Source organism: Brevundimonas sp. MEB006b, from assembly GCF_030209705.1.
Classification (GTDB): Bacteria; Pseudomonadota; Alphaproteobacteria; order Caulobacterales; family Caulobacteraceae; genus Brevundimonas.
Map to the genome: position 1 here is coordinate 1 of NZ_JARVRL010000004.1, position 55,950 is coordinate 55,950.

Annotated in this window: 54 protein-coding genes; 27 read left to right on the forward strand and 27 right to left on the reverse strand. The window is 66.3% G+C overall.

Annotation, left to right across the window (positions count from 1 at the left end; all coding sequences use genetic code 11):
- The coding region (locus tag QRN13_RS05435) for a PAS domain-containing protein (RefSeq protein ID WP_284877136.1) at positions 1–445 on the reverse strand (445 nt) is incomplete at its 3' end.
- A 141-nt stretch (positions 446–586) separates the two neighbouring features.
- On the opposite strand from QRN13_RS05435, the gene QRN13_RS05440 reads away from it, so the two are divergent.
- Entirely contained in the window at positions 587–1,048 is a 462-nt protein-coding gene (locus QRN13_RS05440) for a MarR family winged helix-turn-helix transcriptional regulator (protein WP_284877137.1), read from the forward strand.
- Between the two features lie 315 nt (positions 1,049–1,363).
- Positions 1,364–1,783 carry a hypothetical protein gene (locus tag QRN13_RS05445; RefSeq protein WP_284877138.1) on the forward strand — a complete coding sequence of 140 codons (420 nt, stop codon included), beginning with the start codon at positions 1,364–1,366 and terminating at the stop codon, positions 1,781–1,783.
- Between the two features lie 351 nt (positions 1,784–2,134).
- On the opposite strand, the gene QRN13_RS14665 is transcribed toward QRN13_RS05445, so the two are convergent.
- The gene (locus tag QRN13_RS14665; protein WP_350224839.1) at positions 2,135–2,551 is read right to left on the reverse strand and encodes a DUF805 domain-containing protein; all 417 of its coding nucleotides are present in this window, start codon (positions 2,549–2,551) and stop codon (positions 2,135–2,137) included.
- A 248-nt stretch (positions 2,552–2,799) separates the two neighbouring features.
- On the opposite strand from QRN13_RS14665, the gene QRN13_RS05450 reads away from it, so the two are divergent.
- Positions 2,800–2,997 carry a hypothetical protein gene (locus tag QRN13_RS05450; protein ID WP_284877139.1) on the forward strand — a complete coding sequence of 66 codons (198 nt, stop codon included), beginning with the start codon at positions 2,800–2,802 and terminating at the stop codon, positions 2,995–2,997.
- Between the two features lie 136 nt (positions 2,998–3,133).
- Here the strand turns inward: QRN13_RS05450 and QRN13_RS05455 are convergent, their stop codons facing one another.
- Both QRN13_RS05455 and QRN13_RS05460 read right to left on the reverse strand, forming a co-directional pair.
- Positions 3,134–3,802 carry a hypothetical protein gene (locus QRN13_RS05455; protein ID WP_284877140.1) on the reverse strand — a complete coding sequence of 223 codons (669 nt, stop codon included), beginning with the start codon at positions 3,800–3,802 and terminating at the stop codon, positions 3,134–3,136.
- Positions 3,803–3,863: 61 nt separating this feature from the next.
- Positions 3,864–4,301 carry a SufE family protein gene (locus QRN13_RS05460; RefSeq protein WP_284877141.1) on the reverse strand — a complete coding sequence of 146 codons (438 nt, stop codon included), beginning with the start codon at positions 4,299–4,301 and terminating at the stop codon, positions 3,864–3,866.
- A gap of 164 nt (positions 4,302–4,465) precedes the next feature.
- On the opposite strand from QRN13_RS05460, the gene QRN13_RS05465 reads away from it, so the two are divergent.
- Positions 4,466–6,172, forward strand: a complete 1,707-nt coding sequence (locus QRN13_RS05465; RefSeq protein ID WP_284877142.1) for an ATP-binding protein — start codon at positions 4,466–4,468, stop codon at positions 6,170–6,172.
- 389 nt (positions 6,173–6,561) lie between these two features.
- On the opposite strand, the gene QRN13_RS05470 is transcribed toward QRN13_RS05465, so the two are convergent.
- The gene (locus QRN13_RS05470) at positions 6,562–7,422 is read right to left on the reverse strand and encodes a hypothetical protein (RefSeq protein WP_284877143.1); all 861 of its coding nucleotides are present in this window, start codon (positions 7,420–7,422) and stop codon (positions 6,562–6,564) included.
- Between the two features lie 55 nt (positions 7,423–7,477).
- Between QRN13_RS05470 and QRN13_RS05475 the strand changes: the two genes are divergently transcribed.
- Positions 7,478–7,807 carry a DUF1491 family protein gene (locus QRN13_RS05475; protein ID WP_242078065.1) on the forward strand — a complete coding sequence of 110 codons (330 nt, stop codon included), beginning with the start codon at positions 7,478–7,480 and terminating at the stop codon, positions 7,805–7,807.
- A gap of 32 nt (positions 7,808–7,839) precedes the next feature.
- On the opposite strand, the gene QRN13_RS05480 is transcribed toward QRN13_RS05475, so the two are convergent.
- Both QRN13_RS05480 and QRN13_RS05485 read right to left on the reverse strand, forming a co-directional pair.
- A complete protein-coding gene (locus QRN13_RS05480; RefSeq protein ID WP_284877144.1) occupies positions 7,840–8,829 on the reverse strand; it encodes an SRPBCC family protein in 990 nt (329 codons plus the stop codon).
- 52 nt (positions 8,830–8,881) lie between these two features.
- The gene (locus QRN13_RS05485) at positions 8,882–9,442 is read right to left on the reverse strand and encodes a GbsR/MarR family transcriptional regulator (RefSeq protein WP_284877145.1); all 561 of its coding nucleotides are present in this window, start codon (positions 9,440–9,442) and stop codon (positions 8,882–8,884) included.
- Positions 9,443–9,532: 90 nt separating this feature from the next.
- Between QRN13_RS05485 and QRN13_RS05490 the strand changes: the two genes are divergently transcribed.
- Positions 9,533–9,733 (forward strand): hypothetical protein, encoded by a 201-nt coding sequence (locus QRN13_RS05490; RefSeq protein ID WP_284877146.1) that lies wholly within the window; start codon positions 9,533–9,535, stop codon positions 9,731–9,733.
- 58 nt (positions 9,734–9,791) lie between these two features.
- Here the strand turns inward: QRN13_RS05490 and lepA are convergent, their stop codons facing one another.
- Positions 9,792–11,600 (reverse strand): translation elongation factor 4, encoded by a 1,809-nt coding sequence (lepA, locus tag QRN13_RS05495; protein WP_055754055.1) that lies wholly within the window; start codon positions 11,598–11,600, stop codon positions 9,792–9,794.
- Positions 11,601–11,769: 169 nt separating this feature from the next.
- Here lepA and QRN13_RS05500 point away from each other — a divergent pair, with 169 nt between their 5' ends.
- From QRN13_RS05500 to QRN13_RS05510, 3 genes are all read left to right on the forward strand, one after another.
- Positions 11,770–12,921, forward strand: coding sequence for an efflux RND transporter periplasmic adaptor subunit (locus QRN13_RS05500; protein ID WP_284877147.1), 1,152 nt, complete (start codon positions 11,770–11,772; stop codon positions 12,919–12,921).
- 10 nt (positions 12,922–12,931) lie between these two features.
- A complete protein-coding gene (locus QRN13_RS05505; protein ID WP_284877148.1) occupies positions 12,932–16,138 on the forward strand; it encodes an efflux RND transporter permease subunit in 3,207 nt (1,068 codons plus the stop codon).
- A gap of 188 nt (positions 16,139–16,326) precedes the next feature.
- Entirely contained in the window at positions 16,327–17,013 is a 687-nt protein-coding gene (locus QRN13_RS05510; RefSeq protein ID WP_284877149.1) for a class I SAM-dependent methyltransferase, read from the forward strand.
- A 134-nt stretch (positions 17,014–17,147) separates the two neighbouring features.
- Here QRN13_RS05510 and QRN13_RS05515 read toward each other — a convergent pair whose 3' ends face one another.
- From QRN13_RS05515 to QRN13_RS05540, 6 genes are all read right to left on the reverse strand, one after another.
- Positions 17,148–18,131 (reverse strand): sensor histidine kinase, encoded by a 984-nt coding sequence (locus QRN13_RS05515; RefSeq protein ID WP_284877150.1) that lies wholly within the window; start codon positions 18,129–18,131, stop codon positions 17,148–17,150.
- A gap of 225 nt (positions 18,132–18,356) precedes the next feature.
- A complete protein-coding gene (locus QRN13_RS05520; protein WP_284877151.1) occupies positions 18,357–20,996 on the reverse strand; it encodes a TonB-dependent receptor in 2,640 nt (879 codons plus the stop codon).
- A gap of 203 nt (positions 20,997–21,199) precedes the next feature.
- Positions 21,200–22,444, reverse strand: a complete 1,245-nt coding sequence (nhaA, locus tag QRN13_RS05525; protein WP_284877152.1) for a Na+/H+ antiporter NhaA — start codon at positions 22,442–22,444, stop codon at positions 21,200–21,202.
- A gap of 164 nt (positions 22,445–22,608) precedes the next feature.
- Complete coding sequence (locus QRN13_RS05530; RefSeq protein WP_284877154.1) at positions 22,609–22,932, reverse strand: YnfA family protein; 324 nt, start codon at positions 22,930–22,932, stop codon at positions 22,609–22,611.
- Positions 22,929–23,720 (reverse strand): RNA methyltransferase, encoded by a 792-nt coding sequence (locus tag QRN13_RS05535; protein WP_284877155.1) that lies wholly within the window; start codon positions 23,718–23,720, stop codon positions 22,929–22,931. The genes QRN13_RS05530 and QRN13_RS05535 overlap by 4 nt, the downstream gene beginning before the upstream one ends.
- Positions 23,721–23,725: 5 nt before the next feature.
- Entirely contained in the window at positions 23,726–24,745 is a 1,020-nt protein-coding gene (locus QRN13_RS05540; RefSeq protein WP_284877156.1) for a phospholipase C/P1 nuclease family protein, read from the reverse strand.
- Between the two features lie 214 nt (positions 24,746–24,959).
- On the opposite strand from QRN13_RS05540, the gene QRN13_RS05545 reads away from it, so the two are divergent.
- On the forward strand, positions 24,960–25,580 hold the full coding sequence (locus QRN13_RS05545; RefSeq protein ID WP_284877157.1) for a DUF4168 domain-containing protein: 621 nt from the start codon (positions 24,960–24,962) through the stop codon (positions 25,578–25,580).
- 3 nt (positions 25,581–25,583) lie between these two features.
- On the opposite strand, the gene QRN13_RS05550 is transcribed toward QRN13_RS05545, so the two are convergent.
- Complete coding sequence (locus QRN13_RS05550; protein ID WP_284877158.1) at positions 25,584–27,446, reverse strand: monovalent cation:proton antiporter-2 (CPA2) family protein; 1,863 nt, start codon at positions 27,444–27,446, stop codon at positions 25,584–25,586.
- Between the two features lie 564 nt (positions 27,447–28,010).
- Between QRN13_RS05550 and QRN13_RS05555 the strand changes: the two genes are divergently transcribed.
- The 4 genes from QRN13_RS05555 to QRN13_RS05570 all read left to right on the forward strand — a co-directional run bounded on the left by QRN13_RS05555 (position 28,011) and on the right by QRN13_RS05570 (position 33,056).
- Positions 28,011–29,465, forward strand: a complete 1,455-nt coding sequence (locus tag QRN13_RS05555) for a vWA domain-containing protein (RefSeq protein WP_284877159.1) — start codon at positions 28,011–28,013, stop codon at positions 29,463–29,465.
- 61 nt (positions 29,466–29,526) lie between these two features.
- Positions 29,527–29,934, forward strand: coding sequence for a CBS domain-containing protein (locus QRN13_RS05560; RefSeq protein ID WP_055752885.1), 408 nt, complete (start codon positions 29,527–29,529; stop codon positions 29,932–29,934).
- A 77-nt stretch (positions 29,935–30,011) separates the two neighbouring features.
- Positions 30,012–30,581, forward strand: a complete 570-nt coding sequence (locus QRN13_RS05565; protein WP_284877160.1) for a hypothetical protein — start codon at positions 30,012–30,014, stop codon at positions 30,579–30,581.
- A gap of 90 nt (positions 30,582–30,671) precedes the next feature.
- Positions 30,672–33,056, forward strand: coding sequence for a PAS domain-containing sensor histidine kinase (locus QRN13_RS05570; RefSeq protein WP_284877161.1), 2,385 nt, complete (start codon positions 30,672–30,674; stop codon positions 33,054–33,056).
- A gap of 34 nt (positions 33,057–33,090) precedes the next feature.
- Here the strand turns inward: QRN13_RS05570 and QRN13_RS05575 are convergent, their stop codons facing one another.
- From QRN13_RS05575 to QRN13_RS05600, 6 genes are all read right to left on the reverse strand, one after another.
- Positions 33,091–34,665, reverse strand: coding sequence for a hypothetical protein (locus QRN13_RS05575; protein ID WP_156355811.1), 1,575 nt, complete (start codon positions 34,663–34,665; stop codon positions 33,091–33,093).
- 195 nt (positions 34,666–34,860) lie between these two features.
- Positions 34,861–36,045, reverse strand: a complete 1,185-nt coding sequence (locus QRN13_RS05580) for an acetyl-CoA C-acyltransferase (RefSeq protein WP_284877162.1) — start codon at positions 36,043–36,045, stop codon at positions 34,861–34,863.
- Positions 36,046–36,091: 46 nt separating this feature from the next.
- A complete protein-coding gene (locus QRN13_RS05585; protein WP_284877163.1) occupies positions 36,092–37,063 on the reverse strand; it encodes a flavin reductase family protein in 972 nt (323 codons plus the stop codon).
- Between the two features lie 81 nt (positions 37,064–37,144).
- Positions 37,145–37,771: a DUF1190 domain-containing protein gene (locus QRN13_RS05590; RefSeq protein WP_284877164.1), complete on the reverse strand. Its 627-nt coding sequence runs from the start codon at positions 37,769–37,771 to the stop codon at positions 37,145–37,147.
- Between the two features lie 4 nt (positions 37,772–37,775).
- Positions 37,776–38,189, reverse strand: a complete 414-nt coding sequence (locus tag QRN13_RS05595; protein WP_017506364.1) for a DUF350 domain-containing protein — start codon at positions 38,187–38,189, stop codon at positions 37,776–37,778.
- Between the two features lie 26 nt (positions 38,190–38,215).
- Positions 38,216–38,863, reverse strand: a complete 648-nt coding sequence (locus tag QRN13_RS05600) for a DUF2491 family protein (RefSeq protein ID WP_284877165.1) — start codon at positions 38,861–38,863, stop codon at positions 38,216–38,218.
- 138 nt (positions 38,864–39,001) lie between these two features.
- On the opposite strand from QRN13_RS05600, the gene QRN13_RS05605 reads away from it, so the two are divergent.
- The 7 genes from QRN13_RS05605 to QRN13_RS05635 all read left to right on the forward strand — a co-directional run bounded on the left by QRN13_RS05605 (position 39,002) and on the right by QRN13_RS05635 (position 45,221).
- On the forward strand, positions 39,002–39,682 hold the full coding sequence (locus QRN13_RS05605; RefSeq protein ID WP_284877166.1) for a YjfI family protein: 681 nt from the start codon (positions 39,002–39,004) through the stop codon (positions 39,680–39,682).
- Between the two features lie 16 nt (positions 39,683–39,698).
- Positions 39,699–40,439 carry a PspA/IM30 family protein gene (locus QRN13_RS05610; protein ID WP_284877167.1) on the forward strand — a complete coding sequence of 247 codons (741 nt, stop codon included), beginning with the start codon at positions 39,699–39,701 and terminating at the stop codon, positions 40,437–40,439.
- A gap of 3 nt (positions 40,440–40,442) precedes the next feature.
- Positions 40,443–41,621, forward strand: a complete 1,179-nt coding sequence (locus QRN13_RS05615) for a glutathionylspermidine synthase family protein (RefSeq protein ID WP_091748625.1) — start codon at positions 40,443–40,445, stop codon at positions 41,619–41,621.
- A 71-nt stretch (positions 41,622–41,692) separates the two neighbouring features.
- Positions 41,693–42,571 carry a hypothetical protein gene (locus QRN13_RS05620; protein ID WP_284877168.1) on the forward strand — a complete coding sequence of 293 codons (879 nt, stop codon included), beginning with the start codon at positions 41,693–41,695 and terminating at the stop codon, positions 42,569–42,571.
- A 145-nt stretch (positions 42,572–42,716) separates the two neighbouring features.
- Positions 42,717–43,748, forward strand: coding sequence for a tRNA dihydrouridine(20/20a) synthase DusA (gene dusA, locus QRN13_RS05625; RefSeq protein ID WP_284877169.1), 1,032 nt, complete (start codon positions 42,717–42,719; stop codon positions 43,746–43,748).
- A gap of 61 nt (positions 43,749–43,809) precedes the next feature.
- On the forward strand, positions 43,810–44,478 hold the full coding sequence (locus QRN13_RS05630) for a hypothetical protein (protein WP_284877170.1): 669 nt from the start codon (positions 43,810–43,812) through the stop codon (positions 44,476–44,478).
- 185 nt (positions 44,479–44,663) lie between these two features.
- Complete coding sequence (locus QRN13_RS05635) at positions 44,664–45,221, forward strand: 3D domain-containing protein (RefSeq protein WP_055803460.1); 558 nt, start codon at positions 44,664–44,666, stop codon at positions 45,219–45,221.
- A 74-nt stretch (positions 45,222–45,295) separates the two neighbouring features.
- Here QRN13_RS05635 and QRN13_RS05640 read toward each other — a convergent pair whose 3' ends face one another.
- From QRN13_RS05640 to QRN13_RS05650, 3 genes are all read right to left on the reverse strand, one after another.
- Positions 45,296–46,186 (reverse strand): hypothetical protein, encoded by an 891-nt coding sequence (locus tag QRN13_RS05640; protein ID WP_284877171.1) that lies wholly within the window; start codon positions 46,184–46,186, stop codon positions 45,296–45,298.
- An 81-nt stretch (positions 46,187–46,267) separates the two neighbouring features.
- On the reverse strand, positions 46,268–46,591 hold the full coding sequence (locus QRN13_RS05645; RefSeq protein ID WP_026108600.1) for an Mpo1-like protein: 324 nt from the start codon (positions 46,589–46,591) through the stop codon (positions 46,268–46,270).
- Positions 46,592–46,810: 219 nt separating this feature from the next.
- On the reverse strand, positions 46,811–48,709 hold the full coding sequence (locus QRN13_RS05650; protein WP_284877172.1) for a DEAD/DEAH box helicase: 1,899 nt from the start codon (positions 48,707–48,709) through the stop codon (positions 46,811–46,813).
- 206 nt (positions 48,710–48,915) lie between these two features.
- Here QRN13_RS05650 and QRN13_RS05655 point away from each other — a divergent pair, with 206 nt between their 5' ends.
- Positions 48,916–49,125 carry a flagellar basal body rod C-terminal domain-containing protein gene (locus QRN13_RS05655; RefSeq protein WP_284877173.1) on the forward strand — a complete coding sequence of 70 codons (210 nt, stop codon included), beginning with the start codon at positions 48,916–48,918 and terminating at the stop codon, positions 49,123–49,125.
- 4 nt (positions 49,126–49,129) lie between these two features.
- On the opposite strand, the gene QRN13_RS05660 is transcribed toward QRN13_RS05655, so the two are convergent.
- Positions 49,130–49,813 (reverse strand): winged helix-turn-helix transcriptional regulator, encoded by a 684-nt coding sequence (locus QRN13_RS05660; protein ID WP_284877174.1) that lies wholly within the window; start codon positions 49,811–49,813, stop codon positions 49,130–49,132.
- Positions 49,814–49,871: 58 nt separating this feature from the next.
- On the opposite strand from QRN13_RS05660, the gene QRN13_RS05665 reads away from it, so the two are divergent.
- From QRN13_RS05665 to ku, 5 genes are all read left to right on the forward strand, one after another.
- Positions 49,872–50,315, forward strand: a complete 444-nt coding sequence (locus QRN13_RS05665; RefSeq protein ID WP_284877175.1) for a VOC family protein — start codon at positions 49,872–49,874, stop codon at positions 50,313–50,315.
- Positions 50,315–50,776 (forward strand): SRPBCC family protein, encoded by a 462-nt coding sequence (locus tag QRN13_RS05670; protein WP_284877176.1) that lies wholly within the window; start codon positions 50,315–50,317, stop codon positions 50,774–50,776. The genes QRN13_RS05665 and QRN13_RS05670 overlap by 1 nt, the downstream gene beginning before the upstream one ends.
- Positions 50,773–51,255, forward strand: coding sequence for a VOC family protein (locus tag QRN13_RS05675; protein ID WP_284877177.1), 483 nt, complete (start codon positions 50,773–50,775; stop codon positions 51,253–51,255). Before QRN13_RS05670 ends, QRN13_RS05675 begins: the two co-directional genes overlap by 4 nt.
- A 22-nt stretch (positions 51,256–51,277) precedes the next feature.
- Complete coding sequence (locus QRN13_RS05680) at positions 51,278–51,631, forward strand: DUF1428 domain-containing protein (RefSeq protein WP_017506381.1); 354 nt, start codon at positions 51,278–51,280, stop codon at positions 51,629–51,631.
- A gap of 69 nt (positions 51,632–51,700) precedes the next feature.
- Positions 51,701–52,567, forward strand: a complete 867-nt coding sequence (gene ku / locus QRN13_RS05685; RefSeq protein WP_284877178.1) for a non-homologous end joining protein Ku — start codon at positions 51,701–51,703, stop codon at positions 52,565–52,567.
- Here ku and ligD read toward each other — a convergent pair.
- On the reverse strand, positions 52,564–55,125 hold the full coding sequence (ligD, locus tag QRN13_RS05690; RefSeq protein WP_284877179.1) for a DNA ligase D: 2,562 nt from the start codon (positions 55,123–55,125) through the stop codon (positions 52,564–52,566). The two genes, ku and ligD, sit on opposite strands and share 4 nt — an antisense overlap.
- A 34-nt stretch (positions 55,126–55,159) precedes the next feature.
- The gene (locus tag QRN13_RS05695) at positions 55,160–55,813 is read right to left on the reverse strand and encodes an extensin-like domain-containing protein (protein WP_284877180.1); all 654 of its coding nucleotides are present in this window, start codon (positions 55,811–55,813) and stop codon (positions 55,160–55,162) included.
- Positions 55,814–55,950: the final 137 nt, after the last annotated feature.

Consider the following 55,950-nt stretch of genomic DNA (forward strand, 5'->3'; position numbering starts at 1 on the left):
GAACCTGAGCGGCCTGACGGTCCGCTTCGGCCCGGCGTTCGCGCTCCTCTTCCACTGCGGTCACGTCCATGGCGAACTTGACGACCTTGTAGGGCCGGCCGTCGCTGTCCAGGATCGGATTGTAGCTGGCCTCGATCACCACACGCTTGCCGCCCCGGCCGTAGCGCACGAACTTGTCCGCCACGAACTCGCCGGCGTTCAATCGTCGCCAGAACTCGGCATAGGCCGGCGACTGCGCCTCGGCCGGATCGACGAACATCCGGTGATGCCGCCCCACGATGTCGCCGAGCGCATAGCCGACGACCGACAGAAAGTTCTGGTTCGCGTCCCGGATCGTGCCGTCCAGATCGAACTGAATCACCGCCTGTGATCGATGCAAGGCCTCCACCATGCTGCGCAGTTCTGAATCAACAGCCTGCTGCGCTGTGCGAGTCTTTGATCCCAAGCCGAACATCATCATCTCCCATCGGCCCTCGAGAGGGCAGATCCGATATTCAGCGAAGAACCTTAACAGTGATTGTATCACACTTGATTTAATTGCGGGCGGCAGTGTTAACTTTGACCCTTCTCTTTTGGATAAGGTCCGATGAGCCCAACGCGACAGCCGGCGGAAACAGACGATCTGTCAGAGCTGTATGTCGATCAACAGCTCTGCCTGGCGCTCCAAACGAGCAGCAGTCTCATTACGCGGCTTTACCGAAAGCTCCTGGCTCCGCTTGGCCTCACGCACCCGCAGTATCTGGTCCTTATCGCGCTATGGGAACTCGGCGGGCCGACGACCATGGGCGACTTGGGAGATCGGATCTCGTTGGAGACGGGATCCTTGACGCCCCTCATTAAACGCATGGAAAAAGCAGAGCTTGTCACTCGCAAACGCGACGATCGCGATGAGAGACGGGTGTGGGTCCAGGCGACAACGAAGGCGGGGGAACTTCGTCACGAGCTGCTCGCGGTACGACGCGAAGTCGTCCGGCAACTTCCAATCAGACCAGACCAGATCGCAGCCCTCACACGGCTACTGCAAGACATGAACGAAGCGCTGCCGTAACCACTCGACTATTCCGCCGAGGTTCGAAGCCGACGTGAGGATCGTGAAGTCGTGTCATGGCGACTTTATCGTAGGTTCGCCGCCGTGGTCCCTGACGGAATATGTCTGCTCAGGGTAGATTGCGGTCCCAGCCTGAAGCGCTGAGAGCGGACGTACATCCTTTGGCCTAAAAAGCGGTCGTGGTTGGCGTCAGCTAGGGGTGGAACGTAGGTATCGGCGGGGGCATGATCTGGCTAGAACTGACGGCGGACTTAGGCAACAAATACAATGACGACAGATAGACGGCGGCGGGCTGCTGTGGTCGGCGCGATTTCCTTGGTCATGATCGCTGGTGCGATCTTTTGGCGGCACGCGCCAGATGGGGCCTATCCATCTGGCCTCATCTACTCGCTCGTAATCCCGGTCAGCACATTCGTTCTCGGCCTCGTGCTGCTTGTGAAATCTGGATTCATCGACCTTCTCAACACTACGAGAGTAGAAAGAAAAGCCGCTACGGAGCGTCAGAAGGCTGAACTTGCTACGGTGATGGGGCCGTCGCTTGCTCTGGTGATCGTTCTATTTCTGGCGGGTGGGTTGGTGTGGGCCGCGCCGATGGCAGATGGCCGATTTGGCTGGGGCGGCACAGCGGTCGCAACGTCTCTATATTTTGCAGGCCTAGCCCTGCTGCCACTAGTCTCGCTTGTGGGAACGCTACTTCGGTTTCGAGAAATTGATATTCTAACTCAGCAAATCTGACGTTGTGGCTTTCCGCAATGGATGATGAGCGGTCATTAGCCGCCCATTCAGACATGCGCCGCAAAATGCTGCGATGATCACAAGAGCCCGCGTTATCGTAGTGGCAGCCGCGCTTCCATCTGTTGTAGCGTTCGGCTTAGCAATCGCCATCACCCACGACCTGATTATCTCTGGCATCATTGGCGGCGTGGCCTGTGTTGTGTCGGCTGCGGTTTCTCTGTCGCCGCCAGTTCAACGAGCGCGGCTCAGGTTGCTGCGCCGGAAATATCCGGCTGCTGAATAGGTCCACGCCCGGTCGATTACAGTCCTAGCTTCCAGGGTTAATTTCGCCCAATCCGGCTGATACTAAACTTAAGGTGCCGGCGACGGCCTAGCCGATTGTGTAGGCTGACCCTCGAGATCTGATGGGACGAAGCTGAGGAAGATCATCGCCGGGATCATCACGCCAGAAACGATCAGCAGCACAGCCCACGCTGGTGATTGGCCAATGTCCCGCAAGCGACGAACGTTGGTCACCAAGACCGCCCACATCGCACTAGCTGCAATTGCCAGAGAAACGAGTGTATCAGGCACTGAAGAACCCGGACCACCAAATTGGATCCATTTGTCTAGCGCGCGACCCATAATCGTCCAAGGCTCGTTGATAAGATGTGCTGAGGTCTCGCCGGCATCAATGCTGGCTAACCCATAGACTGCCGCTATCAGGGCCAAAGTGAAGAGCCCATAAGCCCGTCGGCCCATCCGTCCGTTTAATCCCAAGCCGTTCATGGAAAATCACATCCATTGCCCCCCGCACAACCTAGGCGACAGCCAGCTCGAGGGCAATGCGAGTGGTCATTCGGATGGCAGCTGAGGGTCGGCTTGCGAAGTTGGCGTCCCGCCGGAATACCGACATTCCGGTGACGGTCTGAAAGCGGACTCCGCGCGGTTCAGCTAGGGAGGGTCAGCGGAAGTGCCATGGACAATCGCGACATGGTCTGATTAGCTCGGTCATCGCAACTGTTGATGGTTCAGATATGACCCGCGACCCGCTCTATTTTGCAGCCAACGCAGCCCTTGCGGTTTGTACGTTGGCCACGGTCGTCGTCGGCCTCCTCTATCATTTTGGAGCCAACGGGGATCAGTATCAGCCCTGGGTCTTTCCGATGTGCATGGGCACCGCTGGCGGAGCCATACTTCTTGATCGCCTGAAAAAGTCCCGTCGCCAGCACTGACCGTCGCGGCCTTGTGGTGAGTGGGTGTCTGCTTAGGGTCGAAATCCGCAATGGCCATCGCGCCGGCAAGCAGACCTTCGCTTAGATTTCGCGATGCGCTGACAAGAGCGCCCCCATTGCATCCTGTGTTGTCCGCTCAGATCAGAGCGATGGGGATCAGGATGACCAGAAGGTAGATCAGCGCCCGGATCAGGGCCAGCACGGCGATGACGGCACCGCGCCCCTTTGACACGTTCAGCCGCCGGGCGAACCAGCGGGACTGCACGACGACGAACCAGGCCGTGCCGCCGATCATGATCGCGGCGCCGACCGCATTGGGCAGTTCGGGCCGCTGGAAGATGGTCCCGCCCGCCGAGACGAAGGCGGCGCAGACTGCGGCGAGATAGCATTGCGCATAGAAGGGTGCGCGCAGGGTCTCGCGGCTGATGCGTTTCTTCTCGTGGCGCAGCAGGGTGACGGCGGCGACCAGCGGGATCAGGCTGAAGGCCAGCGAGCGGAACAGGACCAGGTTCTGCTGGGACGCATAGACCACCCGGCTAAGGTCGGTCGCCTCGGGCGGCGGCGGCACATGCAGCGCCATCGACAGCAGATTGGTCAGGACGATGGTGGCCAAGAGGAACAGCGGCGGGCTGAGCGCGTCGTCGTAGCGACGCTCCTCGCTATCGCTCTGCTCGCGGTCCGAATAGTCCATCGCCGCCAGCGGCCCGCGCAGGATGCGCCACAGGGTCAGGGGATAGAAGACCAGCCAGCTGACCGCCTCGAAGAGAAACTCCTCGAAACTGCGCAGGATCTTCAGCAGGTCCATTCGCGCCCCCGGTTACGACCCCGCGATCGTGGGTCGCCGGGCCGGCGGTTGCAACCCCCGACTACTGAACCGCCAGCGCCGCCTCGCGGATGCGGCCGACCATGCTGTTCAAGCCATTGGCGCGTTGGCGGGTCAGGGCCGAGGGCAGGCCCAGCCGATCAAGCGCCGCGCGGGCGTCGAAGGCGACGATCTCCTGCGGCGTGCGGCCGGAATAGAGTTTCAGCAGCAGGGCGATATTGCCCTTGGACAGGGCGCTGTCGCTGTCGGCGGCGAACCACAGCCGCCCGTCGTCCTGCGTCGTCGCCAGCCAGACCTGGGCGGCGCAGCCCGGCACCTTGTTGGCCTCGGTGCGGTCGGCCTCGTCCAGCGGAGCCAGCCCCTTGCCCAGCTCGATGACATATTCGATCCGCTGCTCCCAATCGCCCAGCAGGTCGAAATCCTCGGCCAGTTCGGCCAGGGTCTGGTCCAGGGTGTCGGCCGGGGGCGTGCGGTCGGTCATGCGCCGCCAGATAGGCCGTGCGGCCGTTAACGACAACCGGCCGTTTTGTCCCCCGATATTCATGGTGAACGCCGCAATGGGGTTCGCCTCAGGGGCGAGCGGCCTCGCACCGACTCAGCCGCAGCCCTAGTCTGGGCGCAGACGAAACCCATGGCCCGCCCTTCTTGAAACCCGACGCCCACGCCAGATTCGAGGACGACCCGACGCACGACGCGGCGTTGGGCGCCCCGCTGGTCGCCTTATGGCATGCGATCTGGGCGGTGGCGGTGGCCCTGACGGCGTTGGCGGCCCAGATGATGGACGGGCTGAAGGACGCGCCGCTGGCCGCCCTGCTGCTGATGGCCTTCCCCGGCGTGTTCGGCGTCGTACTGATGGTGCGCGACAGCGTGGGGCTGAGGCTGGCGGTCATGGGCGGCTGGATCCTGGCCGCCACCGCCTCGGCCGGCCTGACCGGCGGCGTGACCGGCGCCCTGCCCGGTCTGATCCTGACGCCGCTGGCGGCGGGGATCGCCCTAGATCACGGCGTGCATCATGCCCGCGTCGGCGCCGATCGTCTGACCCGGGTGGGCGCCTTTGCGGTGACCCTGCCGCTGCTGGCAGGCCTGATCTCGACCTGGCTGAATGGGGCGGAGGCGCAAGGCCCCTTGCTGGCCGCCGTCTCGGGCCTGCTGGCCATGGGCGCGATCATCGCCGCCATGCGCCTGACCTGGAGCGCGCGCCAGCGTCGTCTGGCCGAAGCCGAGGACGAGGCCGCCCGGATCGCCGCCCTGCTGGAGGATCAGCCGGCCCTGACCCTGCTGCTCGATCCGTCGGGCCGCGCGGTCGCCACCTGGGGCACGCCGCCGCCCGCCCTGTCGGTGCTGGCCCTGACCGAACAGGGCCTGATCTCGGCCGTTCATGCGCCGGATCGCCCGGCCGTGTCTGCGGCCCTGGCCCGCGCCCTGTCGGGCCAGTCGGTCGAGGTCCAGTTCACGCCGCGCATCGCCCTGGACCGCCGCGTCGTCATGATCCTGGGGCCGTTCCAGCACGAGACGGACCGCCCGCGCCTGATCGCCCAGGCGTTCGACGGCACGGCCCAGTTCGCCCGCGAGCTAGGGCTGGAAACCGCCCGCGTCGAGGCCGAGGCCCAGTCGGCCGGCAAGACCCGCTTCCTGGCCAATATGAGCCACGAGCTGCGCACCCCCCTGAACGCAGTGCTCGGCTTTGCGGACATCATGCGCCAGAAGCTGTTCGGCCCCCTGCCCGAACGCTACGCCGGATACGCCGACGCCATCCACCAGGCGGGCGGACACCTGCTGGACCTGATCAACGACGTCCTGGACCTGTCCAAGATCGAGGCCGAGCGCTACCAGCTGGCGATGGAGACCTTCGACGCCCGCGACGCCGTGTCCGCCGCCGTCGCCCTGGTCCGGCTGCAGGCCGACGACAAGGGAGTCGAGCTAGCCGCCGTCCTGCCGTCCGAGCCGATCAAGGTCCGCGCCGACGCCCGCGCCCTGAAGCAGATGGCGCTGAACCTGCTGTCCAATGCGGTCAAGTTCACCCCGGCGGGCGGCTCGGTCACCATCACCCTGGACGCCGACGGACCGGACTTGGATCTGGCCGTCTCCGACACCGGCGTCGGCATCGCGCCGCAGGACCTTCAACGCCTGGGCCGCCCCTTCGAACAGGCCGGCGGCGCCGATCAGAAGGCGCAAGGGACCGGCCTGGGCCTGTCCCTGGTCCGCAGCCTGACCGAACTGCACGGCGGCCGCATGACCATCGACAGCACCCTGGGCGAAGGCGCAGCGGTGATGATCCGGTTGCCGGTGATGGTGGCGGCGGAGACAAGCGAGACGGCTGTCGATGAGACGCCGGTCACTGTCGAGGCTTGAAGATCCTCACACTCTCGAAATGGCGACGCGCTCAGAAAAGACGTCTTATCCAATCGAAAACCGGCTCGCCTAAAAGCAAAGCCCAAAGTCCGATTGGCAAAAGCCAAGCCAGTGGATGCCGCGTCCAAGCCAGCCAGTCAGACTCGCTTTCAACCGGTCTGCCACGATGATTTACAAGAAGTTCGGAAGGCTCGATTCCAAGCGTTCGCGCCTTGCGACGTTGATAGCGCATCGAGCCGCGTGATTGGCCGTTGCCATGCTTCTGTAGGAACGCCCACAGTACGATGAGCGGAATTAGAAGAAGCCAGATCATGTATCGACGTTAGGCCGAAGGCTGTAAAGCGCAAGATCGGTTTGTAAGCTGGCGATGCCTTGGGTCGTCCCGCCCCCTAAACCTGCCCCATCGCCAGGAAGGCCCGGCCCGCTGCGAAGTCGCCGGCCTCGAAGGTGGAGCGGGCGATGCTGCCGTCGCGGAACAGGAACTCGACGGTGAAGACCTCGCGCGGGTCCAGGGCCGACAGGGCGTCGGCGGCGGCGGCGGGGAACAGCCAGGCCTGACCGGCCGGACGGCCTTCGGGCAACAGCATCGGTTCGGCGCGGGTCACGCCGGCGGCCCAGAAGGCGCGGCGTTGCGCGGCGGGCGGCAGGTCGTGCGACAGCCACGGACGCGGCGCCACCGTGTGGTCGCGCATCACCACCCGCACCCCGGTCGGCCGCGAGCGCCCCTGCCAGGACACGACGGCGGCCAGTTGATCGGGCCGGTCCATGCCGCCCACCACGCCGAACCGCACGGGCGAGGCGCCGGTCACGGTCGCCTGCATCAGCCGCCAGGTCGGGCGCGCATAGGCCGCGCGGTCCGCGCTCCACTTTCGGCGATCGCCGGGAAACTCCATCCGCGTCGTGCGCGACCAGCCGGAAAAGGCGGTCTGGACCCGGCCCTGAACCGTCTTCAGGTCGGTGGAGCCGCACGGCGTCGTGTTCGCGCGCGCCCGCGCCCGCTGGGCCGTCTCGGCCAGCTGCCGGTCGTTGGATCCCGCGCGCAGGGCCGCGCCCCGCGCCTGCCAGGCCGCAGCCGTCAGGGCGGCGGTCAGCTGCGGCTCGAACAGGCCGCAGCGGTCGTTGGCGGCCAGCACGAAGCTGCGCTCATAGAAGCGGTCCTGCGGCGCGGCGAAGGCTGCGACGGGGGTCGCGGCGATCAGCACGGCCGACAGGAAACCTCTGGCTTGCCGGGGGGAAAGGCCTATCCTCATGCCCCGACCCTAGCGCGCCAGGGTTGGGGTTCCGTGTTCGAGCAGGGTTAGCGAATTGCTTCTTTCCAGCGACCTGTGGGTCAGCGCCCTGATCCGCCGCGCCCAGATCGAGGGCGCCTATGCCACCGTGGTCAAAAAGGGCGACGCCCGCGCCGGCTCGGTCATCGTCAAGGCCTACGACACCTCCACTCGCACCGCCCGCCTGTTCACCGAAGCCTTCGGAACCGACGGCGACCGCCTGTGGATCCAGCCCGTCACCTCCGACAGCGAAAGCGAGCTGGACGCCTATATCGCCCGCCAGCGCGGGTATGACCCGGACCTGTGGGTGGTCGAGATCGAGGACCGTCAGGGGCGGCACTTCATTACGGAAAAGGTGCAGGGATAGGTCGGCTCAAGAAGCCGCCACGCCATCGCGCTCTAACCTAGGGCCGCATCGCGCTCCGCTCTTGCCTTGATGATGCTGAGCACATTGTCATGGATGTCGCCCATCATCAGTTCGCCCCAAATTCTCGCGTACGGATTCACGTGCGTTTTAGCGACATAGCGAGTCGTCAGGGTCAACTCGGTCTGATGGGGCGAGATGCGGCGCAGCACATAGTCTCCGGATTTGATCGTCAGAAACTCGCCGTCCGGCGAGATGTGCTTGTCTGTGTAGTCCTGGACCGAACTGTTGGTGAAGTTGAAGTCCCAGCCCAACTTACGGCCCGGCGCCCAGGCAACGATCCGCTCCTCGAAGTTGACGTGATCCCCCCAGTAGGCCGTTCTGACCGCGCCGATGCCGGAGCCGACAACGCGGGACTCCGTCGGGCGTGGAATGCCGATCACGTCGTGGCTGATGGTCCAGCGTCCCTCGTCTGCTCGAATGTCATGGCTCGCGACGGCGTAGGGCCAGATGTCCTCAGGCGCGGCGCGCACGATAACCGTGCGACTGACGGCGACAGCCTCATGAGGCGTCGGAAGCTGCGCCTCCACCATGGCCGCCGCCAAGGGAATGATCAGAAAGCTGGATTGCAGCGTCTTGCCCTTACGATGGCGTTGAGAGCGCATGATGAAGGCTCCCGCCCAGCCGCTGACGAGCCAGACGGGCGACAGCATGACGATGCAGATGACGCCTTCTTGCAGGACGAAATAGGAAGCCAGGCAGACTAAGACCCCCAGCAGACAGGGGACCAGCCAGTAAAAGCTGGTCGTTCGGGTTCGATCCGGATCGCCGATGTAGCAGATCAAGGCGCACAGGACGGCCGGAAGCAGCGCCAGAAACCAGATGCTGGCGAACCAGATCGAGCCTGATTTCGATGCGGATAGCAGCAGAAAAGCGCTCAGCGCGATCGCCAGCGCAAGGCCGAAGCCAGACAGAAGGCGTTTATGCAGCCTACGCTTCTGCGTCGTCACGTTGTCGTCGACCACGACCAGCTCCGTCTTTTGTTTCTGTAAAAAGAGAAATCACAGGCCAAATGATTCAAGATCTGCGATCTTTCGGCCCAACAAACTTGAGAAGGCTCACGACTTTCGACCCCATGCGGATCAGTCGCATCAGTGTTTCGGGGGGGACGCCAAGCATCTGTTGATACCAGCCGTCGACCGTGTTGACGAACCCTTGAAGCCGTTCCAAACGCGCACGCACCTCGGGACTTATGCTTGCCCCCTGGCCATCGACGCTCGCCACGGCATCGTTGATCGCCGCGACCATCGGGTCGATCTCACGGGCCTTGCGACCCTGCGCCACCTTGGTGGCCATCTGCCAGAGGTCGGTTTCAGCCTCGTAGTGATCACGGCGGTCACCCAAGACCGGAACACGGTGGATGAGCTTCCACGTCAGAAGTTCTTTGAGGCTGTTGGACACATTCGACCGCGCCAAACCCAGGGTCGTGGCGATGTCTTCGGCAGTGAGAGGCTTCTCGCTAAGGTACAGAAGCGCTTGGATCTGAGCCACGGAACGGTTCACCCCCCACTGACCGCCAAGGTCGCCCCAGCGCAGCACGATCTGCTCAACGGCAAGCGGCAACGATCGGTCATTCATTTCTGTCATAACAGAAATAAACGACGAACGGCGTTTTGAGTCAACTGTCGGACACTGCGGTCAAGGTGCTGGAACTGGGGCCCGCCCAGCGTGGCCACCGACCTGATGCCGGGCCATGCGGAAAACCCCGCCTCCATGCCGCTGGCCGACTATACGGCCGAGGTCATCGGCCTGATCGAACGCGGCGAGACCCCGCGCGGCGAAATCCTGGTCGAGCGGGTCAAGCCGCTGCGGTTTGCGGAAGCGAATGGCTACGACGCGGTGTTCGAGCAGTTGAACGGCGCGCACTGAGGCCGCGCACCAAGACCTCTCCCTTCCCCCGGCGGAGACGGAGAGGTCCAGCGCGGGATCAATCCTCGTCCATCTTCAGGGCGGCGATGAAGGCTTCCTGCGGGATTTCGACCTTGCCGAACTGGCGCATGCGCTTCTTGCCGGCCTTCTGCTTCTCCAGCAGCTTCTTCTTGCGGGTGGCGTCGCCGCCGTAGCATTTCGAGGTCACGTCCTTGCGCAGGGCGCGCACGGTCTCGCGGGCGATGATCTTGCCGCCGATGGCCGCCTGGATCGGGATCTGGAACAGGTGGGGCGGGATCAGTTCCTTCATCTTCTCGACCATGCCCCGGCCGCGCGTCTCGGCGCGGGCGCGGTGGACCAGCATGGACAGGGCGTCGACCGGCTCGGCGTTGACCAGGATGGACATCTTCACCAGGTCGCCGACCTTGTATTCGGTGATCTCGTAGTCGAACGAGGCGTAACCCTTCGAGATCGACTTCAGCCGGTCGTAGAAGTCGAACACCACCTCGTTCAGCGGCAGCTCATAGACCACCATGGCGCGGTTGCCGACGTAGGACAGTTCGATCTGCTGGCCGCGACGGTCCTGGCACAGCTTGATGACGCCGCCCAGGTATTCGTCCGGGGTCAGGATGGTGGCCTTGATCCAAGGCTCGGCGATGGTTTCGATCTGCATCACGTCGGGCAGGTCAGCCGGGTTGTGCAGGTCCATTTCGGAGCCGTCGCGCAGGCCGATCTTGTAGACGACGGACGGCGCCGTGGCGATCAGGTCGAGGTTGAACTCGCGGCTCAGGCGCTCCTGGATGATCTCCAGGTGCAGCAAACCCAAAAAGCCGCAGCGGAAGCCGAAGCCCAGCGCCGCCGAGCTTTCCATCTCATAGGTGAAGGAGGCGTCGTTCAGGCGCAGCTTGCCGATCGCGGCGCGCAGGTCCTCGAAGTCGGCGGCGTCCACCGGGAACAGGCCGCAGAAGACCACCGACTGGACTTCCTTGAACCCCTTCAGCGGCTCGGCGGTCGGCTTCTTCTCGTCGGTGATGGTGTCGCCGACGGCGGCGTGGGCCACTTCCTTGATCTGGGCGGTGATGAAGCCGACCTCGCCCGGGCCAAGCTGGTCGACCGGGGTGTTCTTGGGCAGGAAGACGCCAACCCGGTCGATCAGGTGGGTCGAGCCGTTGCGCATCATCTTGACCCGCATGCCGGTCTTCAGCACGCCGTCGAAGACCCGCACCAGGACAACGACGCCGAGGTAAGGGTCGTACCAGGCGTCGACCAGCATGGCCTTCAGCGGCGCATTCACATCGCCCTTGGGCGCCGGCAGCTTGGTGACGATGGCCTCCAGCACCTCCTCGATGCCGATGCCGGACTTGGCGCTGGCCAGGACGGCTTCGGAGGCGTCGATGCCGATCACGTCCTCGATCTGGGCGCGCACGCGGTCTGGCTCGGCGGCCGGCAGATCGACCTTGTTCAGAACCGGGACGATCTCGTGGTTGTTGTCGATGGCCTGATAGACATTGGCCAGGGTCTGGGCCTCGACCCCTTGCGAGGCGTCCACGACCAGCAGCGAACCTTCGCAGGCGGCCAGGGACCGGCTGACCTCATAGGCGAAGTCCACGTGGCCCGGCGTGTCCATCAGGTTCAGGATATAGTCCTGCCCGTCCTTGGCCCGATAGGTCAGGCGCACGGTCTGGGCCTTGATGGTGATGCCTCGTTCCTTCTCGATCTCCATATTGTCGAGCACCTGCTCGGACATCTCGCGCGCGGTCAGGCCGCCGGTGTGCTGGATCAGGCGGTCGGACAGGGTCGACTTGCCATGGTCGATGTGCGCGACCACGCTGAAGTTGCGAATGTTCGAGATCGGGGGAGTCGTCATCCGCGCGCCCCTATCACGCGCGGGCGCCGGGGACCAGACGCGGCACAATCCGCAGCCAGCACGACCGCGTATTACAGCTTGGCAATGATGGCGTTTGTCTTTGAGCGCGGCCCTTGGACGCTATAAGGGAAACAGCCATCGCCTGATCGCTCTTCAAGGACGTTTTTCCGTGCTCCAGACGACCCGACCCACACTTCTGGCCGGTGCGGCCGTTCTGGCCGTCCTGGTGCTGGCCGGCTGCGGCGGCGGAGACGACAAGAAGGCCGACGGCAAGGAGGCGGCCGGTGCGCGCCAGACCGTGACCGCCGCGACCGTGAGCCAGATCAATCTGGCCCGCACGGTCAGCGCCTCAGGCTCCGTCTCCGCCTGGGAAGAGGTGCCGGTGGCGGCCGAGACCGGCGGCCTGACCGCCGTCGCCGTCTATGTGGACGAAGGCTCCTACGTGCGTCAGGGCCAGCCGCTGGTGCAGATGAACGACGTCCTGCTGCGCGCCCAGCTGCGCCAGCAGCAGGCCCAGGTGCAGTTGGCCGAGGCCAATGTGGCGCGCGACAACGCGGCGCTTGATCGCGCGCAGCAGCTGAAGGAACGCGGCTTCCTCAGCCAGGCGTCGCTGGATACGGCCCTGGCGAACCAGCGCAGCTCGAACGCCAATCTGGCCGCCGCCCGCGCGGCCCTTAGCCAGACCCAGACCCAGTTGTCGCAGGCGACCATCCGCGCGCCCGTCAGCGGCCTGATCATCAGCCGTAGCGTCACCAAGGGCCAGATCATCGCCGCCGGGACCGAACTGTTCCGCATGGTGCGCGACGGCCGGCTGGAGCTGGACGCCCAGGTGCCGGAAACCGAACTGTCCCTGGTCCGTACCGGACAGTCCGCGATCGTGACCTCCAGCGAGGCTGGCCAGACCACCGGCTCGGTCCGCATCGTCACGCCCGAGGTCAATGCGCAGACCCGCCTGGGCCTGGCTCGCATCTCCCTGGCGCCCGGCGCCCAGCTGCGGCCCGGCATGTTCGCCCGCGCCGAGATCGCCGTCGGCGATCAGCCCGCCCTGGTCGTACCGTCCTCTGCGGTGGTCTATCGCGAGGCCAAGGCCGGCGTATATGTCGTGAGTCAGGGCGATATCGTCCGCTTCGTCCCGGTCACGACCGGGGTTCGCAGCGGCGACCGCGTCGCGGTCACGGGCGTCCAGGCCGGTCAGCGCGTCGTGGTTCAGGGCGCAGGCTTCCTGGGCGAAGGCGACCATGTGACGGTGGCCCCGGCGACCGCGGCGCCCCAGCCGGCGACACCGGCCGCCGCTGCCCCCGCCGCTGCAGCCGCGCGCTAGGATCGGACCGATGGGCTTTCAGAACATCTCGTCCTGGTCGATCAGGAACCCGATCCCCATCGTCCTGCTGTTCGTCGTTCTTACGATCGCGGGGACGATGAGCTATTTCAAGCTCAGGACGAACAACTTCCCCGACGTGGATCTGCCGGTCGTCGCCGTGACGGTGGTCCAGGCCGGCGCCGCCCCGACCGAGATGGAGACGCAGGTCACCCGCTTGGTCGAGGATGCTGTGGCGGGGCTGGGGTCGGTCAAGCACATCACCTCGGTCGTCAACGAGGGGGTGTCCACCACCTCGATTGAGTTCCAGCTGGGCGTGAACCTGGAGAAGGTCACCAACGACGTGCGCAACGCCGTCAGCGGCATCCGCCAGAACCTGCCCGCCGACGTGCAGGAACCGATCGTCCAGCGCATCGAGTTCACCGCCATCCCCTTCGCCAACTTCGTGGTGCGGGCGCCGGGCATGAGCCCCGAGGAGCTGAGTTGGTTCGTCGACAACACCGTGGCCAAACGCCTGCTGTCGGTGCGCGGCGTCAGCCAGATCAGCCGTGACGGCGGCGTCAGCCGTGAAATCCGCATCAAGCTGGACCCCGCGCGGCTCGCCGCCTCGGGCGTGACGGCGGCCCAGGTGTCGAACCAGTTGCGCGTCTCCAACATCAACCTGCCGGGCGGCCGCGGCGAGATCGCGGGCGAGGAGCAGGCTATCCGCACCGTCGGGTCGGCCAAATCGGTCGAACAGCTGCGCGAGACCCTGATCCCCATCGGCAGCCGCAGCGTGCGCCTGGGCGACCTGGGCCAGATCACCGACGAATGGTCCGAGCCGCGCGGCCGCGCGCGCTTCAACGGTCAGGAAGTCGTCGGCTTCGGCGTCTCGCGCGCCATCGGCTCGTCCGAGGTGGACGTCTATGACCGCGTCAAGGCCGAGATCGAGAAGCTGGACCAGGAGCGCGGCGACGTCGCTATCGAGGAGGTGGCCAACACCACCGAGGACGTCGTCAACAACTTCCACGCCTCTGTCGAGACCCTGGTGCTGGGCGCCCTGCTGGCGATCGCGGTCGTCTTCATCTTCTTGCGGGACTGGCGCGCGACCCTGATCGCGGCGGTGGCCATGCCGCTGTCGCTGATCCCGACCTTCTGGGTGATGGACCTGACGAACCAGTCGCTGAACGTGGTGACGCTGCTGGCCCTGTCGCTGACCATCGGCATCCTCGTGGACGACGCCATCGTGGAGATCGAGAACATCGTCCGCCACATCCGCGACGGCAAGGCCCCCTACCCCGCCGCCATCGAGGCGGCCGACGAAATCGGCCTGGCGGTCATGGCAACGACGGCGACCCTGATTGCGGTGTTCGCCCCCACCGGCTTCATGCCCGGCGTCGTGGGTCAATTCTTCAAGAGCTTCGCCATCGCCACCTGCGTCAGCGTTCTGTTCTCGCTGCTTGTGGCGCGAACCCTGACGCCCCTGATGGGCGCCTATCTGCTGAAGCGCGACCAAGGCAAGGAGCACAAGGAGCCCTTCTGGATGGGGCCCTATCTGAAGGCCCTAAACTGGGCGCTGGGCGACGACTGGCGCAAGCGCCGGGCCGACCACCATCCGCGCGCCAGCTGGTTCCGCCGCAAGGTCGCAGACCGGATGTTCGATCACCGGCTTTGGGTGCTGGGGATGGGGATCCTGTTCTTCTTCCTGTCGATCTTCATGGCGACCAAGCTGCCGGGCGAGTTCATTCCGGTCGAAGACATCTCGCGCTCTACCGTGACGGTGCAGTTGCCGCCGGGCGCGACCCTGGCGGAGACGGATGCCGCCGTGCAGCGCATCAACCGCGAACTGATGAAACGGCCCGAGGTGGCGTCGGTCTATTCGTCCGTCGGTTCGGCGACGACCAGCTTCGGCCCCGGCGGCGGCGGTTCGGCCGGCGAGGTGCGCAGCGCGAACCTGACCGTCAATCTGGTCGGGCGCTGGGATCGCAAGCTGAACCAGCAGGAGTTCGAGCGCGACATGGGACCGGTGCTGCGCCAGATCCCCGGCGCGCGGATTCAGTTCGGCGCCTCGGGCGGCGGCGGCGGGTCCAGCCTTCTGACCATCGCCCTGGTCGGGGACGAAGCGAACGTGCTTGAACCCGCGGCCGCCAAGGTCGAGCGCGAGATGCGCAGCATTCCCGGCCTGTCCAATGTGGTGTCCTCGGCCTCGCTCGTGCGCCCGGAAATCCTGGTCACGCCGCGCGCCGACGTCGCCGCCCTGCAAGGGGTGTCGACCCAGGACATCAGCCAGGTGGCGCGCGTCGCCACCCTGGGCGACGCCGATCAGCTTTTGCCCAAGTTCAACCTGGGCGACCGTCAGGTGCCGATCCGGGTCATGCTGACGGAACAGGCGCGCTCGGATCTGGGCGTGCTGGAGAACCTTCAGGTGCCGACGGCGTCGGGCGCGACGGTGCCCCTGTCGGCGGTGGCGGACATCACCTTCGGCGCAGGCCCCAACCAGATCAATCGTCTGGACCGACTGCGCGTGGCCAACATCACCGCCGAACTGACCGGCCTGACCCTGAGCCAAGGCACGCAGGCGGTGAACGCCCTGCCCGCCATCAAGTCCCTGCCGCAGGGCGTCAGCCAGAAGCCGTCGGGCGACGCCGAAAGCTTCCAGGAACTGGGCATGGGCTTCGCCTTCGCCATCGTGACCGGCATTCTGCTGATGTATGTCGTGCTGGTCCTGCTGTTCAAAAGCTTCTTCCACCCGATCACCATCCTGGCGGCGCTTCCCGTGTCGTTCGGCGGCGCCTTCTTCCTGCTGCTGGTGACGGGCAAGTCGCTGTCCATGCCGGCCCTGATCGGCATCATCATGCTGACCGGGATCGCGGCGAAGAACTCCATCCTGCTGGTCGACTACGCCATCATGGCGATGGAGAAGGGGATGGGCCGACACGACGCCCTGATGGACGCCGCCCACAAGCGGGCGCGGCCGATCATCATGACGACGATGGCGATGGGGCTGGGGATGCTGCCGATCGCGGCGGCGTTCGGCGAAGGCACCGCCTTCCGCTCGCCTATGGCCATCGCGGTCATCGGGGGGCTGATTACCTCGACCGCCCTGTCGCTGCTGTTCGTGCCGGTGGTGTTCAGCCTGATCGACGGGGTCAAGCGCCGCCTGGAAGGTCGACTGGACAAGATGTTCCACGGCCAGCACGGGCACGAGGAGCCGGCGGCGACGCAAGATCGTCCGGCCTGATCGGCCCAAGACCGAAACGACCAAGGCCCGGCGGAGCCATTCGACCGGGCCTTTCTTTAAATCGTTACGAAGCGCTGAGCAGGTTTACCTCAGAAACCTTGCCGTCACTCCGTCCGACGGCCTGCGTAGCAACATCCTAACAACTATCGAAGATAGAAAATAGCTCAATCAAAGATTGCGCCCAGACCATGTCTTTGCATGATCGCCTGAATACTGCACGGCGCCAGCCAGGCAAGGCGTTGGAACGTGATTTCAGCTGGAACAGGCGTATCAATACGCTGAAACTCGTGCATATTGCCGTTATGTCGAATCTTGGTTTCTACCAATGTAGTGAGGCGGACCGGATTGCGATGACCGAGGCCGCCATCGCGCGACGCCAGACTGTCGTGAGCCGTTGGACCGCTTTAGCAACCGACGAGGCCGAACCATGGTCCGCCCGGTCCGCCGAAGCCGCCAAGTGGCTTCAGGGGGCGAAAACGGTTCTTGATGTCGGCTGCGGAACCATGGGTTTGGAGCGCTATCTCGACACCTGTTACATTCCCTCGGACGTCGTTCGACGAGACGACCGAACTATAGTGATGGATTACAACCAGGAGGGTCCTCCTGCCATCGAGGTTGATGCTGTCGCAGTCCTAGGCGTTCTTGAATACCTTCATGATCCTGGAAGTTTCTTGGCCGGATTGCGCGCATGCAAGGCCGTAATCAGCTACTGCGTGACGGACGCCAAGGCCCCGCTGCAGCCACGCAGAGCGCATGCTTGGGTGAATGATCTTTCCACGCTTGATGTCGCCGATATGTTGCAAGCCAGCGGTTGGACCATTCAAAGCCATAAGCCTATCGACGACATTCAAACGCTCTGGCTGGCGGTGAAGTAGATCTGGCGGTTTGTCTTCGTCGGCGCCCTAGAACGCTGAGGCGTCCCAAAGTCGATATGCAACACGGTCTGTCGTAGGGAACGACCTTCAACTGCCGGTTCCAGGCGCACAACGGTGAAATAGTGCCTAACGATCTAGAGCGCGACAGGCGCACTGGGCCAGCACAGTTGGGCCGATGCGCCGGGGTTCGCAGGCCGCAGCGACCATTCTCCGCCGAGTTGTCCAGCGAGCGCTGTAATGATCCGAAGACCCAGGCTCGACGGCTCGGCGCTCGCCTCTTTGGCGACGCCCACGCCGTCGTCGGCGATGGTCAGGGTGCGGACCGCGCCTTCGTCGCACAGGTTGATCGTGATCCGTCCGGGCCGGTCGGGAAAGCCGTGCTCAAGGGCGTTGTTGACGCATTCCAGCATGATCAGGACCACGGGTGTGGCCTCCTCGGCCGACAGAACCACCTCGCCGCCGGAGATGGACACGACGACGTCGTCACGCGCAGCCGCCGTCAGCGCATCGTCAACGATCGATCGCGCCAGGTCCTGGAAGGCGGTGTTCTGACGGTCGGCGTCAGCCAGACTGCGCTGGATGCGGGCGACCAGACCCGTGCGGGACGAGGCGTCGGCCAAAGCCTTTCTGGCGCCTGGGTCGGCGGCGGCGCGCGCCTCCAGGCTCAACAAGGCGCTGACCACCTGGATATTGTTCGACACCCGGTGCTGCACTTCTCTGAGCAGAATGTCGCGGCTTTCCGCGAGCGCGGCGTTGCGCTCGACTTCGCGCGCCAACTTTCCTGACGCCTTGTCCATGCCGACAATGAAGAAGATGTCGACGGCGACGACGAAGGCGTAGAATCCGATGGCGACGAGGGTGGCGACGCCCAGGTCGAAGCCCGGCGGGCCGATCCAGAACCACCAGGCCGACAGGCCCGACAAAGTCGCCGTCAGGACGGCCGGACGCAGGCCCGCATAGTAGGCGACCAGCACGACGGCTGGAAAAAAGGTCAGATAGGGAAAGCCCGGCGGAAACCAGTGCGCCAGACCATAGCGCAGCCCGAAGGCGACCAGCCAGGCGACGACTGCCAGGGCATAGCCGCGCCAGGCCGGATGACGAAACGTCTGGTGACGCATTTGCTTCCTCAGTGGACGCAGGGCGTCGATAAGACGGTGTATCGGGCAGTCTAACGTCCGCGTCCAGAACAGTTCAGCGACTGGAACCTGTTGATCGGCTAAAGTTCAGGCCGACTGCCCGTCTCGACAGCGCCGGGGCACCCCCGCCGTCAGGCCTGATTGCAAGAAAAAGGGCCGGCCGGTTTCCCGGTCGGCCCTTGGTCGGTCAGCCTTGAGGGCTGGCGATCAGTATTTGACCTTCAGCGTCACGCCGTAAGTGCGCGGGGCGCCGAGGTAGGCGTTGTAGGTCGCCGTGTCGGTGGCGGGGTTGTAGTAGGTGCCATCCGCCTGCGGGGTCGTGGTGTTGGCGAAGGCCGTGCCCTGCAGCGGTGCGGCGAAGCCGACCTGGGTGTATTCTTCCTGCAGCAGGTTCTGGCCCCAGACCTCCAGCGTCCAGCGCTCATCCGCCGAACCGATCGAGACCCGGCCGTTGACGACGGTGAAGGCGTCCTGGTTCTTGTACGGCAACAGGTCCGAGCCGGTGTTGTATTCGGTCGAATATTTGGCCGACAGGTTGAAGCCGCCGCGCAGGCCGCCGCCCAGTTCGCGGTCGAACGCCAAGGCGCCGGTCAGCGACCATTCCGGAGCGAAGGACGCCCGCGCGCCCGGGAGCAGCGACAGCTGCGGGAAGCGGCCGGGGCTGGACAGGTCGCCGGCGCCGAACTGGCCGTATTTGGCGTCGGTGTAGGTCACGCCGCCCTGGAAGCTCAGGCCCTCGACCGGGGTGAACCAGACCATGTCGGCGTCGACGCCGCGCGAGGTCAGTTCCGGGATCGATTCCACCACGAAGGCGGTGCCCAGGAAGGTGTTCAGCTGGAAGTTCTCGAACTTCTGATCGAAGTAGGTGACGTTCAGCAGCATGGTGCGGTCGAACAGGGTCGTCTTGACGCCCGCTTCATAGCTGTCGACGGTCTCGGCCTTGAAGAACAGCGAGGCGTCCGGCGTCACGCCCGTCTGCACCCGGTCCATATTGTAGCCCGCGCCCTTGTAGCCGCGCGCATACGAGCCGTAGACCATGATCGACGGGTTGAAGCGGTAGGACGCCTTGATCGTGCCCGACAGGTCGGTGTCGCTGAACTTCTCCTGGATCCGACGACCGTCGTACAGCGGGTTGGACCAGGGCAGACACAGCAGACCGAGCGCGGCGGCCGGCGTGGCGACGTTGGCGGTGCCGGGGATCGGCGACACGGTGCGGTTGGCCGGGTTCTGGTTAGCCAGGGCGCCGCCGCAGGCCGCGCCGTTGGTGCCCAGGTTGTCCTGAATCCCGAACAGACGCTTGCTGTCGTAGGTGTAGCGCAGACCCAGGTTGATATCGAAGGCCTCGGTCACCCGATAGGTGTTGTTGGTGAACACGGCGACCGATTCCGACTTCTGGGAATAGTGGTCTTCATAGGCCTTGCCGACGCCGAAGGTCGGGGCGGCGGCGCTGGGCGGCACCGCGCCGATCACGCACAGCGGCTGGCCCGCGGCCGCGCCGGCGGTGCCGACCAGGAAGCCGTTCGGATTGGTGAAGCAGCCCAGGCGCGACGGGCTGGGGCCGCCCACGGCCGCCGGTAGCGAGGCCGTCAGCAGCAGGGAGGCGAAGGCGTTGTAGTCCGAGCCATAGACGTAGCTGTCGTCGCGATAGACGCCTTCCTTGGTGGCGAACAGACCGACCAGCCAGTCCAGCTTGTCCGACGTGCCGGCCAGGCGGAACTCTTGCGTCAGGTTGTCGACGCCGTAGCCGTTGGAGCCGTCGTTGGCGCGGTACAGGATGTCGGCGCCGGTGTAGTCCAGGTCCATCCCTTGCTGGAACGACCAGTCGCGCCACGAGGTCTGCGACGTCAGGGTGGCGTTGATGCTGGGGAAGTCGATGGTCGCTTCCGCCGACAGACCCATGTCCTCGATCTCTTGCGGCGTCTCGCGGTTCGAATAGGCCAGGCGAGAGAAGGGCACCGTGCCGAACGTCGCGTTCGGCGGCGTCTGTCCGGGGCCGTTCGGGGCCGTCAGCGCGGCGATGAAGGCCTGGGTCGGGCCGACGCGCGTCTGCACGGCGACGCAGCAGTATTCCTCGCGCTTGGTGTAGTCGGCGATCAGGCGCACCGAGACGTCGTCGCTGGGCAGGATCAGCAGCTGGCCGCGCGTGGTCCAGTAGTCCTGGGTCTGGTCGTCCTTGCGGGTGTTGGGGCCGTCGCCGTTGTTGACGTCATAGAAGCCGTCACGCTCGCGGTGGGCGACGAACAGGCGACCGGCCACCTGGTCGGTCAGGCCGCCGGTGACGGAGACCGAACCGCCGATGGCGCCGAAATTGCCGCCGGTCAGTTCGCCTGAGATCGACGGGTCGAACGAGGGGCGCTCGGTGATGATGTTGATGACGCCGGCCGAGGTGTTCTTGCCGAACAGGGTGCCTTGCGGCCCCTTCAGGACCTCGATGCGGCTCAGTTCGCCCAGGTCGCCGAAGCCGACCGAGTTGCGCGAGCGATAGACGCCGTCGATCACCACGCCGACCGAGCTTTCCAGACCGGGGTTGTCGCCGACGGTGCCGGCGCCGCGGATGCGCACGGTTGTGGAGGCTTCCGACTGGGTCGAGGTGACGGTCATACCCGGCGTCAGGATCTGCAGATCCTTGATGTCCTGCACGCCCGCGCCGTCCAGCAGTTCCTGCGACAGGGTCGTGACCACGATCGGCACGTCCTGCAGGCTCTGCTCACGCTTCTGGGCGGTGACGATGATGTCGTCGACGGTCGCCGGGGCTTCCTGCGCGGCGGCGACGCCGGCGAATCCCATGACAGCGGCGCCCATGACGGCGGCGGACACAGTGGTCCTGAGTTGAAGATTGCGGCGCATAGGCGTCCTCCCGGCTGAAGCCGCGACGCCAGTGGCGATCGCAGCGTTTCCTGTTCCCTCGACGTCCCCTACGTGGGGGATCATTCGTTAGGGACAGGCTAAGCGCGGTTCGGGCCGACCGACAAGCGAGCGTTGTTCGCCGCGACGATTTTTCGCCGCGGATTCGCCTTTGTGTGTCAGGGAAGCGACAGAAAACGCTGACGCTAGGTCAGTTTTTGCCCGTCTTTCGGCCCCAGAGGCTCGACCTCAGGGTGCAGGGCGGCGGGATCCACCTGGCGGGCCCGACCGGCGAAACCCAGCACCAGGGCCGCCGCGACCGCCGACAGGATCGAGCCGCCGATAACGCCCAGTTTGACCTCGACCTGCTCGGGCGAGTCGACCGCGCCAGGGAAGGCCAGGACGCCGATGAACAGGCTCATGGTGAAGCCAACCCCGCACAGCAGGGAGACGCCATAGACTTGCAGCCAGCTGGCGCCCGTCGGCCGCGCGCCGATCCTGAGCGCCGAGGCCAGCCACGCCGCGCCCAGGACGCCGATCTGCTTGCCAAAGAACAGGCCCAAGGCGATTGCGATGACCAAGGGCGCGAAGGCCTGCTCCATCGACAGGCCGGCGAAGGAGACACCCGCCTTGGCGAAGGCGAACAGCGGCAGGACCAAAAAGGCGTTCCATGGATGCAGGTCGTGCATCGCCTCCTTCAGCGGGCTCTGACCGTCTTCGGCCCGGCCCTTGATCGGCACGATCATGGCGAAGGCCACGGCGGTCAGGGAGGTGCTGAGCCCCGACAGCACGGTCAGATACCAGACCAGGGCGAACCCCAGCACCCAGAAGGGCGCGGGAATGCGGATACGGTGCGCCGCGACCGCGCCGACGGCCAGGGCGCCCAGCGCCCAGAACAGCGGCGTCCAGTTCGCGCCCTCGCTGAACAGCACGGCGATCAGGGCGATGGCCCCCAGGTCGTCGACGATGGCCAGGGTCAGCAGGAAGACCCGCAACGACGACGGCAAGCCCTTGCCGACAAAGCCGAAGATGGCCAGCGCAAAGGCGATGTCGGTCGCCAGCGGGATGGGCCAGCCGGCATGCGGCGCGCCGATGGCGCCGGAGAGCAGCAGATAGACCGCCGCCGGCCCCGCCATGCCGCCCAAGGCCGCCAGCACCGGCGTCGCCAGCTTCTTCGGATCGCTGAGTTCGCCGCGCACGATCTCGTATTTGATCTCCAGCCCCACGACGAGGAAGAAGATCGCCATCAGACCTTCCTTGATCCAGTCGGAGATCGTCTCCTCCAGCAGGATCGGGCCGATCTGCAGGACGTGGTAGCTCTTCAGCCAGGCGAAATAGTCGGCCGACCACGGCGAGTTGGCGACCGCCACGGCGGCGATGGCGGCCAGCGCCAGAGCCGAGCCGGATGCGGCCTCGGTCTTGAGGAAATCGAGTGTCAGTTTGCGCGCCACGGCGGCCTCCAAGCGAACGGAAGTTTCGTCGTGACGCCAGGTTATCGACGGGCGTCGGACCGGATTCGCAAACCAAAATCGGCGCGCCGGCCTGGCCGCGCGGAGCGACCTGATGGCTGGGTTCAGAATAGAGGATCAGGACGGCCAAGCCAAGCCGAAGCAGGTTAGCCGCGCGGGCCGAACAGGATGAGCCCGGCGCCGATCAGACAGACAAGGCCGCCCAGGATGTCCCAGCGATCCGGCGGGGTCTTCTCGACCAGCGCCATCCAGATCAGGGAGGCGCAGATATAGACGCCGCCGTAGGCCGCGAAGGCGCGGCCCGCCGCGTCGCTGGGGACGAGGGTCAGGAGCCAGGCGAAGGCGATCAGGCAGGCGACGCCGGGCGCCAGCCACAGGGGCGAACGATCCAACTTCAGCCAGACCCAGAAGGCGAAACAGCCGCCGATCTCCGCCAAGGCCGCCAGCGGATAGATCAGCCAGGGTTTCACTCAGGCGTGTCCGTCTTCGCCTTGGCCGCGCGTTCGGCCGCCAGCTTGGCAAGGACCCGGCCCCGGCCGCGCGACAGGGCGTGGATGGCGCCGCGCATGGTGGCGACCTCTTGCTCCGAGAAGGCGGCGCGGCCCAGCATGACGCGCAGGTTCTGGCTCATCGAGCGCTTCTTCTCGGGCGGATAGAAGAAGCCGCCGTTTTCCAGCTCGTCTTCCAGATGCTCGTACATGCCGACCAGCAGGTCGTTCGACGCCGGCGGTTCGCTGTCGCGAAAGCGCGGCGGCGGGGCGTCTAGGATCAGCGTGCGCCATTCATAGGCGTTGATCGCCACGGCCTGGGCCAGGTTCAGCGAGTGGTGCTTCGGGTCGATCGGAATGGTGACGATGCCGGCGCACAGGGCGATGTCGGTCGTCTCCAGCCCGGCGCGCTCACCGCCGAACAACAGGCCCGTCTTCAGGCCCGAGGCCGTGTCGTCATAAAGGATGCGGCTGGCCTCGCGCGGGGTGCGCACGGGCTGGCGCGTCTCGCGCGGGCGGGCGGTGGTGGCGAAGACGGTGTTCAGGTCGGCGATGGCCTCGGCGACGCTGTCGAACACCCGCACCCCGTCCAAGACCCAGTCGGCGCCCGAGGCCGTGGCCCAGGCCCGCTCCTGGGGCCAGCCGTCGCGGGGGCTGACCAGACGCAGGTCCGACAGGCCGAAGTTGGCCATCACCCGCGCCACGGCGCCGATGTTCTCGGCCATCTGCGCCTTGTCGAGGATGACGGCGGGAGGTGTCAGCTCGGACAACGCAATCAGTCCTCGCCCACCATGGCGATCCAGGGGTCGGCGGTTCCGGCCTCGACCTCGGCGACCTTGACGGCGGGCCAGCCGATGGAGGCGCTGCCGGATGCGGTCCAGGCGGCGACGATGAAGTCGCGCAGTTCGCCGGCGCCCGCCGCCAGACGTTCATTGACGAAGGCCGCGCCGCGCGGGTCGCTGTCGCGGAAGCCGCCGGCCTTTTCCAGGCGATAGAAGGGGATCACCGTGGCCAGGGTCGTGGTCAGATAGGAGACGGTGCGCGCCTTGACGTCGAACCCGTCTAGTTTGGCGGCCGGCATGGCGGCCTCGACGGCGTCCAGACGGGCGACGCGGTTGGTGAACTCGCCCTCGAACACGGCGTGGGTCTGGCGCGAGTTGGTGAAGCCTTCCGGGTTCGGGAAGTCGCCCCAGCCGTTGTAGTGGATGCTGGTGTGATGCGGTTGCGAACCGTCGCCGACGTAGTGACCCATGACGCCGATGTCGCGCAGGATCAGGGCCTCGCGACGGATGCGGTCGGCGCGATACCAGGCCTGACGCTCCATATTGGTCTCGCGCTTCTCGGCGGCGTTCAGCACGCGCCAATAGGCGAAGTCGCGGCCCAACTGCTGCCAGGCGTCCATCATGGCGTAGGGCAGATAGCCGGCGTCGTTGACGTCCAGACCGGCCTTGGTCAGGGCGGCGTCATATTCGGACTTCAGGCGCGGCAGGTCGTTGAGGCTCATGCCGCGCTGGTCGTAGACGCGACCCTGGTCGTCCAGGTCGACGAAGTGGGCGGTGTCGCGCTCGCGATCGTGCGGCTGGCCGGCGCCCTTCCAGCGGTCGGGCTCGCGCGCCAGTTCGCCCACGTCGGCGATGGCGGCCGGGGTGCGCAGGAAGGCCGGCAGATCGTCCGGCAAGGCCCGCATCGCCGCCACGCCGATCAGGCGGTGGCCGGTGTTGCCCCAGGCGGTGACGGTGACAGCCGGCGCGGCGACCGCGACGAGGGCCAGGGCGGCGATGGCGAGACGTTTCATGGACAAACCTCAACAAGGATCACGCCCGTCTAACGCATCCTTGATCGCGCCTCCAGCGTCCAAGGGGTGGTGTGAGGCGCATCGGCGCCTAGGTTATGAAGGCTCCCCCTTCGTTTGTTTCAGGCTCCACGCCCTTGGGGAGCGATGACGTGATTGCGTCGTCGCCGTCGTCGGACGGCCCTTCAAGTGGACGCCAGACCGAAAGGACATTCCCATGCGCACGCCCCGCATCGCCCTTCTTGCTTCCGTCGCCCTTCTTGCGACCGCTGCGACCGCTCACGCCCAAGACGCATCAACCACATCGCAGACGCCGACGGCCGCGCCGATGGCCGGCTCGACCACCTTCACCGATGACGAGCTGAAGAAGTTCGACGACGCCATGGCCAAGGTGAGAGCCGTCAGCGACACGCTGAACGGCGCCCAGCCGACGCCGGAACAGCAGGCGCAGATGGCCGCCGCAGTGCAGGATTCGGGGCTGGAAGTGACGCGCTTCAACACCCTGTCCAACGCCGTCGCCGCCGATCCGGCCCTGGCCGCGCGCATTCGGGTGGTCAACGCCACCGCGCCGGCGCCCGGCACGCCAGCCGCCGCCGTAACGGATGACGAACTGAACCGCTTCGTCACCGCCATGACGCAGATCCGCGCCGTCACGGCCGAAGTGCAAAACAATCAGGCGACGCCCGAGCAGAGCGCCAAACTGACGGCGGCGGTCCAGGCCTCCGGTCTGACGACCGAGCGCTTCAACGCCATCTCGCAACTGGTGTCCGCGACGCCCTATCTTCAGGCCAAGGCGCAACTGGCCGGCGCGCGTCTGGAGAAGGGCGTCAGCCAGTAGGGATCAGGTGTCGGCGGGCTCGCGCCGGGTGTCCGGCGCGGCCGGGCCCGCCTCGTCTTCGTTCAGCAGTCGGCCTTCGCGACGGGGCTTGATGTAGGGGGCGGGCTGGGGCGTCGGCATATTGCCGCGCATCAGCTGGCGGCCGGCCTTGAGCCCGCCGGTCAGCTGCAGGTCAAGGCGCGCCTCGTCGCGACGGCGCACGTCGCCGATGGTCTCAGCCGCCTCATGCTCGTCCAGGCCCAGTTCGACCAGGGCGCGCTCGCCGAACTTGAGCGCCGACTCGAAGGTCTCGCGGATCTGGTAGTCCACCCCGGCCTGGATCAGGCGCATCGAATGCCCTCGGTCGAAGGCGCGGGCCATGATCCGGGTGGTCGGGAACTCCGACTTGACCAGTTCGACGATGCGGTCGGCGGCCTCGGGCTTGTCGACGCAGACCAGGACCATCTCGGCCTCCTCCGCGCCCGAAGCGCGCAGGGTGTGCAGCTGGGTGCCGTCGCCGTAGTAGACCTTGAACCCGAACTGGGAGGCGGCCTGGATCATCTCCACGTCGTTCTCGATGATCGACACGTCGACGTCGCGGGCCAGCAGGGGTTGGGACACGACCTGGGCGAAACGGCCGAAGCCGATGATCAGCACCTGGCCGCGCAGGTCCTTGGCGAAGTCCACGCCCTCGGCGCTTTCGGCGTCCTGGACCGGCTTGGGCGACAGCCGCGCGATCAGCAGCGAGGTCAGGGGCGTCAGGGCCATCGACAGGATCACCACCGCCGACATCATCGCCCCGATGCGCGCGTCGAACAGGCCGGCGGCGACGGCGGCGCCATACAGGACGAAGGCGAACTCGCCGCCTTGTGCGAACAGGCCTGCACGCTCGATCGCCTCATGGTGCGAGGCCTTGAACAGGCGCGCGACGGCATAGATGCCCACGCCCTTGACCAGCATAAAGGCCACGACCCCGCCCAGCACCAGACGCCAGTCGGCGACGACGACCGAGACGTCCAGCGACATGCCGACGCTGAGGAAGAACAGGCCCAGCAGAATGGCCCGGAACGGCTCGACGTCCGCCTCCAGCTGATGGCGGAAAGTGGATTCCGACAGCAGGACCCCGGCCAGGAAGGCGCCCATGGCCATGGACAGGCCGCCCAAGGACATGGCCCAGGCGGCGCCGACCACGACCAGCAGGGCGGCGGCCGTCATCACCTCGCGCCCGCCGTACTGGGCCAGGAGACGGAAGACGGGATTGACCAGATATTTGCCGGCCAGCAGCACACCGCCGACCGCCGCGACCGCGAAGCCGACGGTCTGCCACAGGGGCGGCGCCTGTTCGTTCGCCACGCCCAGCACCGAGGCCAGGACGGCGACGATGGCCAGGAGCGGCACGATGGCCAGGTCTTCGAGCAGCAGAATGGAGACCGCGCGCTGGCCCGGCCCGCCCGCGATTTCGCCGCGCTCTTCCAGCATCTGCATGATGACGGCGGTGGACGACAGGACAAAGCCCATGGCGCCGACGAAGGCGACGGGTGTGGAGAAGCCGGCCAGCATGGCGGTCAGGGTCAGGATCAGGCCGCAGAACAGCACCTGAGCCGCGCCGAGGCCGAAGATTTCCTTGCGCAGTCCCCAGAGCCGCTTGGGCCGCATCTCCAGCCCGATGATGAACAGGAAGATGACCACGCCGAACTCGGCGACGTGCAGGATGGTCTCGGGCTCGCGGAACAGCTTCAGACCGAAGGGACCGATGGCGAGGCCCGCCGCCAGATAGCCCAGCACCGATCCCAGGCCGATGCGCTTGAACACCGGCACGGCGAGCACGCCTGCGGCCAGCAGAGCGGCCGCTGCGCCCAGATCCAATCCCGTCGTCGCCTCAGCCATCGCATTCCCCCAAGCTTGGCCTCTATTGTGGAGGTCCTGGTCGGCGATTGCGAGAGGACACGAAAGACACGCTGAAAGATCATCGTGCGTCGAGGAGTATTTGGCGCCACAGTTTCGCCCCATGACGACCCGCGACTGGTGTCAAGACAACAACCGGAGGAAGCCATGTCACGCATCGTCAGGATGGCGGCGCTGTCCGTTCTGAGCCTGTCGTTCGCTGCGCCGCCGGTCGCCGTGCCGAGCGTCGCCCTGGCCAAGCCGCTGGATGGCGAACCGACGCCGGCGGCGTGCCGGCCTCTTGGTTTTGAGCTGGGATCGCCTGAGCCCGTCGCCGCACCAACGGCGCCGCGCACCGGTCCGCCGACCCCGCCGGTGAGGATCACGCCGACACGCAAGGAAGATCGCGTCCCCTACGGCGCGCCACCGCCTCCGCCTCCTCCGCCTCCACCGCCACCGCCACCGCCTCCATCGCCCGCCCCCGCGCCGTCATCGATGGCGCCGCAAGATATTGTCGTCACAGGCTCCCGGATCACGCGATCACCAGGCGCCCCGACGTCGCCCGGCATGATGAGGCCGCCCCCTGCCGACACCGAACGCTATCCGGATGCGACGCCCAATCCGGTGAAGCGGACCAGCGATCAGCCGGTCTCGACCTTCTCCATCGACGTGGACACGGCGTCCTATTCGAACGTGAAGCGCTTCATCGACGAGGGCCGTGCGCCGCCCAGGGATGCGGTGCGGGTGGAGGAGTTGATCAACGCCTTCGACTATGATTATGCCCGGCCGACCAGCCAGACCCGGCCCTTCGCCATCACGACGGCGGTCGCGGCCTCGCCCTGGGCTGACGGGCGTCAGATCGTGCACATCGGCCTGCAAGGTTATGAACTGCCGGCGGGCGAGCAGCGTCCGTTGAACCTGACCTTCCTGGTCGACGTCTCCGGCTCGATGGGGTCGCCGGACAAGCTGGACCTGGCCAAGAAGGCGATGAACCTGGCCATCGACCGGCTGAGGCCGCAGGACACTCTGGCCGTCACCTATTACGCGGAAGGCGCCGGCACGACCTTGCAGCCCACGAAGGGCGACGAAAAGCTGAAGATGCGCTGCGCGGTCGCCAGCCTACGGGCGTCCGGCGGCACGGCCGGGGCGACCGGCATGACCAATGCCTATGACCAGGCCCAGGCGAACTTCGCCCGCGACAAGGTCAACCGCATCCTGATGTTCACCGACGGCGACTTCAACGTCGGCGTGACCGACAACAAGCGGCTGGAGGACTATGTCGCCGAAAAGCGCGGGACCGGCATCTATCTGTCGGTCTATGGCTTCGGGCGCGGCAACTATCAGGACGCGCGGATGCAGACCATCGCCCAGGCGGGCAATGGGGTCGCGGCCTATGTTGGGGACCTGAGGGATGCGCGCCGACTGTTCGGACCGGCCTTCGACAAGGGCGCCTTCCCCATCGCCGACGACGTCAAGATCCAGGTCGAGTTCAATCCCGCGCGCGTCGCCGAATGGCGGCTGATCGGCTATGAGACCCGGCTGTTGAACGAGGAAGACTTCAACAACGACCAGGTCGATGCGGGCGAGGTCGGATCCGGCGCCAGCGTCACGGCCCTGTACGAGATCACCCCCGTCGGCGGCCCGACCCAGGTTCCCGAAAGGCGCTATCCCGATAACCGTATCGGGGTCGGCGGCAGCGATCCGACCGGCGAGATCGGCTTTATCCAGGTGCGCTACAAACAGCCGGGCCAGAGCCGATCGGACCTGATCCAGCAGCCGCTGACCAACCGCGCGGGCGGGCCGGTCAGCGCCCAGCCGCCCGAGGCCACGCGCTGGGCCATCGCCGTCGCCGGATTCGGGCAAAAGCTGCGGGGCGATCCGTGGATGACAGCCGACTATGGCTGGGACCGGATCATCGATCAGGCGCAAGGGGCCAGGGGTGAAGACCCCTATGGCGACCGGGCCGAGTTCGTTCAGCTGGTGCGGGCGGCCCAGGGCCTTCCCCCGATGCGGACGCCCTGACCGGAACCGCCACGCTCGCGGCGGGTTTTCCAGCGCAACGCTTCAACCAAGGAAACCCGCCATGAAGATCCGCGACGTGATGACCAAGGACGTGCACCTGGCCCGGCCCGCCGACACCATCCAGGACGTGGCCAGCCGCATGGCCAAGGGCGGCTTCGGCTTCGTGCCCGTGGCGGACGGCGATCAGCTGATCGGCACCATCACCGACCGCGACATCGTGGTGCGCGCCCTGGCGACGGGCGCCGCCTCGAGCGCCTCGGTAGTGGAGTTCATCACCCGCGATCCGCAGACGGTGCTGGACACCGACGACCTGAAGGTCGTGCTGGACCTGATGGGCGCCAAGCAGATCCGACGCGCCCCGGTCGTGGACAAGCATGGCCGCGTGGTCGGCGTCGTGTCGCTGGGCGACCTGTCGACGCGCGTGAAAGAGAAATACGCCGGCGAGACGCTGGAAAGCATTTCGCGTTAAGACCTGCGTAACCGCGCCCCGACACCGGGCGTCAAGGATCGTCGTTCATGCTGTTCCCTCGAATATCGGAGGATTGCATGGCGCGCGCACAGTTCCAGAAGGGTCAGAAGGTCTGGGTCGAGTGCGTCGGCGCCTGGGCCTTTATAGAACAGGTCCAGCCCGTCTGGGCCAAGGGGTTCGAAGAGCCTGTGCGCGTCACCTATGACGTCGGTCTGGGGCGCGAATTCACCGCCAACGAGCTTTTGCTGGCAACCGATGACCCGGCCTCGGATCAGGGGTTGGGCGACTGGCGGCTGCTGCGCGCGCGCAACAAGTGGCAACTGCCCGAGGATTGCCTGCATCACCCCCACCCCGGCACCTATCCGGTCGTCGTGACCGATCGGGCGGACTGGGGCGGTTGGCGCGTGCCGGGCGCCGAATACGACCGCGATCCCCAGCAGATCGAGTTTCAGGCCCGCCTGATCGCCGCCGCGCCCCAACTGATGCGCCTGGCCCAGGATCTGGTGGATCTGGTCGCCGAGACGCCCGACGATGCGCCGCCGGCCGTCCTGACCCTGGCCCGACAGGCGCGTGATGTGCTGCATGGGGTGACGCGAGTGCTGGAGCCCGCGCCCGACCGCCTGCTGTCGCCGGTCGCCGCCGCTTAAAAACCCGTCAAAAGCGCGCGCCGAGCCTCGACACGAATCCGCGACGCAGCCTAGATTCCGACAACGAAGTGTTTGTCGGAGGGTCGGGGCTTGCGGGACGAGGAGCGGCGGGAAAATCGGTCGGGGCGTCGCGCCTCCGACCGCGCCGCCGGCGCGCCCGCCTGGTTGCGGATCGCCGTCCTGGTCCTGGCGCTGATCGCGGCCGCCTATGCCCTGATGGCGTCGCGCGAGTTCAGCCGGCCGACCCGCGAAATCAGCCGCCTGGAAGCTGAAAATCTCAAGCTAAATGCAGACCTGGTCGCCAGCCAGACCGGCGCCTTGATCCAGTCGGCCGAAGCGGGCCTGGCCGCCGGCCGCACCGCCATCGCCGACAAACGCGCCCCCATAGAGGTCGTCGAGGCCGCGCAGGCCGCTGCGCCCAAGGTCGCCTTCACCCTGGTCGGTCCCGGCGAGACTGTGCAGGCCGCCAAGGGCGAAGGATCGGTCGTCGCCGGCCAGGCCAATGCCGACGGCCTGAGGCTGGAGGCGCGGATCGCGCCGGTCCTGCCGAAAGGCGGCGAGACGCGGATCGTGTCGGCGGGCGGCGTGGTGCTGGCCTCGGCGCGCGCCGCCGAGATCGGCCAACCCATCCGCACCCTGATCGGCGTTGATGCCTCGGCCCTGGTCGATCAGGCCGACCCGCGCGCCGTGACGCTGGGGGGCCAGGCCGGCCTTGCTTCCGCCGCCCAGGCCCGCGCGGGCGGTCCTTATGCGGTCGCGATCTCGGAGGGGACGACCGCTTCCTTCTTCGACGACGCCTGGGTGGTGCTCGCGCCGCTAATGCTGGGGGTCGGGGTCGTGGTCCTGTTCGTCCTCTACGGCCTGCGCCAGACGCGCCAGCACCGCGAACGGGTGGCCACCGAAAAGCGGTTCCGCATCGCCGTCGAAGCCGCGCGGTGCGGGGTGTGGGAGTGGGATCTGGCCAAGGGCGAGGTATCGCTGTCGGACTATATGGCCGCGCTGCTGGGCTTCTCGCGCGGCGGTGTGACCGACGCCGAGGATGTGATCGGCCGCGTCCATCCGCGCTTTCAGGAAGATTTCCGCCACGCCCTGCGCCAGGCGGCGGCCTATGGCGCCTTTGAGATCACCTTCCCGGTGCCGGGACCGGACGGGCGGGCGCGGTGGATCGATGCGCGGGGCCAGGCGCGCGGCGAGCGCGGCGACATGGGCTTTTCCGCCATCCTGGGCGTGGCGCTAGACATCACCGAAGCCCGCCGCGCCAAGGCCGCCGCCCAGGCCGCCGAAAGCCGGCTGCGCGACGGGGTGGAGAGCATCTCCGAGGCCTTCGTCCTGTTCGATCGTCAGGGGCGGCTGATCCTGTGGAACCAGGCGTTCGAGGACGCCTTCGGCTTCGATCACGGGGTGGTGCGGCGTGGCGCGATGAAGGACGAATTGAACCGGATCGCCGGCCTGGCCATAAAGGCCGAGCATCGTCCGGCCAGCGGTCGTGCGGGCCTGCGCGAGGTTGAGCTGAACGACGGGCGCTGGCTGCAACTGTCCGAGCGGTTCACCTCCGAAGGCGGCTCGGTCGTCACCGCCGCCGACATCACCGCCATCAAACGCCAGGAGGCCGAGCGCCGACGCGCCGCCGACGATCTGCGCGCCACCGTCGACCAGCTGGAATCCAGCCAGGAGAAGCTGTCGCTGCTGGCGCGTAAATACGAGGTGGCCATGACCCGGGCCGAGGCCGCCAACCAGGCCAAGTCCGAGTTCCTGGCCAATATGAGCCACGAGCTGCGTACGCCGCTGAACGCCATCAACGGCTTCTCGGAAATCATGGCCAGCGAGCTGTTCGGGCCGTTGAACGAGAAATACAAGGGATACGCCGGCGACATCCTGAAGTCGGGCCAGCACCTGCTCAGCCTGATCAACGACGTGCTGGACATGGCCAAGATCGAGGCCGGCAAGATGACCCTGCACTATGAGCCGGTGTCCTTGCGCGAGGTGTGCGAGGACGCGGTGCGGCTGATGCGCGGCAAGGTGCAGGAAGCGGGCCTGAAGATCGCGGTCGAGGCCGGCGACCTGCCCGACATCGAGGCCGATCAACGCGGCGTCAAACAGGTGATGCTGAACCTGATCTCCAACGCCGTGAAGTTCACGCCCGAGGGCGGCTCCATCGTCGTGTCGCTGAAACCCTTCACTGGCGCGCAGGGCGAGGACCGCATCCGCGTCGCCTGCGCCGACACCGGCATCGGCATCGCGCCCGAGGACCTGGTGCGCCTCGCCCGCCCGTTCGAACAGGTCGAGGGCCAGCATTCCAAGACCACCCAAGGCACCGGCCTGGGCCTGGCCCTGACCAAGTCCCTGATCGAGATGCACGGCGGCCAGCTGAGCATGGAAAGCCAGCCGGGCGTCGGCACGGTCGTCAGCTTCGACCTGCCGGTCAAACGCCCCGACCAGACGGTGCAGCCGATCCGCGCGGCGTTCGCGGCTTAGCAGGGCCTCGCCATCAAGACCGACCGCTGACCCTCTACCAAACCCAATCGGGCGGGGCGATCAGGTGCAGCGAAGCGGCCAATCCGAGGTCAATGATCGGTAGGGTTGGAGACGGAGCATCGGCAAGAGCGAATGCAGCAGGCGTGCTTTCCATCGGGCTAGCGGCGGACGCCGGTTGAGGGTAGCAGACGATCCGCGTCAGATCGATCGTGCGGTCATCGAACCTCAGGATTTCGATCCCCGACAGGGTATCGTAGCCGTCCAGACCGCTGACCACATACTCGCCTTCAGGCGTCATCATGATCTTGTAGTCCGACGCGGCGCCGGAAAAGACGGCCTCATCCCAGCCGGCTCCGCCATCGAGACGATCGTTACCGTTTCCGCCGATCAGGATGTCGTTCCCGTCCATCCCCATAAGAAAATCCTTGCCGTCATGCCCCAGCAGACGATCGCTCGCCCTCGAGCCTGTCAGCACATCGGCGCTTGCCGAGCCTTCCAGAATGTTTGGAACGGCTGTCAACCTAGCCTGGAAGACATCATAAAAATTGATCGAGTCGCCGACATAACGCGCATAGGTCACCACGACATCGCCGTTCGCCAGGACAAGCAGGCCCGGCGGCTCTCCCGGCGTCTGACCACTACGCACCGTTACCGTATTTCCGTTTCGCGTGCCGTCCTCGAAGAACGAGGCTAAAGCGATGACGCCCCGGCCAGAAGCAAACTGGTCCCAGGCGACGGTGAAACCGCCGTCGGGCGTTGCCACGACGGAGTGCGAAAGCGATGAGCCTGTCGTATTCTGCTGTACAAGGAAGGGTTCGCCGAACACTTGTCCAGAGGCGGTCATAATCTGTCCGTGTAGACCGTCGGCTTGACCCCAGACCAAGACGAACTTGCCGTCGGTCAAGCGAACGATCTCGGTCGTTGTCAGCCCAACGGGCTGCGTCAGATGCAGCGTTTCCCCAACCCGAGCGCCGAAGTTGTCATAGGTTTGCACGGCAATGGTCGTAACGCCGGCGTTTGTGGCGCGCCATACGGCGATGAAACCCGCATCGGCTGTCGCGACATTTGACTGACCAGCAAACTGGTCCCGGTCCATGATCCATGCCGGACCGCGAGGCTGACCCGATGCATCATAAAGGCGCGCCGAGACGTCGGTGAACGGATACTCGCTCGACTGGGTCCAAGTCACGACAAAGCCCCCATCAGGCATGGCCGCGATCTGATGTGTAGAGCCGCCCGGGCTGACCTGTGTTTCACCGCCGGTCCGAGCGCCTGACGCATCGAAGGTTTGGGTAAAGAGCCCCCGGCTTCCGGCGACGCCAGGAATGGTGTCATCCCACACGACGGCGAAACCGCCAGATTCGAGGACGGCGACCTGCGGATTGCGTTGCGAATATACGGTGGTGGTATTCACAAGAATCGGACCGCCTATGCGGACGCCGGCCTCGTCATACCGCTGCAAATAGACGCCATATCCTCTGTCTTCGACCCCAGACCCGGACCAAACCGTGACGTAGCCGCCGCCGGGTAAAGCCCTGCTGTGGGTCTCGGACTGGCGACCTTCGGTATAGTCGTGGACGGGAACTTCGGGCGTAAGCACCAAGGGCATTGGATAAGGATTCCAGCGACAGTCCTTTTTTGAACTACAGGTATGAGACGTCCCGCACAATCGGACCGGTTGTGTCCCACGCTAGACGACACGGTCAGTTGCCATGCCGCCACAAGATCCAAAACAGACCTACAGAGCGCCCACCGTCTGTACCGACACTTCCAATGTTCAATCCGCGAAGGAATGTGTAGTTGCTTAAACCAACTCCACGCCCATGGCGGTGGCTTCGCCGCCGCCTATGCAGAGGGCGGCCATGCCGCGGGTCTTGCCGTGGGCTTTCAGGGCGGACAGCAGGGTGGTCAGGACGCGTGCTCCTGAAGCTCCAAGCGGGTGGCCCAAGGCGCAGGCGCCGCCGTTGACGTTGATCTTGTCGTGGGGGATGCCGAGTTCCTGCATGGCGATCATCGGCACGATGGCGAAAGCCTCGTTGACCTCCCACAGATCGACGTCGTCGGCGCTCCAGCCCGCCTTCTTCAGCGCCTTTTGCAGGGCGAAGACCGGGGCCGTGGTGAACAGGTGCGGCTCGTGGGCGTGGGCGGCCTGGCTGACCACGCGGGCGATCGGCGTCAGACCCAGCGCCTCGGCCGTCGATTGGCGCATCATGACCAGGGCGGCGGCGCCGTCCGAGATCGAGGCGGCGGAAGCCGCGGTGATGGTGCCGTCCTTGCCGAAGGCGGGTTTCAGATTGGGGATTTTGGACGGGTCGGACTTGGTCGGCTGTTCGTCGCGGTCGACGGTGACGGGACCCTTGCGCGTCTTGACCTCGACCGAGGCGATCTCGGCGTCGAATGCGCCTGATTCCTGGGCGCGCTTGGCCCGGCCGGCGCTTTCGATGGCGTAGGCGTCCTGCTGTTCGCGGGTGAACTGATAGTCCTTGGCCGTGTCCTCAGCGAACTGGCCCATCAGCTTGCCGGGGGTGTAGGCGTCCTCCAGCCCGTCCAGATACATGCTGTCAGAAATGACGTCGTGGCCGATGCGCGCGCCGCCCCGGTGCTTTTGCATCAGATACGGGGCGTTGGTCATGGACTCCATGCCGCCCGCCACGATCACGTCGGCCGAACCAGCGGCCAGCGCATCGTGCGCCATCATGGCCGCCTGCATGCCCGAGCCGCACATCTTGTTGATGGTGGTCGCCTCGGTCGAGGTGGGCAGACCCGCGCCCATGCCCGCCTGACGCGCCGGCGCCTGGCCCAGGCCCGCAGGCAGGACGCAGCCCATGATGATCTGCTCGACCTTCTGCGGATCGAGGCCGGCGCGGTCCAGCGCCGCCTTGACCGCGACGGCGCCCAGGTCAGTGGACTTGGCGTCGGACAGCGCGCCTTGGAAACCGCCCATCGGGGTGCGGGCGTAGGAGACGATGACGACGGGATCGGCGGACATGGTGCGGCTTCCTCTATTTCGGGCGAGAGATAGCGATCCCGGCCGGTCAGGAAAAGTGCAGCCGCCGATACTTGCCCCGGAAATAGAGCAGCGGATCGCGGCGCGGCTCGAACCGGGCGCGCCTGACGCGGCCGATGATGACCAGGTGATCGCCGGCCTCGACGATCTGCTCGGTTCCGCATTCGAAGCTGGCCAGGGCGCCCGAGAGGATGGGCGCGCCGGTGTCCCAGGTCTCCCACGCGACGTCCTGGAACCGGTCGGCGTGAGACCGGGCGAATACGCCGGAGGTCGGCTGCTGGCCGATATGCAGGACGTTGATGGCGAAATGTTCGGCCTGGCGGAAGCGGTCGACATTGGTGGACGAGCGGGCCAGGCAGAACAGGATCAGCGGCGGATCCAGCGACACCGAGGAGAAGGAGTTGGCGGTCAGGCCGACGGGCTGTCCGGCCTCGTCCAGCGTCGTAACCACCGTGACCCCGGTGGCGAAACAGCCCAGGGCGTCGCGCAGGGTGCGCGGGTCGGAGCCGGCATGATAATGCAGGGCGTCGCGCGGGGCGTGGCGTTCGAGGAAGCCCAGGAGGGCGGCGTTCTCGGCCTCGACCGCGTCCGGCGCCTCGGCGCGCGCGATCGTCTGGATCGGAACGCCGGCCAACTGTGTCTCAAGCTCGGGCGAGACAGCCCCCTGCCCTTCGGCGACGACCACCAGACAGCTGGCCAGGGCCGGGCCGGTGACGGTGAGCGCAGGCGCGACGGCCTCCAGCGTCGTGTCGGAACAGACGATGGCCGGGCGAGAGGGAAGCTCGGTCAGCAGTCGACGCAGGGCGGCGGAGCTGTCATCCGCCGCGTCGAAGTCGGCAGTCAGCATGACGTGGCGGCCGGCCTCGACCAGCGCGCGCACAGACCGGCGCCAGTCGCCGGACAGATGCCCGGGCGCGCCGATCAGCAGGACGATGGGATCCTCGGGGTCGCCCCAGCGTTCGACGTCCAGGCCTCCGTTCGGGGGCGGCGATGCGGTCATGAGGCGAGGCGGTCCGGTCTGTCGTGAAGCGTAGGAGCGATCCCTATTAGGGGAAGACCGGCGCCCGGCGCCAGAACTGTATCAGCCGCCGTAGCCCCGGCCGCCGCCGCCGAAGCCGCCGCGCGAGACGACGGTGGTGCGGCTCTGCACCCGCGTCGGGGCCTGACGGGCGACGTCGCCATGCTCGCGCGCATTGGTCAGGGTCTTGCCGGTGCGATAGTCGCGGTAGGCGTAGCCGCCGCCGTAGCCGTTGGACAGCCGCCCCTCGCGGTCACGATACAGCGGTCCGCCGCCGCGATAGCCGCCACCGTTCAGCATCTGGCCGACGATGAAGCCGGTCAGCAGCGGGGTGAAGAAGGAGCCGCCGTTGCTGTTCGGCTGGCACTGCGACGGTCCCCACTGGCCCTCGCACTCCTCGCGGGTGGCGTAGCGCGGCGCGGTCTTTGCGGCCTCTTGCTGAGCCTTGGTCAGGGCGGCGTCGCATTCGTTGTCGGGGATGTCGTTGGCGGCCTTGCACTCGTCCAGCGACTGATAGGCCAGGGTCGGTTCGGGCTCAGGCGCCGGGACACGCTGGGGCGAGCCGCAGGCGGCCAGCGAGAAGCTGGCCGTCGCCATCAGGCTGCTGACGTGCAGGACGCGCGAGCGCTTGAGCCTGCGCATGGTGTCGGTCTTGGCCAGGTTCTGGGGCAGGTCTTTGGGGTCGGTCATGGGTTCACGACGTCATGCAGGCGGCGTTGAGCAGGCCGACGCAGATGGAGATGGAGGCCAGATAGACAGCCGCGGCGATCTCGCCCGCCTCGATGCGGACGACCAGGTTGCGGAAGGCCATGCGGCTGATGGCGACGAAGACGACGATCTGGATCACGCCGGCCAGAAGGGCCCAGGCCGCAAACTCCATCAGGCTGACGGTGTGCGACAGGGCAGAGGCCAGAGGCAGGACATAGCCGATCAGGGCGCCCCCAAGAGCAATGGCGGCGGCCGTGTTGCCTTCCCGGATCAGCGTATGTTCGTGATACGGCGTGACCCACTGGTAGATCAGTTTGAAGGCCAGGGTGAAGGCGCCCGCCATGGCGAAGGCGATCAGGAAGGCGATCGCCCCCTGCTGAAAAATGAACCAGTCGAACATCGGTCTTGCCCCCTCGGATTGCGCGATCAGGCGCGGAACTCGGCCATTTCCAGCGGAATGCCGATCATGATTTCGTGCGTGGTGTCGCCGCCCTCGGGCTGCTGCTCAAGCGCCAGCATCAGTTCGCGCCCGCCGCCCAACTCGCGCGCATACAGCATGCAGGTCTGGAAGATTTTGGCATAGGGCGCGGTCGCGGCGCGGTCGTCCCAGATCGTCTCCCACAGGGTGACGGGCGGCTGGATGGCGTCGCTCTCGGCGAACCAGAAGCGGGGATAGTCGGGCAGTTCTTCGGCCGCGCCGTGAAAGACCGGCGCCGACAGGCGGTCGCGCCAGATGCGGCGTTCGCGCTCTGCCGGCGGATAGGCCGAGGTCCAGGGCACGAACAGGCTGAAGTCGTAGGATTCCAGCCCGGCCTCGTCGTCGCTCATGGCCTGAAGCATGACGTGGTCGTCGGTGTAGAAGCGATGGACGTACTGGCCGCTGTCCAGGCTGACCAGCCCCTGCGCCGAGATGTCCAGCACGTCGCGGTCCAGGGTGAAATGGGTCTCGTCGCCCAGCCTGCGCCAAGCCAGCGGGTCCAACGACACGGTGCGGCCCACGGTGATGTTGCGCACCGTCGCCAGTCGATTGGCAGGCGCAGCCTTGTCCGACGATCCAAAAAGCTTCTTGAACATGGGCGACTATCTAGGCCCGATGCGCGCCGACGGCGAGCGAACAGAAGCGATGCGACCGAATGAGGCGGTTCATGGCGCGACATTCCGTCCGATCTTGCGTCAAGTCAAGCGTTCATGTTACGCGTTTCATGTAACGATATGCCAAACGACACATCGCCCCCTTCCGCCGCCAACGACCGCATTCGTGCGTGGCGACAGGCGCGTCGTGAGGCGGGCCTGGTCAAGCTGGAGCTTTGGGTGCCGGCCGCCGCCCGCGACGACGTCAAGGCGGCCGTGCGCGCCATCGTCACCGATTCAACGCGTGGGCCGCAGCTTGTCCCACGCCCGCGCCGCCCCACTTCCGATTCCATCACCCCTGGAGACGACCATCAAATGGACGCCGTGATCGAGACCCCCTGGACCGTGCCCGCCATCAAGGCGGCGCTGGACGGCTCAACCCTGCTGCGTGACGGCGAAATGACCCTGCGCGTCGTCGAGGGCGCCGAGCCGGTGCTGCTGGCGACCATGCACGAATACGGCGACCTGCCGGTCTATCTGAGCGTCGGCGGCGCCCAGATCGTCTGCTCGGTCCTGTTGTGGCCCGTCGCCGAGCAAAAGGATCGCCACGCCTTCAACGAGTTTCTGCTGAAGGCCCAGCGCGTGGTGCCCCTGTCCAACTTCGCCATCACCAATGTCGGTGGCGAAGACGTGTATGAGCTGATGGGCGAACTCTCTTGCAAGACGACGCTTCAGACCATCCTGATCGAACTGCGCACCCTGGCCGAGAATGCGATCGACGCCACCGAACTGCGTGAAACCTTCGGCGCCGACGCCGCCTGATCCCGGAAGACCGACCATGTCCATGCTCAGAAAACTGTCCGCCCTGTTCCGCGGCTCGGCCCACGATGCGGCCCAGGGCGTCGTCGACGCCAATGCGCTGAAGATCCTCGACCAGGAAATCCGCGACGCCGACAACGCTCAGGGCAAGGCCCGCGATGACCTGGCCGGCCTGGTGGCGCGCCGCCGCATGGCCGAAAACGAGATGGCCAGCTTCCGCGACCAGATCGCCAAATACGAAAGCTCGGCCCGCACCGCCCTGGGTCAGGGCAAGACCGATCTGGCGCGCGAAGTCGCCGGCCGCATCGCCGAGCTGGAGGCCGAGATCACCAGCCGCGGCCCGCTGATCGAGGACATGAAGACGGCCGAGACGCGCCTGCGCACGGCCATCGCCTCGACAGACCAGAAGATCGAGACGCTTCGTCGCGAGATCGACATCGTCAAGGTCAACGATTCCGTCCAGAAGGCCCAGACGTCGGTCGCCCTGAACTCGGCCGGCGCCCAGTCGCGCATCGGCTCGGCGGCGGACAGTCTGCAACGCATCAAACAGCGCCAGGCGATCCAGGAAGAGAAGCTGAACGCCAGCCAGGCGCTGGAGGATCGTCGCACCGGCGCGGACCTGGACGCCAAGCTGCGCGAGGCCGGCATTCTGCCCGGCCATTCCTCGGCCGACGACGTCCTGGCGCGCCTGAGCCAGCCGGAGGTGACGGTGGTCACGCCGCGCATCGGCCAATCCACGCCCGACAAAGACCCGGCCTGATCCATGGAGCGTCTGCGCTTCGATCCCCGCACCGACTGGGACGCCAAGGCCGAGGAACTCGGCTTCACCTGGCGCCACACCGACGGCAAACCCTATTGGGACGAGACGGCGGCCTATGCCTTTTCGCTGGCCGAGATCGAGGACGGGATCGAGGCGCCGACCGAGGAACTGCACGGCCTGTGCCTGGAGCTGGTCAACGAGGCGGTTCAGTCCGAGCGGCTGATGGAACAGCTCGATATTCCCGAGACCATGCGGGACTATGTGGCCGACAGCTGGAAGCGGGGCGACCCGTCCCTCTATGGCCGGTTCGACTTCGCCTATGCCGGCTCGGGGGACGGGACGGGTCCGGCCAAGCTGTATGAATACAACGCCGACACCCCGACCAGCATCTATGAGACGGCGGTGTTTCAATGGCTGTGGCTGGAGGACCAGATCAAGGCCGGCGCCCTGCCCGCCGATGCGGATCAGTTCAACAGCCTGCATGAGAAGCTGGTCGATCGCTTCCGCGCCATCTTCCCGAACGGCGGCTTCGTGCATTTCGCCTCGGACGCCGATTTCGTCGAGGACCGCCAGACGGTACGCTTCCTAGAAGACCTGGCCCAGCAGGCCGGGCTGGAACCCCAGTTCGTCGCTATCGACCAGATCGGGCTGAACGCCGACGGCCGGTTCGTCGACCACGAGAACTGGATCATCCAGGCGATGTTCAAGCTCTATCCCTGGGAGCAGATGCTGCGCGACGACTACGCCGCGCCCCTGCCGACGGCGGACGTGACCGTGCTGGAGCCGGCGTGGAAGAGCATCCTGTCCAACAAGGCCATCCTGCCTCTGTTGTGGGAGCGGCATGCGGGCCACCCCAACCTGCTGGAAAGCTATTTCGAGGGTGATCCGGCCGAGGCGGCGCTGGGCTCGTCCTATGTGCGCAAGCCGTTGTTCTCGCGCGAGGGCGACAATGTCGAACTGATCGACCAGGGCGTCAGCGCCGCAGAGGTGGTGGACGGCGGCTATGGCGAAGGACGTCACATCCGCCAGGCGCTGTGCGATCCGCCCCTGTTCGACGGCAACCATGTGATCGTCGGGTCTTGGGTCGTGGGAACCGAACCGGCGGGCATCAGCCTGCGCGAGGACACGGGGCGCATCACGAGGAACACCTCGCGCTTCGTGCCGCACTTCATCCGCGACTGAGACGCAGGCAGGCAACCAAGCCGGACGACCATCGTTTTGTCGGCTGACATCAACCGACAAGAAGCCTCCCCATGCGCAACGTCCGCCTCGCCCTGATCGCCACCACCGCCCTGACCCTCGCGGGCGGCGCGGCAGTAGCCCAGACGCAATATCCTTCGACGACCCAGGATCGGCTGGGCGCAGTCGTGGGCGCCCTGTTCGGCGATCGTCTGGGCCTGTCGGCGATGGATCAGGCCTGGCTGCGCGGCAGCCGTCCGCTGCGTGACGGCCAGAGCCAGTTCTCGACCCGCGTGGACGCCAGCGTGCGCGCCGGAAGCGTCTCCGCCTCGGCCGCGACCCGGCTGCGCGCCGACTATTCGGCGCTGGTCGATTTGGAGAACCAATACGCCGTCGGCGGCATCTCGGCCCAGGAACGCGCCGATCTGAACGCCCGCTACACCGCCCTGACCCAGACGCTGGAAGCCGGCGCCTCGGGCTATGCCGACATGGACACCGTCGCCCAAGGCCGTGCGGACTTCGAGACCCGCGTCAACGCCGCCGTGACCGCGCGCCGCATCACCCGCACAGAGGCGACGCGCCTGAAGTCCGACTATCAGGCCCTGATCCAGCTGGAGAGCCGCTACAGCGCCGATGGATCGATCAGCGCCAGCGAGCGCGCCGATCTGGACGCCCGTCTGGACGCCCTGGACCTGCGGGTCGGCGACGGCCCAGCCGGACAGACGCCGTCCGCCAACCTGCCCGCCCGCACCCGTCTGGCGAACCTGGAAACCGCCCTGACCGCCGCCGAGCGTTCGGGCGTCGTCAGCCGCACCGAGGCCGCCGACATCCGCGTCGAGGCCGGCGATCTCGCTCGCCTGGACGCCGCCTACAGCCGCACCAGCCCCTCGTCCGACGACACGGCCTACCTGAGCCGCCGCATCGGCGAACTGGAACTGCGCGCCCGCCGCTAAGCGTGACCAAAGCGTCCCGTGTGATCCGGCACGGGACGCCTCTCCGGCTACACCTGTGCATTGGGAGCTCTGATTTCACGGCAGCGCGGAAATGGCGTATGGGCACCCGCAGTCGCCCCTGCATCGCCGGTCAAGCCGCAACCCTATGTCCCTGAAAGCCTCCCGCACGCTGTCCATCGCCCCGATGATGGACTGGACCGATCGGCATTGCCGGGCGTTTCACAGGGCGTTGACGAGCCGGGCCTTGCTCTACACCGAGATGGTGACGGCGCCGGCGGTGTTGCATGGGGATCGCGAGCGGCTGCTGGGGTTCGATGCGCTGGAGCATCCGGTGGCCTTGCAGCTGGGCGGGTCGGATCCGGCGCAGTTGGCCGAGGCCGCCAAGGTCGGCGAGGCGTTCGGCTATGACGAGATCAATCTGAACGTCGGCTGCCCGTCGGACCGGGTGCAGTCGGGCCGGTTCGGGGCCTGTCTGATGCGCGAGCCGGAGCTGGTGGCGGACTGTATGGCGGCCATCGCCGAGGCCGTCAGCGTGCCCGCGACCGTCAAATGCCGCATCGGCGTGGACGATCAGGATCCAGCCGTCAGCCTGTTCGCCACGGTGGACGCCTGCGCCGCCGTCGGGATCGAGGTCTTCGTCGTCCATGCGCGCAAGGCCTGGCTGAAGGGGTTGTCGCCCAAGGAGAACCGCGACGTGCCGCCGCTGGACTATGATCTGGTGCGCCGGCTGAAGCGCGAGCGGCCGCATCTGAACATCTCGATCAATGGGGGCATCGCCTCAATGGACGCGGCCGAGGCGCATCTGGCCGAGGTCGACGGCGTCAAGCTGGACGGGGTCATGCTGGGCCGCGTCGCGTATCACGAGCCGGCCATTCTGGGTCAGGCGGATCGTCGCCTGTATGGCGCGCCGGTCGAGGACACCGACGCCTTCGCCGCGCTGGAGCGCTATCGGCCCTATATGGCCGCGCGTCTAGATGAGGGCGTCGCCCTGCCTGCGATGGCGCGGCATATGCTGGGCCTGATGCACGGCCGGCCGGGCGCGCGGGCGTTCCGTCGCATTCTGACGGTTGAGGCGATCAAGCCCGGCGCCGGGCTGGAGGTGCTGGACCGCGCGGCGGAGGCCGTGCGCGAGGCAGAGGCGAGGCGTGACACGGCGCCCGGCGACTGGGCGGCGTAACCCAATCTTCAGAGCTGGCCGGCAAGGTTAAGAGAACCCTGCCGTTTCGGACCCGCACGCCATGAAGACCCTGCTGATCGCCGCCGTCATCACGGCCGCCCTGCCCGCCACCTCGGCCCTGGCGCAGGCCGACGGCCGGTTCGCCGTCGGCGCCCAGGTCGGCACGCCGGGCGCCGGCCTTCAGGCCCAGTTCGCGCTCAGCCCGGTCGTGGTGCTGCGCGGCGGCTATGACGTGCTGAAATGGGACCGGGACCAGACCTACAAGGGTATCGATTACGACGCCAAGATCGACTTCAAGTCGCCGGGCGCCTTCGTGGACCTGCATCCGTTCCGCAACGGCTTTCTGATCTCGGGCGGGGCCTATTTCGGCGATCGCAAGGTCGATCTGGATGCGACGCCCACCGGAAACGTCAATGTCGGCGGCGCGACCTTCACCCCGGCCCAGGTCGGGACATTGACCGGGCGCATCGACCTGGAGAGCACCGCGCCGTTCGTCGGCCTGGGCTATGACAACACCTTCACACGCGGCGGAAGGCTCGGCTTCCGCATTCTGGCCGGCGCGGCCTTTGGCGATGCGCCGCAAGTGAATCTGGACGCTCGCGGCGGCACGCTGTCGAACGACCCTACCTTCCGTTCGCGTCTGGATCAGGAAGAGCGTGAGATTCAGGCCGAGGCCGATGATTACAAGGTCCTGCCGGTGCTTCAGGCGGGCCTCAACATCAAGTTCTGACGCCAGCGGCGTCGTCCCCAAACGCGAAGACTGGGGATAAATTGATTATACAAAACAGGGCGTTAACCTAGAAACAAATCGTAACAGACAGCGCCAGGGCGGGTTTCGCCACTTTTCCGCCACAGGTTAACGCGACAAGGCCAGCGCCGGCGGCGTTGGGAGCCGGTGTCTCCTGAGCGAAACTCATGATCGGCGCATCCGCTGCTATCGCCATGCTTTGGGCTGCCGTATCGTCTGTGACGAGCGCGCCTGTCCCCTACAATGACGTCGTAGCGGCGGATCAAGTCAGGACTGAAACCCCTGCCGCCATCGTCGGTTCCGATGAAGTCGAGACCGCCCTGAACGCCGAACAGGCCGAGCTGATGGCCTCCGATCCGGACTGGCGCGCCTCGGCGCGCCTCTATCACGCAGGCGGCGGCGGCGCGACGGGCAACGATTCGCTGGGTTGCCGTCCGATCGCCATGCGCACCGTCGCGGTCGATCCCCGCGTGATCCCGCGCCGCACCAAGCTGTTCATCCGCGAAACGGTCGGCATGCGTCTGGCCGACGGTTCGATCCACGACGGCTACTGGTACGCCTCCGACACCGGCGGCGCGATCAAGGGCCAGAAGATCGACCTCTATACCGGCAACGGTCGCGGCTCGATGAACCAGGCGCAACGCCTGAACATGCGCACCCTGACCATCGTGGACGCCGGCGATTTCGACGGTTGCCCCCCGGCCTGGACCACCGCTTCCAACTGATCCGGCCGATCATGAAAAACGCCGGCTGACCACGAAGGTCAGCCGGCGTTTTCGTGTCTGATGGCTTACGCCGATCAGTCCAACTCGGACACTTCCAGCGTCGACTGCACCATCGAGCCATTATATGTGCCGACCCAGATGTCATAGCGGCCGCTCTGGGGGTTGGTGATCGTCACCTTCGGATCGACGCCGCCCGCGCCGTCGTCGTCGCAATAGAAACGGCCGTTGGGCGTATTGATCAGCAGGGTTGTGTCCTCGTCTGCGCGAACGCGGAAGGTCAGATCGGCGTCGCCGGGCTCGAAGAAGATCTGGATGTCCGGGGCTGAACTGACCGAACCTTCGCAGCCCGCCTTGGCGGCCGAGGCGGGCGAGGAGCCGCCGGCCAGGATCGACTTGGTCCAGGGGTCGGGCGTGAAGCCGCCGCGCAGATTGGCCGTGCCGTAGTTGGGCTCTAGGTCGAAATTGGGCGCCGCGCCCGCCGTCGTGTCCGTGCCGCCCAGTTCGCTGATCTGCAGCGTCGACTGGACCATGTTGTCGTTATAGGTGCCCAGCCAGATGTCGTAACGGCCGCTCTCGGGATTGGAGATGGTCACCATCGGGTCCAGGTCGCCGCCGCTGTCGTCGTCGCAGTACCAGCGGCCGCCGGGGCTGTTGACCAGCAGCGTCGTGTCCTCGCTGGCGACCGCCTTGATGGTCAGGTCCAGATCGCCGGCTTCGAAGTTCAGCTGCAGGTCGGGCGCGGCGCTAACCTTGCCCTCACAGCCCGATTGGGCGGCCGAGGCGGCGATCGAGCCGCCCGCCAGGATGGACTTGGTCCAGGGATCGGGCGTGAAGCCGGTCTCCAGCCGCACCGAACCGTAGTTGGGGTCTAGGGTGAAGTCGGGCTTGGCTCCGCTCTTCTGGGCCAGGCTGACGCCAGGGGCGAGCAGCACGGACGCAGCGGCGATGACGGCGATGGATTTCATGATGCTCCCTCCAGCAGCGGCGCAACGCCGCAGGCGGAGACTATTCCGTTTCGCCGAACCGTGCAGCTTGAAATGCTGGCCTTAGAAGCGGCGCTTGCCCGTCACCGTCTCGAAGAACAGGCGGAAGTCGCCCATCAGGCTCCACAGCGGATATTTGAACGTCGCGGGCCGGTTCTTTTCGAAAAAGAAATGCCCCACCCAGGCGAAGCCGTAGCCCAGCAGCGGCATGGCCAGCAGCCACCAGGCGTTCCGCGTCGCCACGAAGGCGACGAAGGCCGAGATCACCAGAAAGGTGCCGACGACGTGGATGCGCCGGCACGTCCGGTTGGAATGCTCGTGGATGTAATAGGGATAGAAGGCCTCGAAGGAGGCGTAACGGCCCTCAGGTGCGGACGGCGTGCTCATGGGCGGAGGGTGCGCCAGCATTGCGTAGGTGGCAAGAGCGCCGATCCTCCCCCGCCTGCGGGGGAGGGGGACCGCGAAGCGGTGGAGGGGGCGACCGCCGAGCTGTCATTTGAAGATCGGACGACAGATGAGCTTTGCGGCGGGGTTGGAGACGTATCCGCCCCCTCCACCCCGCTACGCGCGGTCCGCCTCCCCCGTGAAGAACGGGGGAGGATTTGATCAGCCCTTGGGCTTGCCCTTGAAGCCGTCCTTCTTGAAGCCCGGCTTGGCCTTGAAGGGCTTCTTGGCATAGGGTTTGTCGCCCGAGGCGTTCGAGCGCGGGTTGGCGCCGCCATCAGCCTTCGGCGCCCAAGGCTTCTTCTTGAACGACGGGCGGGCGTCGCCTTCGCCGCCGTCGGCGCGCTTGTAGGGCGTCTTCTTGAAGGGACGGTCGCCATCCTCGCGCGGCTTGCCGGCGAAGCGGCTGGCCTTCATCGAGCCGGGCGTCGGGGCTTCCGACGGCGTGATCTTCACCTCGTCCTTGGAGGCGGCGACGGCTTCGCGGAAGGCTTTCTCGTGGGTCTTGGCGACCTCGAACCGCGTCTCTTCGGGGAAGGTGCGGATGGCGCCGATCTGAGGCTTGGAAATGCCGCCGATGCGGCAGATCAGCGGGATCAGCCACTTGGGGTCGGCGTTCTTGTTGCGGCCTACGTCCAGACGGAACCAGACCACGTCATCGGCGCCCAGGCGGTCGCCCGGCCAGGGTTGGGCCGCCGTGCCGTCGTCATTGCGCACGGTGCGCTCGCGCTTGGCCGGACCGCGATCCGAACCCGGATCGGACAGTTCTTCCGGCGCCGGTTGTTCCTTGCGCAGCAGGCGCACCAGGGCGGCGGCGATCTCGTCTGGCGTACGCTCGGCGATCATCCGCTTGGCGACGACCATGTCCTCGTCGGAGACGTCGGCCTCGAAGAACTCGGGCGACAGCAGACGGCCTTCGTCGGCCTTACGGATTTCGTCGAAGGTCGGGGCGCCGGTCCAGACGGCGTCAACGCCGGCCTCGTCCATCAACCGCTCGGCCTTGCGACGGCGCGAGTGCGGGACCAGCATGACCGAGATGCCCTTCTTGCCCGCCCGGCCCGTCCGGCCCGAACGGTGCAGCAGGCCGGCGCGGTTCATCGGCAGTTCGGCGTGGATGACCAGACCCAGGTCCGGCAGGTCCAGACCGCGCGCGGCGACGTCGGTGGCCACGCAGACGCGGGCGCGGCCGTCACGCAGCGACTGCAGCGCGTCGGTGCGCTCGCGCTGACCCATTTCACCCGACAGGCTGACGGTCGAGAAGCCGCGCTCCAGCAGCGACGACTGAAGGTGACGCACGCTGTCGCGCGTCGAGCAGAAGACCATGGCGCGCGGCGCCTCGAACCAGCGCAGGGTGTTGACTACCGCGTGCTCGATCTCGTTCGGGGCGATGCGGTAGGCGCGGTATTCGATGTCGGCGTGCTGGCGCGTCTTGTCGGTCGCGTCGATGCGGACCGCGTCCTTCTGATAGCGTTTGGCCAGGGTGGCGATCTCGCGCGCGATGGTCGCCGAGAACAGCAGGGTCCGGCGTTCGGCCGGCGCCTGGTCCAGGATGTGCTCCAGGTCTTCGCGGAAGCCCATGTCCAGCATCTCGTCGGCCTCGTCCAGGACAGCGACCTTCAGCTCGGACAGGTCCAGGTTGCCCCGGTCGATGTGATCCTTCAGGCGGCCGGGCGTGCCGACGACGATGTGGACGCCGAAGCTGAGCGCGCGGGCTTCACGGCGCGCATCCATGCCGCCGACGCAGGTGGCGATCTTGGCGCCGGAGTCGGCGTACAGCCATTGCAGCTCGGCCGCGACCTGCATGGCCAGTTCCCGCGTGGGCGCAATGGCCAGGCAGAGCGGCGCGCCGCCGGGGCCGAAGATCGGCTTGTCGCCCAGCAGGGTCGGCGCAGCGGCCAGACCAAAGGCGACGGTCTTGCCCGAACCCGTCTGGGCCGAGACCAGCAGGTCGCGATCCGCATGCTCCGCCTCCAGCACGGCGGCCTGAACCGGAGTGGGTTCGGCATAGCCCTTGTTGATCAGGGCGCGGTCGAGCGCGGGATGGACGGCGGGAAAGGGCATAGGAAACCTGGGACAACGGACAAGGGCGGTCGCCGAAACGACCGCGCCCGGCCGAGGTCAGACCTCAGGCCGGGCGAGTGATGGCGTTCTATACATCAATAAGGGCGCAAGCGGGGCGGAAAACGCCGTTCACCCTGTTCCTTCAGGCGACGTTGACCTGAAAGACGCAGTCTGGCTATCGAACCCACCGCGTCCGGAGCTTCGCGATGCAAGCGCTTTCTATCGCCGCCGCCGGAATGACGACCGCGCATAACCGGTTCGACAACAGCGCGCGCCGCACCGCAACCGCGCCGCTGGACAATCTCGCCGAGGAAATCGTGGAGCGGATCCAGGCCAAGACCGCCTTCAGCGCCAACGCCGCCGTCCTTCGCACCGCCGACGACATGACCGGAACCCTGCTGGACATTCTGTCCTGAAGCCTCAGACCGGTGCCTTCTCCGGCAGGTTGAAGAAGCCCGCAAAGCGGTCGAACACGGCACGGTCGCCGGTCAGGGTCATCAGGCCGTCGGCCTCGAAGGCGCCGGGCGGGACCTTGCCGTAAACGCAGGCCGCGACCAGCGGGGGTTGGGTCGTCAGGACGACATCGGCGGCGTCCGTGGCGCCGCGGCGGGTCGTGATCGCCCCTTTTTCGATCTGGACGACAAAAGGTTCGTCGCCGAAGACGAAGCCGACGGACATCGCCGCGTCCCCGGCCAGGGCCGGGTCGAACATCGTCTCGAACGACTGCATGATCGACACCGCGCTGATCGGCAGGGTCGGGTCGTGGCGAGGCGAGCGCGCCGCCCAGCCGCCCAACACCATGAAGACCGGCTTGATCTCGTATCCCCAGGGCGTCAGCTCATAGACCTGAACCGAGGCGGGCGGCGGCAGTTTGCGGCGGGTCACGATGCCGGAAGCCTCCAGCCCCTCCAGCCGCTGGGTCAGCACGTTCGCGGAAATGCCGTGCAGATCCTTTCGCAGATCACCGAACCGACGCGGGCCCATCATCAGTTCGCGGATCACCAGCAAGGCCCAGCGCTCGCCGATCAGGTCCAGCCCGTGTGCGGCGCCGCAGGCGTCGTGATATCGGCGACCAGCCCTATCGGTTATCTTTTCTAACTTCATAGTTGACTATCGTAATCATCGGAGTCAGGTTTCGCAAATAACAAGGAGAGGAAACGCCGTGGCTCAGCTGATTTTCATCAACCTGCCGGTCGCCGACCTGCCCCTATCGATCGCCTTCTATGAGGCCGTCGGCGCGACCAGGAACCCGATGTTCAGCGACGACACGGCCGCCTGTATGGTGGTGTCGGACGTGATCCACGTCATGCTGCTGACCCACGACAAATGGCGCACCTTCACCGACCGGGCGATCCCCGACGCCCATGCCTCGGCCCAGGTTCTGTTGTGCCTGTCCCGGGACAGCCGCGAGGCGGTCGACGCCGTCGTAGCCCAAGCGGAGGCCGCCGGCGGCGAGAGCGATCCGAACGCGTCCCAGGATTACGGCTTCATGTACGGCCGCAGCTATGCCGATCCGGACGGCCACATCTGGGAGGTGATGTGGATGGACCCGGCCGCCGTCGCCGCCGGTCCCGAAGCCTTCGCCGCCGACGCCATGGTGTCGTGATGGCTGACATTCGCGAACTGAGCATCAGCCGTCTGATCAAGGCCTCGCCGGAGACGGTGTGGAGAATCTACACCGAGCGCACCGGCGAGTGGTTCTGCCCCCACCCGTGGACCACGCCGGTCGTGGATTGGGACCTGCGCGTCGGCGGGCGGGCCAATGTCGAAATGGCTTCGCCCGAGGGCGAGCGGCATCCCTATTCCGGCGTGTTTCTGGAGGTGGATCCGGGCCGCAAACTGGTCTCGACCGGCGCCTTCACCGAGGGCTGGGTTCCGCAGGCCGGCGACATGAACTTCGTGCGGATCGACACCTTCGAGCCCGAGGCCGGTGGAACCCGCTACACCGCCACCGCCCGGCATTGGGACGAAAAGGCCGCCGAAACCCACAAGGCCATGGGCTTCGAACAGGGATGGGGCGCCGTCGCCGATCAACTGGCGGCGTTGGCGGAGGGCGACGCGGCATGAGCGACAAGATCATTCCCTGCTTGTGGTTCGACGGCGACGCCGAGGCCGCGACCGCCTTCTATGTCAGCCTGCTGCCCGACAGCCGCATCACCGCCGTCAACCGCTCGCCGGTCGATACGCCCTCTGGCCCTGAAGGATCGGTGCTGACGGTGCAGTTCGTGCTGGCGGGTCGTCAGTATCTGGCGCTGAACGGCGGACCGAACTTTCGCTTCACCGAGGCCGTCTCCTTCATGGTGATGACCGAGGATCAGACCGACACGGACCGGCTGTGGGACGCCCTGCTCGCCGACGGCGGCAGCGAGAACGCCTGCGGCTGGCTGAAGGACCGCTGGGGCCTGTCATGGCAGATCACGCCTCGCCGCCTGATGGAACTGACCACAGATCCGAACCCCGCGCGGGCCAAGGCCGCCATGCAGGCCATGATGGGCATGATCAAGATCGACATCGCGGCGCTGGACCGCGCTGTCGCCGACGTTTGAACCCTGAAAGAGGAGACGACCGATGACCTATGTGACCGGCTTTTTGACCCCCGTGAAAACCGAGGACAAGGCGCGCTACGTCAAGTCCGCCGAGGCCTCCTGGCCCCTGTTTCAGAAATACGGCGCCCTGTCCCAGGTCGAGACCTGGGGCGAGGACGTGCCGGACGGCAAACTAACCAGCTTTCCCATGGCGGTGAAGCTGCAAGAGGGCGAGGTCGTCGTCTTCTCCTGGGTGACCTGGCCCGACCGCGCCACCGCCGACGCCTGTTTCGGCAAGATGCAGGACGACCCGGACTTTGCGAACATGGACATGCCCTTCGACGGCAAGCGCATGATGTGGGGCGGTTTCAGCGTCGCCTTCGAAGGCAAGGCCTGATGCCCAGGCGGCGGCCCTGTTCGAACGCAAATCGCCCTGACGCATTGTCAGGGATCGAGGAGAATCGACATGGCCGCCCGCCCCACCTGGCAAGGACATCTGAAGCTGTCGCTTGTTACCTGTCCGGTGGCTCTCTACACCGCGACGACCAGCACAAACGATGTGCGGTTTCACCTGATCAATCCCGACACCAACAACCGCATCCGCATGGTGCCGACGGATCCCGACACCGGGCCGGTCGAGCGCAGCGATCTGGTGCGCGGCTATGAGGTGTCCAAGGACGAATACGTGCTGTTCGACGACGCCGACTTCGACAAGGTGAAGCTGGAAAGCACCAAGACCATCTCGATCGACAAGTTCGTCGACGAGACCGAGATCGACCGGCTGTACTGGGACGACCCCTTCTTCGTGGTCCCCGAAAAGGGCGCTGGCGTAGAAGCCTTCGCCGTCATCCGCGACGCCATGCAAAAACAGGGCAAGGTCGCCTTGGGCCAGTTGGTCCTGCGCGGCAAGGAACGCCAGCTGGCGCTGGAGGTGCGCGGCAAGGGGCTGATCGCCTACACCCTGCGCGCCCATGACGAGGTGCGCGACGCCGACGACTATTTCGACGACATCCCGACCGTGAAGGCCGATCCCGACATGGTCGAGATCGCCGCCCGCATCATCGGCCAGAAGGAGGCAGACTTCGACCCCTCCGACTTCAAGGACGGCTACGACGACGCCCTGCGCGCCATGATCAAGGCCAAGTCCAAGGGCGGCAAGGGCGTGGTCGATGTCGGCGAACCCGACGACACCAATGTCATCGACCTGATGGCCGCATTGCGGAACAGCCTGAAAGGGTCGGCGACGGGGACGAAGAAGCCAGCCGCCAAGAAGGCTCCGGCAAAGAAGGCGACGCCCAGGAAGGCTGCGGCAAAGAAGAAGACCGCGGCCTAGACGCCCATCGCCTTCAGCGCCGATTTCAAACTGACCGCCGAGGCGCGGAATTCGGCCCACGGATCGGGCTTCTTCAGCAAGGCCGCATAGGTCCAAAGGTTAAATGCCGCGGGGTCCAGCCCGGCCTTCACCTGACCCCACGACAGCGGGAAGGCGATCCCCGCACCCGGCCTTGCGCGCGGCGACCAGGGCGCGACCGCCGTCGCCATCCGCCCGTTGCGCAGATAGTCGATAAAGATTTTTCCGCCCCGCGCCTTCTTGGCCAAGGTCGTGGTGAACCGGTCCGGCGCCTCGGCGCGGATGGCCTCCGCCACCGCCTTGGCGAAGACCTTGTTCTGATCCCAGGTCACGCGCGAGCGGGCGTCGGTCTTGATCGGCACGACGACGTGCAAACCCTTGCCCCCGGTCGTCTTGACGAAGGCGGCGAGACCCAGCGCCTCGATCTTCGCCTTCACGACCTTGGACGCGGCGATGACGTCGGCGAAGTCCAGCCCCTCGTCGGGATCCAGGTCGAAGGTGATTTGCTCAGGGACTTCCGGCTGGCCGGGCGCACAGCCCCAGGGGTGCAGTTCTAGCCCGCCCGATTGGGCGATGGCGACCAGGCCGCCGACATCGACGGCGGCGACGTAAGGGGTCCGGGTCTTGACGTCGATCAGCTTCAGCCGCGGGTTCGACCCCGCCATGGCGTGACGCTGGAAGAAAGTCTCGCCGCCGATCCCCTCAGGCGCCCGGATGATCGAGGTCGGCCGGCCCGCTACATGGGGCAGGATCCGCTCGGCCGCCGCCTCGTAGTAGCGCGCCAAATCGGCCTTGGTAATCGCCGGCCGGTCGCCCACGGCGGGCCACAGCACCTTTTCGGGACTTGAGAGGGTCACGCCCGCCACGACCACCTTGCCGGGCTTTCGGGCTGGTCGCACCGTCGTCGTGGTCTTCTTCGCGTCGCCCATGTCCGTGGGCGGCTGCGGCGGCTCGGTGACCTCTGCGGCCGTCTTGTCTTCGCGCAACCCTTTGAACGCCGCCTGCCGCAGCGATCCGGATTCGGTATAGCCACCGTGCTCGACCTCGGCGACCAGCACCGGCTTGACCCAATGGATGTCCTTGGCCGCCTTGGGTGCGCCCGCCCCGGCGAAGGGAGACTTCTGCGTCGCCACGCCTTTCAGCGCCGGAACAAGCGTCTTCGTCACCGCCTCGCCATAGCCGGTCCCGACCCTTCCCAGATAGCGAAGACCGCCCTTTTCCCTGACCCCGACGAGCAGAGAGCGGAACCGCGTGCCGCCCTCAGACGACCAGCCGCCGATCACGACTTCATCGCGACCCCGGCATTTGGACTTCAGCCAGGTGGACGACCTTCCGGCATGGTAGGGGGCATCCAGTTTCTTGGAGATCACGCCTTCCAGATCCATGCGACAGGCGCTCTCCAGCACCGCCTGGCCGGTCGAGGCGAAATGCTCGACGTAGCGCAGCCGCCCTGCGGCCGCTTTTCCGATCCGGTCCACATAGGCCTGCAGTCGCGCCTTGCGATGCGACAGCGGCAGTTTACGCAGATCCTCCGCCCCCTCGAACAACAGATCGAAGGCGAAATACACCAGGCCTTCCGTCTTCTCGTCCGAGATGGCCGCCTGCAACGCGCCGAAGTCCGGCATGTGATCGTCGTCCAGAGCGCACAGCTCGCCGTCGATCACGGCGTCGGGCCAGGTCGCCGCATCCGCCGCCAGGTCCGAGAACCGGTCGCTCCAGTCCAGACCCTTGCGCGTCCTCAAGACCGCCCGACCGCCGCCCACGCCGATCTGGATGCGATAGCCGTCGAACTTGATCTCGTGCGCCCAGCCCGTCCCGCCCGGCGGATGGTCAGTCACCTTGCACAGCTGGATCGGGACAAAGGCCGGCGGCTTTTTGGCCTTCGCCGCCGCTTTCGAGGGCTTGGGCTTGGCCGGGCCTTTACGCCCCGTCGGCTTGGACGCCGTCCATTGCTTGGTCCCATCCGCGATCTCGGCCAGCGACCGGCCCGTCGTCACCGAGGCGTCGATTTCGGCGAGCGCATCGCCCTCCCCCGCCACGGCGAAGTCGTCCTTCTCCTTCAGCAGCAGCCAGTTGTTCCGTTTGGAGGGTTTGCCCCGATCGCTCTTCAGCCGGATCAGCGCCCATTTGCCCTTCAGCCGTTCGCCATGAAGGATCATCTTGATCTGGCCCTTGGCCCAGGCTGCCTCCAGATCCGTCTCCTGTGGCTGCCAGGTTCCGACGTCCCACATCTGCACCGTGCCGGCGCCGTAGTTGCCGTCGGGAATCGTGCCCTCGAACGAGCCGTAATCCAGCGGATGATCCTCGACCTCGACCGCCAGCCGCTTGACCGCCGTGTCGCGCGACGGCGCCTTGGTCACGGCCCAGGATTTCAGCACCCCGTCCGCCTCGATGCGGAAATCATAGTGCAACCGCGTGGCGGCATGACGCTGGATCAGATAGCGAAAGCCGCCCTTGGCGCTCCTGGCCTTGGCGCCCTTTGGCTCGGGCGTCTCGCCGAACCGGCGCTTGGCCTGATAGGTCTTCAGTTCACCGCGCATAGGGGCGTAATCCGCCCCGAGCCAAAGCGTTGCCTCAGCGACAGAAGCGCGTGTCGGTCGCCTCGAGGTGCAGGTGGTCGTAGTGGACGGCGTTGTAGTCGGGGCTGAGCGTTGTGCCAAAGGTGCGGCAGGCGTCGTCGCGGATACGCTTCAGGAAGCGCGCTTCGGGCGTGTCCCCGTTCCAGTCCTTGGTCACGGTGATGCGCCGCCCGTCCCTCAGCCGCACCCCGGCGAAGTCCAGCGCCGCCGCCTGGGAATGGGCGCTGATGCGGTTGGAGCCCACGCCGTTGTTCACATTGCGACAGGCGTAGGCCCCCATGTGGTCGATCTGCACGACGTCCGAGCCCAAGATCTCGCGCGCCGCCGGCTCCAGCGACTGGCGACGCCAGATGCTCAGCGCCAGCGCTGTCTGACATGTCATCTCCACATCGCCCGGCGCCATGCGCGCCACCGTCCCCAGGTCGGCGCCCAGCACCCCGCCCTTGCTCAGGCCGCAGGTCGCGGTATTCTGGCGATCCGGCACGGGACTGAAGCGCACGCGCGCAGCGTTCAACTCGGCCAGACAACGGCCCAGGTCGCTACCTTCGCGCACGACCAGGGCTTGGGTCCCGCCGTCGATCATCCGATCCACCAGCCCCCCGACCAGCGGCGCCTCGGTGCGTGACGGATAGGGCGATGGCGGCCGCAATGGCTCAGGCGGCCGCCGTACGCAGCCGCTTAGGATCAGCAGGACGCCGAGGCCGATGAGAAAGGGAGAGATGCGCGACACGGAGAGCATGGTCGCGACGCTTAGCTGATTCCCGCCGCCGCCGTGGTCACGAGGCG

What these genes read in the sequence shown, in the direction of transcription:
- QRN13_RS05630 (WP_284877170.1), top strand. Translation starts at nt 43,810, where the DNA reads ATGAAGACCCTGCTGATCGCCGCCGTCATCACGGCCGCCCTGCCCGCC.
- QRN13_RS05585 (WP_284877163.1), bottom strand. Translation starts at nt 37,063, where the DNA reads ATGACCGCATCGCCGCCCCCGAACGGAGGCCTGGACGTCGAACGCTGG.
- QRN13_RS14665 (WP_350224839.1), bottom strand. Translation starts at nt 2,551, where the DNA reads ATGAACGGCTTGGGATTAAACGGACGGATGGGCCGACGGGCTTATGGG.
- QRN13_RS05455 (WP_284877140.1), bottom strand. Translation starts at nt 3,802, where the DNA reads ATGGACCTGCTGAAGATCCTGCGCAGTTTCGAGGAGTTTCTCTTCGAG.
- QRN13_RS05510 (WP_284877149.1), top strand. Translation starts at nt 16,327, where the DNA reads ATGTCTTTGCATGATCGCCTGAATACTGCACGGCGCCAGCCAGGCAAG.
- QRN13_RS05565 (WP_284877160.1), top strand. Translation starts at nt 30,012, where the DNA reads ATGGCGCGCGCACAGTTCCAGAAGGGTCAGAAGGTCTGGGTCGAGTGC.
- QRN13_RS05515 (WP_284877150.1), bottom strand. Translation starts at nt 18,131, where the DNA reads ATGCGTCACCAGACGTTTCGTCATCCGGCCTGGCGCGGCTATGCCCTG.
- QRN13_RS05605 (WP_284877166.1), top strand. Translation starts at nt 39,002, where the DNA reads ATGCCAAACGACACATCGCCCCCTTCCGCCGCCAACGACCGCATTCGT.
- QRN13_RS05540 (WP_284877156.1), bottom strand. Translation starts at nt 24,745, where the DNA reads ATGAAACGTCTCGCCATCGCCGCCCTGGCCCTCGTCGCGGTCGCCGCG.
- QRN13_RS05595 (WP_017506364.1), bottom strand. Translation starts at nt 38,189, where the DNA reads ATGTTCGACTGGTTCATTTTTCAGCAGGGGGCGATCGCCTTCCTGATC.
- QRN13_RS05645 (WP_026108600.1), bottom strand. Translation starts at nt 46,591, where the DNA reads ATGAGCACGCCGTCCGCACCTGAGGGCCGTTACGCCTCCTTCGAGGCC.
- QRN13_RS05620 (WP_284877168.1), top strand. Translation starts at nt 41,693, where the DNA reads ATGCGCAACGTCCGCCTCGCCCTGATCGCCACCACCGCCCTGACCCTC.
- QRN13_RS05440 (WP_284877137.1), top strand. Translation starts at nt 587, where the DNA reads ATGAGCCCAACGCGACAGCCGGCGGAAACAGACGATCTGTCAGAGCTG.
- QRN13_RS05650 (WP_284877172.1), bottom strand. Translation starts at nt 48,709, where the DNA reads ATGCCCTTTCCCGCCGTCCATCCCGCGCTCGACCGCGCCCTGATCAAC.
- QRN13_RS05615 (WP_091748625.1), top strand. Translation starts at nt 40,443, where the DNA reads ATGGAGCGTCTGCGCTTCGATCCCCGCACCGACTGGGACGCCAAGGCC.
- lepA (WP_055754055.1), bottom strand. Translation starts at nt 11,600, where the DNA reads ATGACGACTCCCCCGATCTCGAACATTCGCAACTTCAGCGTGGTCGCG.
- QRN13_RS05590 (WP_284877164.1), bottom strand. Translation starts at nt 37,771, where the DNA reads ATGACCGACCCCAAAGACCTGCCCCAGAACCTGGCCAAGACCGACACC.
- QRN13_RS05470 (WP_284877143.1), bottom strand. Translation starts at nt 7,422, where the DNA reads ATGAGGATAGGCCTTTCCCCCCGGCAAGCCAGAGGTTTCCTGTCGGCC.
- QRN13_RS05550 (WP_284877158.1), bottom strand. Translation starts at nt 27,446, where the DNA reads ATGGCTGAGGCGACGACGGGATTGGATCTGGGCGCAGCGGCCGCTCTG.
- QRN13_RS05450 (WP_284877139.1), top strand. Translation starts at nt 2,800, where the DNA reads ATGACCCGCGACCCGCTCTATTTTGCAGCCAACGCAGCCCTTGCGGTT.
- QRN13_RS05610 (WP_284877167.1), top strand. Translation starts at nt 39,699, where the DNA reads ATGTCCATGCTCAGAAAACTGTCCGCCCTGTTCCGCGGCTCGGCCCAC.
- QRN13_RS05640 (WP_284877171.1), bottom strand. Translation starts at nt 46,186, where the DNA reads ATGAAATCCATCGCCGTCATCGCCGCTGCGTCCGTGCTGCTCGCCCCT.
- QRN13_RS05505 (WP_284877148.1), top strand. Translation starts at nt 12,932, where the DNA reads ATGGGCTTTCAGAACATCTCGTCCTGGTCGATCAGGAACCCGATCCCC.
- QRN13_RS05580 (WP_284877162.1), bottom strand. Translation starts at nt 36,045, where the DNA reads ATGTCCGCCGATCCCGTCGTCATCGTCTCCTACGCCCGCACCCCGATG.
- QRN13_RS05555 (WP_284877159.1), top strand. Translation starts at nt 28,011, where the DNA reads ATGATGAGGCCGCCCCCTGCCGACACCGAACGCTATCCGGATGCGACG.
- ligD (WP_284877179.1), bottom strand. Translation starts at nt 55,125, where the DNA reads ATGCGCGGTGAACTGAAGACCTATCAGGCCAAGCGCCGGTTCGGCGAG.
- QRN13_RS05520 (WP_284877151.1), bottom strand. Translation starts at nt 20,996, where the DNA reads ATGCGCCGCAATCTTCAACTCAGGACCACTGTGTCCGCCGCCGTCATG.
- QRN13_RS05545 (WP_284877157.1), top strand. Translation starts at nt 24,960, where the DNA reads ATGCGCACGCCCCGCATCGCCCTTCTTGCTTCCGTCGCCCTTCTTGCG.
- QRN13_RS05655 (WP_284877173.1), top strand. Translation starts at nt 48,916, where the DNA reads ATGCAAGCGCTTTCTATCGCCGCCGCCGGAATGACGACCGCGCATAAC.
- QRN13_RS05635 (WP_055803460.1), top strand. Translation starts at nt 44,664, where the DNA reads ATGATCGGCGCATCCGCTGCTATCGCCATGCTTTGGGCTGCCGTATCG.
- QRN13_RS05660 (WP_284877174.1), bottom strand. Translation starts at nt 49,813, where the DNA reads ATGAAGTTAGAAAAGATAACCGATAGGGCTGGTCGCCGATATCACGAC.
- QRN13_RS05560 (WP_055752885.1), top strand. Translation starts at nt 29,527, where the DNA reads ATGAAGATCCGCGACGTGATGACCAAGGACGTGCACCTGGCCCGGCCC.
- ku (WP_284877178.1), top strand. Translation starts at nt 51,701, where the DNA reads ATGGCCGCCCGCCCCACCTGGCAAGGACATCTGAAGCTGTCGCTTGTT.
- QRN13_RS05600 (WP_284877165.1), bottom strand. Translation starts at nt 38,863, where the DNA reads ATGTTCAAGAAGCTTTTTGGATCGTCGGACAAGGCTGCGCCTGCCAAT.
- QRN13_RS05460 (WP_284877141.1), bottom strand. Translation starts at nt 4,301, where the DNA reads ATGACCGACCGCACGCCCCCGGCCGACACCCTGGACCAGACCCTGGCC.
- QRN13_RS05675 (WP_284877177.1), top strand. Translation starts at nt 50,773, where the DNA reads ATGAGCGACAAGATCATTCCCTGCTTGTGGTTCGACGGCGACGCCGAG.
- QRN13_RS05485 (WP_284877145.1), bottom strand. Translation starts at nt 9,442, where the DNA reads ATGAATGACCGATCGTTGCCGCTTGCCGTTGAGCAGATCGTGCTGCGC.
- QRN13_RS05575 (WP_156355811.1), bottom strand. Translation starts at nt 34,665, where the DNA reads ATGCCCTTGGTGCTTACGCCCGAAGTTCCCGTCCACGACTATACCGAA.
- QRN13_RS05680 (WP_017506381.1), top strand. Translation starts at nt 51,278, where the DNA reads ATGACCTATGTGACCGGCTTTTTGACCCCCGTGAAAACCGAGGACAAG.
- dusA (WP_284877169.1), top strand. Translation starts at nt 42,717, where the DNA reads ATGTCCCTGAAAGCCTCCCGCACGCTGTCCATCGCCCCGATGATGGAC.
- QRN13_RS05670 (WP_284877176.1), top strand. Translation starts at nt 50,315, where the DNA reads ATGGCTGACATTCGCGAACTGAGCATCAGCCGTCTGATCAAGGCCTCG.